This window comes from Persicobacter diffluens, assembly GCF_036244895.1.
GTDB classification, from domain to species: Bacteria; Bacteroidota; Bacteroidia; order Cytophagales; family Cyclobacteriaceae; genus Persicobacter; species Persicobacter diffluens.
Genome location: NZ_BQKE01000004.1, coordinates 57,672 through 115,342, shown reverse-complemented (window position 1 = coordinate 115,342; position 57,671 = coordinate 57,672). Strand labels below are relative to the sequence as shown.

General features: G+C 43.4%; 30 protein-coding genes (2 of these 30 cut by a window edge). 28 read left to right on the top strand and 2 right to left on the bottom strand.

All coding sequences use genetic code 11. From position 1 onward, the window contains the following. The 15 genes from AAA970_RS22740 to AAA970_RS22670 form a co-directional block, all read left to right on the top strand. Positions 1 to 890 carry the 3' portion of a glycoside hydrolase family 30 protein gene (locus AAA970_RS22740; protein WP_338239180.1) on the top strand. Its footprint begins 526 nt before the window's first position, so the window shows 890 of its 1,416 coding nt (coding positions 527-1,416); its start codon lies off the left edge, out of view; the stop codon is at positions 888 to 890. Between the two features lie 2 nt (positions 891 to 892). Further along, positions 893 to 2,797 (top strand): sodium:solute symporter family protein, encoded by a 1,905-nt coding sequence (locus AAA970_RS22735; protein WP_338239179.1) that lies wholly within the window; start codon positions 893 to 895, stop codon positions 2,795 to 2,797. Positions 2,798 to 3,109: 312 nt separating this feature from the next. Next, positions 3,110 to 3,679 (top strand): RNA polymerase sigma-70 factor, encoded by a 570-nt coding sequence (locus AAA970_RS22730; protein WP_338239178.1) that lies wholly within the window; start codon positions 3,110 to 3,112, stop codon positions 3,677 to 3,679. Positions 3,680 to 3,804: 125 nt separating this feature from the next. Continuing rightward, complete coding sequence (locus tag AAA970_RS22725; protein ID WP_338239177.1) at positions 3,805 to 5,589, top strand: sulfatase family protein; 1,785 nt, start codon at positions 3,805 to 3,807, stop codon at positions 5,587 to 5,589. A 35-nt stretch (positions 5,590 to 5,624) separates the two neighbouring features. Further along, positions 5,625 to 6,641, top strand: a complete 1,017-nt coding sequence (locus AAA970_RS22720) for a FecR family protein (RefSeq protein WP_338239176.1) — start codon at positions 5,625 to 5,627, stop codon at positions 6,639 to 6,641. 64 nt (positions 6,642 to 6,705) lie between these two features. Continuing rightward, complete coding sequence (locus tag AAA970_RS22715) at positions 6,706 to 10,032, top strand: SusC/RagA family TonB-linked outer membrane protein (protein ID WP_338239174.1); 3,327 nt, start codon at positions 6,706 to 6,708, stop codon at positions 10,030 to 10,032. Positions 10,033 to 10,043: 11 nt separating this feature from the next. After that, positions 10,044 to 11,573, top strand: a complete 1,530-nt coding sequence (locus AAA970_RS22710) for a RagB/SusD family nutrient uptake outer membrane protein (protein ID WP_338239172.1) — start codon at positions 10,044 to 10,046, stop codon at positions 11,571 to 11,573. 159 nt (positions 11,574 to 11,732) lie between these two features. Further along, positions 11,733 to 13,079 (top strand): hypothetical protein, encoded by a 1,347-nt coding sequence (locus tag AAA970_RS22705; RefSeq protein WP_338239171.1) that lies wholly within the window; start codon positions 11,733 to 11,735, stop codon positions 13,077 to 13,079. 72 nt (positions 13,080 to 13,151) lie between these two features. Beyond that, the gene (locus AAA970_RS22700) at positions 13,152 to 15,383 is read left to right on the top strand and encodes an amylo-alpha-1,6-glucosidase (protein WP_338239170.1); all 2,232 of its coding nucleotides are present in this window, start codon (positions 13,152 to 13,154) and stop codon (positions 15,381 to 15,383) included. Further along, positions 15,383 to 17,341: a glycoside hydrolase family 97 protein gene (locus AAA970_RS22695; RefSeq protein WP_338239169.1), complete on the top strand. Its 1,959-nt coding sequence runs from the start codon at positions 15,383 to 15,385 to the stop codon at positions 17,339 to 17,341. The genes AAA970_RS22700 and AAA970_RS22695 overlap by 1 nt, the downstream gene beginning before the upstream one ends. Before the next feature lie 11 nt (positions 17,342 to 17,352). Next, positions 17,353 to 19,026 (top strand): sulfatase family protein, encoded by a 1,674-nt coding sequence (locus tag AAA970_RS22690; RefSeq protein ID WP_338239168.1) that lies wholly within the window; start codon positions 17,353 to 17,355, stop codon positions 19,024 to 19,026. A gap of 195 nt (positions 19,027 to 19,221) precedes the next feature. Further along, complete coding sequence (locus AAA970_RS22685; RefSeq protein ID WP_338239167.1) at positions 19,222 to 21,489, top strand: hypothetical protein; 2,268 nt, start codon at positions 19,222 to 19,224, stop codon at positions 21,487 to 21,489. Between the two features lie 7 nt (positions 21,490 to 21,496). Then, on the top strand, positions 21,497 to 22,924 hold the full coding sequence (locus tag AAA970_RS22680) for a sulfatase family protein (RefSeq protein ID WP_338239166.1): 1,428 nt from the start codon (positions 21,497 to 21,499) through the stop codon (positions 22,922 to 22,924). Positions 22,925 to 23,650: 726 nt separating this feature from the next. Further along, positions 23,651 to 25,297 carry a sulfatase family protein gene (locus AAA970_RS22675; RefSeq protein ID WP_420916746.1) on the top strand — a complete coding sequence of 549 codons (1,647 nt, stop codon included), beginning with the start codon at positions 23,651 to 23,653 and terminating at the stop codon, positions 25,295 to 25,297. A gap of 225 nt (positions 25,298 to 25,522) precedes the next feature. After that, a complete protein-coding gene (locus tag AAA970_RS22670) occupies positions 25,523 to 28,249 on the top strand; it encodes a glycosyl hydrolase family 28-related protein (protein ID WP_338239165.1) in 2,727 nt (908 codons plus the stop codon). Positions 28,250 to 28,404: 155 nt separating this feature from the next. On the opposite strand, the gene AAA970_RS22665 is transcribed toward AAA970_RS22670, so the two are convergent. Then, positions 28,405 to 29,430, bottom strand: coding sequence for a LacI family DNA-binding transcriptional regulator (locus tag AAA970_RS22665; RefSeq protein WP_338239164.1), 1,026 nt, complete (start codon positions 29,428 to 29,430; stop codon positions 28,405 to 28,407). 420 nt (positions 29,431 to 29,850) lie between these two features. On the opposite strand from AAA970_RS22665, the gene AAA970_RS22660 reads away from it, so the two are divergent. From AAA970_RS22660 to AAA970_RS22615, 10 genes are all read left to right on the top strand, one after another. Beyond that, positions 29,851 to 31,350, top strand: coding sequence for an aldehyde dehydrogenase family protein (locus AAA970_RS22660; protein ID WP_338239163.1), 1,500 nt, complete (start codon positions 29,851 to 29,853; stop codon positions 31,348 to 31,350). Between the two features lie 25 nt (positions 31,351 to 31,375). Beyond that, a complete protein-coding gene (locus AAA970_RS22655; RefSeq protein WP_338239162.1) occupies positions 31,376 to 32,935 on the top strand; it encodes an acyl CoA:acetate/3-ketoacid CoA transferase in 1,560 nt (519 codons plus the stop codon). A gap of 100 nt (positions 32,936 to 33,035) precedes the next feature. Then, the gene (locus AAA970_RS22650) at positions 33,036 to 33,734 is read left to right on the top strand and encodes an enoyl-CoA hydratase/isomerase family protein (RefSeq protein WP_338239161.1); all 699 of its coding nucleotides are present in this window, start codon (positions 33,036 to 33,038) and stop codon (positions 33,732 to 33,734) included. Between the two features lie 5 nt (positions 33,735 to 33,739). Next, entirely contained in the window at positions 33,740 to 35,101 is a 1,362-nt protein-coding gene (locus AAA970_RS22645) for a glycosyl hydrolase (RefSeq protein WP_338239160.1), read from the top strand. A gap of 246 nt (positions 35,102 to 35,347) precedes the next feature. Further along, the gene (locus AAA970_RS22640) at positions 35,348 to 38,113 is read left to right on the top strand and encodes an outer membrane protein assembly factor BamB family protein (protein WP_338239159.1); all 2,766 of its coding nucleotides are present in this window, start codon (positions 35,348 to 35,350) and stop codon (positions 38,111 to 38,113) included. A 127-nt stretch (positions 38,114 to 38,240) separates the two neighbouring features. After that, positions 38,241 to 40,562 carry a GH92 family glycosyl hydrolase gene (locus tag AAA970_RS22635; RefSeq protein ID WP_338239158.1) on the top strand — a complete coding sequence of 774 codons (2,322 nt, stop codon included), beginning with the start codon at positions 38,241 to 38,243 and terminating at the stop codon, positions 40,560 to 40,562. Between the two features lie 51 nt (positions 40,563 to 40,613). After that, the gene (locus AAA970_RS22630; protein ID WP_338239157.1) at positions 40,614 to 44,177 is read left to right on the top strand and encodes a glycosyl hydrolase family 28-related protein; all 3,564 of its coding nucleotides are present in this window, start codon (positions 40,614 to 40,616) and stop codon (positions 44,175 to 44,177) included. A gap of 3 nt (positions 44,178 to 44,180) precedes the next feature. Then, complete coding sequence (locus AAA970_RS22625; RefSeq protein WP_338239156.1) at positions 44,181 to 46,499, top strand: hypothetical protein; 2,319 nt, start codon at positions 44,181 to 44,183, stop codon at positions 46,497 to 46,499. Positions 46,500 to 46,818: 319 nt separating this feature from the next. Next, on the top strand, positions 46,819 to 49,782 hold the full coding sequence (locus tag AAA970_RS22620; RefSeq protein ID WP_338239155.1) for a T9SS type A sorting domain-containing protein: 2,964 nt from the start codon (positions 46,819 to 46,821) through the stop codon (positions 49,780 to 49,782). An 11-nt stretch (positions 49,783 to 49,793) separates the two neighbouring features. Further along, on the top strand, positions 49,794 to 50,993 hold the full coding sequence (locus tag AAA970_RS22615; RefSeq protein WP_338239154.1) for an MFS transporter: 1,200 nt from the start codon (positions 49,794 to 49,796) through the stop codon (positions 50,991 to 50,993). An 831-nt stretch (positions 50,994 to 51,824) separates the two neighbouring features. Here AAA970_RS22615 and AAA970_RS22610 read toward each other — a convergent pair. Continuing rightward, on the bottom strand, positions 51,825 to 52,361 hold the full coding sequence (locus AAA970_RS22610; protein WP_338239152.1) for an NUDIX hydrolase: 537 nt from the start codon (positions 52,359 to 52,361) through the stop codon (positions 51,825 to 51,827). A 474-nt stretch (positions 52,362 to 52,835) separates the two neighbouring features. Between AAA970_RS22610 and AAA970_RS22605 the strand changes: the two genes are divergently transcribed. The 3 genes in view from AAA970_RS22605 to AAA970_RS22595 are tightly spaced (at most 13 nt apart) and all read left to right on the top strand, a layout consistent with a single transcriptional unit that may run on beyond the window. Next, positions 52,836 to 54,317, top strand: a complete 1,482-nt coding sequence (locus AAA970_RS22605) for a hypothetical protein (RefSeq protein WP_338239151.1) — start codon at positions 52,836 to 52,838, stop codon at positions 54,315 to 54,317. Positions 54,318 to 54,330: 13 nt separating this feature from the next. Further along, the gene (locus AAA970_RS22600; RefSeq protein WP_338239150.1) at positions 54,331 to 57,555 is read left to right on the top strand and encodes a SusC/RagA family TonB-linked outer membrane protein; all 3,225 of its coding nucleotides are present in this window, start codon (positions 54,331 to 54,333) and stop codon (positions 57,553 to 57,555) included. A 10-nt stretch (positions 57,556 to 57,565) separates the two neighbouring features. Continuing rightward, positions 57,566 to 57,671: the 5' end (the start) of a SusD/RagB family nutrient-binding outer membrane lipoprotein gene (locus AAA970_RS22595; RefSeq protein ID WP_338239149.1), read on the top strand. Its footprint extends 1,640 nt past the window's final position; only the first 106 of its 1,746 coding nucleotides appear in the window; its start codon is at positions 57,566 to 57,568; the stop codon falls past the right edge of the window.

Here is a 57,671-nt window from a genome sequence, read left to right as displayed (position 1 = left end):
CGAACATGCATTGGGGACCTTTATATGGTGATAATATGGAGGAAGTCTATGCTAATAACCGATTCATCATGGAGGATCGTTATTTGACAACTTATGCCAACTATTTCTCCAAATTTATCAGTGCTTATCAGCAGGAAGGGATTGAGATCTATTCCGTTCAGCCACAAAATGAAGTACAGGCGAATCAGTTTTTTCCGAGCTGTGTTTGGACACCACAGGACTTGCACCGCTTTACAGAAGATTATTTGATTCCTACCTTGTCTAATGACCATCCAGAAGTTAGTGTACTTTACGGTACTTTGAATATGGATTCAGTGGAATATGTGGACGTGTTAATGAAGAACTCAAAAGCGCAAGGTGTTGGCGTACAGTGGGATGGTATTGAAAGCATTGAGTATATTAAAAAGAACTACCCCAAATTCGAGATTATGCAAACAGAGTCCGAATGTAATAATGGATTGAATAACTGGTTTACGGCAGAGCATACTTTTGATCTTTTATATACTTCTTTCAAGCAAGGGGCCAACAGCTATATGTATTGGAATATGATTTTGGATGATCTCGGTTTGAGTACATGGATGTGGCGACAAAACAGCATGATCTCCATTGATCGATATACGCAAGCTGTTACCTACAATCCTGAATATTTTATTATGAAACATTTTTCTCACCTTATTCAGAAGGGTGCACATATGCTTTCTGTAGATGCAAACAAGGATTTGAAGGTGTTGGCATTCCAGAATCCAGATGGGGCAATTACAATTGTTGGAGGAAACACAACGGATCAGGATCAATACCTCAAACTGGACATTGACGGGAAAAATCATAAGGTAATTTTACCAGCACACAGCATTCTTTCCCTTCCATTCTCTCAAAAAATCAACCATTAATCATGGCGATCCAACAGTTAGACCTATTCATCATCGTGGTGTATTTGCTCTCCACGGTGGTGATCGGGCTGGTGCTCAACAAAAGAGCCAAAGCCAGTAAAGAAAGTTACCTTTTGGGAGGAAACAGTGTGCCATGGTACATGCTTGCCCTGTCGAATGCCTCGGGCATGTTCGATATTTCAGGAACCATGTGGATGGTTTCCATCCTGTTTATTTATGGCCTGAAAAGTGTTTGGTTACCGTGGTTGTGGCCAGTATTCAATCAAGTGTTTTTGATGGTTTACCTCTCGATCTGGTTGAGGAGATCCAACGCGACCACTGGGGCAGAATGGATAAAAAGCCGCTTTGGAATAGATCGTGGGGCAGAATTATCCCACCTGATTGTCGTTATTTTTGCCATCATTAACTGTTTGGGTTTTATGGCATATGGCTTTGTCGGACTTGGGAAATTTGTCGAATTGTTTATCCCATGGTCGGTAGTGAGTCCTTATGTTCCTTTTGATGTAGCGCCTGCCTATGTGCCTCATTTTTATGGCATCTCATTGACAATTTTTGCGATTTTCTATGCACTTGCTGGGGGAATGCTGTCGATTGTATGGACAGATGTGATTCAGTACCTGATCATGACAGTGTCTGGAATTGTCATTGCATTAATCGCCATGAATAAGCTGATGGACAGTAGTTTATTGGTGCCCGATAGCTGGTGGTCTCCGTTTTTTAGTTGGAACCTCGAGATGGATTGGCGACCGCTGATCCCTGCGGTACAGGAGAAAATCAAAAGTGATGGCTATGAATTGTTCTCCATCATCTTTATGATGATGCTGTGTAAGGGGTTCCTGGTTAGTGCCGCTGGACCTGCACCGAATTTCGACATGCAGAAAATCCTCTCTACCAAGTCCCCAAGAGAAGGTGCTTTGATGAGCGGTTTGGTTTCGGTGATTCTTTTGCCTACCCGCTACCTGATGATTACAGGTATTGCAGTCTTGGGTATTTTGTACTTCGATGATCTGAACCTGATGGTCAATGGAGCGGTGGATTTCGAGCAGTTGTTGCCTTCTGCGATCAGTCTTTTTGTGCCGACTGGTCTGATGGGACTTTTGTTGGCGGGCCTTTTGGCAGCTTTCATGAGTACCTTTGCGGGAACGTTGAACGCTGCGCAGGCTTATATTGTCAATGACATTTATGTGAAATATGTTGAACATGATCCAAAACCGAAAAAGATCGCCTTTCTGAACTATATGTCAGGATTATTGATCGTCGGGATCAGTGTCTTCTTTGGAATTTTTGTCAAAGATATCAATAGTGTTTTGCAGTGGTTGGTATCGGGCCTTTGGGGAGGATACATCGCCGCCAATGTGTTGAAATGGTACTGGTGGAGATTCAATGGCTATGGTTATTTCTTCGGAATGATCGGTGGTATCATTCCTGCCTTGATTTTCCCTTTGATATTGCCAGGCTTTTTCCCAGAGCTTCCAGAAGCGATTCTGATGCTCTATTTCTTCCCAGTTTTGCTTGGAATTTCTTTTGTAGGCTGTTTGATCGGAACGTATATGTTTCCTTCAACGGAAGCTTCGGTGCTTATCGATTTTTATCAGAAGGTCAGACCATGGGGTTTCTGGAAACCTGTTCGACAAATGGCAAAGTCCAAGGGAATTTCTCTTCAAAAGAATGATGATTTCAAACGCGATATGAGCAATGTCATCATTGGTGTGATTTGGCAAACCGCCCTAACGATTTTTCCTATCTACTTGGTTTTGATGCAGTGGACGGCCATGGGGATAGCCCTTGGTATTGCAGGGGTTTTGTCTATTATTTTGAAATACAGTTGGTTTGATCGATTACCATCAGAGAAGGAAGGCCAAGCTAAGCAGTCTGAAATCTACATTAAGGAAGAAATTGAGCAGTGAAATAAATAAATCTAATCAAAGGCTTTGCGGTGTCTTAGAGCGTTTTTAAAAGCCAAAATTCTAGTGAAAATTTGAAGTATTGCAGAAGCGATACAGGATTATTTTGAGAGAATAGCATCGCTATTGTTGAGAAATAATCCTAACTCGCTTCCAATAATTCGAATTTGCAGCCGGATGGTGCGCTTTTAAACATGCTCTTAAGCAGGACTTTCGTCATATTTTTAAAAAATATTCATTATTTTAGGTTTCCCTTGGGGGGAAGCCTTTTTTTGATCGTACCACTAATGTATTTTTTGATCTATATTTTTGTAAATGGCACAATTACTACCCGAAAGTGAACTGGTGTTGAACCTAAAGAATGGCGATTCGAAAGCTTTTGACCGCTTGTTTGCGATTTACAACAAGCAGGTGTATTACTTTGCGCTTTCCTATGTGAAGAATGCATCCAAGGCCGAGAACCTTTTGCAGGATATTTTCCTGAAGGTCTGGAAAAATCGTGCGCAGCTCGATCCAGAGAAAAACTTCAAGAGCTTTTTATTCACGATGACCAAAAACCTGATTTTAGATGGTTTCAAAAAAGAATCAAGTGAAAGGAAATATCAGGAGTTTGCCAGCTACAAAAATATGAAGGAAAGCACCACTTATAATGACGTGGTGATGTCTGAATTGCAGGACTTACTCAAAGATATTGAGGAAGAAATGCCCGCCAAAAGAAAGAGTATCTATAAAATGAGCCGATACGAACACCTGAACAATCGCGAGATTTCCCAAAAACTTGAAATTTCCGAGAAAACGGTGGAAAATCAGATCACGCTTTCGTTAAAGCATATAAAAAATCGCTTAAAAGATCTTTATAATTTACCAAAACACAAATTACAGTAGGGGATCGATTTGGTTTATTCGTATATATTAAAAATACATTTATTATGCATACGAATAAACTTATTTTATTTATACTATTTCTATTTCCCCAACTTGTTTTTTCTCAAGAAAATAAACCAAATATCTTGTGGATTACTTGTGAGGATATTTCCTGTAATGTCGGGGCATATGGGGATTCGATAGCGATAACCCCCAATATCGACCACCTGGCATCCGAAGGAATACGTTTTGATAATGCCTGCTCGGTGGCAGGTGTATGCTCACCAAGTCGTGCGGCGATCATCACAGGCGTTTATCCAACTAAAATCGGAGCACACAATATGCGTGTGAATTGGTTTACGCCTGAAGGAATAGACCCCTACGAAGTTGTTGCTCCAGATGATATCCACTGCTTTACTGAATATCTACGAAAAGAAGGATATTTCTGTACCAATAATTATAAAACAGATTATCAATTCAAAGCACCATTCACCGCCTGGGATGAAAATGGAAAACAAGCGCATTGGCGCCACCGACAAGAGGGACAGCCCTTCTTTTCTGTTTTCAATATCATGACCACTCATGAAAGCATGTTGTGGAAAAATGCGGATCATGAGCTTATCATTCCTGCAGAAAAAGTGCGTGTGCCTGCCTATTTCCCTGATACCAAAACGGTTCGTAATGACATTGCAAGGAATTATGCCAATATCTTCGAAATGGATCAAGAAGTAGGCAAGTTACTTGCTCAGCTTGAAGCGGATGGCTTAATGGACAATACCATCATCTTCTTTTACAGCGATCACGGTGGTCCATTGCCCAGACAAAAAAGAGAGATCAACAATGGAGGACTTCAAGTTCCTTTCATCGTTCGTTACCCTGATCAGCACGGTGCAGGAACAACCAACGATGATTTGGTAAGCTTCTTGGACTTGGCGCCAACCGTTTTGGATATCGCAGGAATAGCCCCAAAAAAATATATGGATGGAAGGATATTCCTTGGTCAGAACAAAGAGGAAGAACCCACTTACCTTTTTGCTGCACGCGACCGCATGGATAAACAATATGATCGTTCAAGAGCGGTAAGAGACAAGCAATTTGTTTATATCAAAAATTATTATCCTGAAAAGCAGTGGTACATGGATGTCGCCTATCGCAAGAATATTCCAATGATGCGCGAGATGCTTGAAATGAAGGAAGCGGGAACGCTCAATGATATACAAATGCAGTGGTTCAATCCCACCAAACCTGCCGAGCAACTTTTTGACTTTACCGAAGATCCCGATGAGGTTCACAATCTGATTGATGATCCAAAATATCAAGCCGTTGCCGACCGAATGCGGAAGGCGTTGGATAGATGGGAGCAGGAAAATGTTGATCTTGGCGCTACACCAGAGCCAGAGATCTATCAAGAAATGTGGCCTAACCGCGAACGTCCGTCATCAGGAACCGTTCGATGGGTCTATAAAGAAGGAAAAGGATTTGAAATTGAACATAGTAAACAAGGAGTTTCACTTGGTTATCAGGAAATAGGGGCTGAGAGGTGGCAAATATTCACCAAAGCGATTACCTTTGACCAGTTGGGGCATTACCGTGCCAAAGGTATTCATATTGGATGCGAGGAAAGTCCAACGACTCCATCATTAAAAGGAGATCCGTTGATGACCAAAAATGTCAAAAAACTTCAAGTAATACTGGAGGGGCAGGTTATTTCGGGTAAAAACCCCTTTAAAAGCCTTTTTATTTTTTCTGATAAAGGCCAGTTATTAGGTCAAAGCAATGATAAAAAGTTCACCTTTGATGCAGGTGAGAATGAGCGAATTACCCTTGCCTTCGTAGATGAGCAGGAGCTGTTGATTCAGGATGTTTCTTTGAACGGAAACAAAAAGAATCAAAAAAATAAATTTTTTAACGAGCCGCTTAGGGGGAAGTAACGAGGCGGTCGTACTATTGATGTAAATTGACGATTATGGATTTAAGAGAAAGGCCCGACCTGTTAATAAATTTTTATACTGGGAAGTGTAGCTACGAAGAGTACCTGATGGTAATGGAGTGGTTGAGTGATCCAGTGAATGAAGCGGCAGCTGATCGCATTATGAAGGATCATTGGGCCTTGATCTCAGGTATCGCCATGGATACGGGTTATGATCAGGAAGGTGTTTTGAATAAAATCAAGGCAGTGCAGGCTGAGGAGATGAAAGCCGAAGCTGATGAGCAAGCCCCTGTTTCGGTTAATGAGCCAGCTGCGAAGGAGGTCAAAATGAATCCGAAATGGTATTATGCGGTTGCTGCAATTTTGATGTTTATTTTTATAAGTGTTGGAGTTATTCAGTTCGTTTCACCTGATCAAATTGAAACCCTGGCCGTTACTACACATCGAGGAGAACAACGAACGATTGTATTGCCAGATAGCTCAGTGGTTACATTGAATGTCAATAGTGAACTGACCTTCCCCGAAGAATTTGAGACGCCTGAACGCATTGTCTATTTGAAAGGAGAAGCTTTTTTTAAGGTGAATGCGAATCCTAAACGACCATTCATTGTTAAAGCAGGTGGCTTGGATGTTACGGCTCATGGTACAGAGTTCAACGTTAATTTTTCGGATAAAAATAAAGTGATTGTCGGTTTGATGGAAGGTAAAGTGTTGGTGAAAGACGGCTTTGACCAGCAGATCAATATGAAACCGAACGATAAAATAGCTTACTCAGATAAGACACAGAAATTCACAACTTCAAATATCGACGAACTTACCGACGCCTGGAGAAACAATATATTGGTGATCAACCAATTGCCATTCAAACAGGCCGTGGAGAAAATTGCCGACTGGTATAATGTCGATATTGAAATCAAAGGAAACCCCTCTGCAAAATGGATTGTTAGAGCGAGTTTTAAAGGTAATGACATTACTAAATCGTTATCGTCATTATCATTTTTATATGGTATAAAATACCATAAAAGTACAGATAAAATTATTATAGAGATATAATTTACTACCTATGAACCGTATTTTTTTGCGAACTGCAAGCACACTTTTTTTATGCTTGTGGGTGATGCTTACACCCAAACTTTTTGCGGAAAGCTATCAACTTGACAATATTAACCTCCAGGGGAAACGCACAATAGAGGAGGTAATCAATTATTTAGAGGGTAAAACGGATTATTATTTCGCTTTTGACCAGTCCCAGATTAACCCCAAGCAAAAGGTTGAGATCAATAAATCTTTCACTGAGGTCAGTGAGGTGATGAGATTTTTATCGAATCAGTTAAACATCGAATATGTAATTACTGACAAACTTGTTACCTTAAAACCAAAAAAAGGAAAAAGCCAAGCTCCTCGTAAACCTGTAGCGGCGGCCCAAAAGGTTCGGGTAAAGGGAAAAATCGTGGACACTGACGGTGCTGAATTGATTGGCGTTTCAGTGGTCATTAAAGGGACTACTCAGGGAGCAATTTCTGATGTAACGGGTAATTTTAGCGTTGAAGCTCAACCATCGGATGTGTTGGTTTTCTCCTATGTAGGTTACAAACCTCAGGAAATCACTGTCGGTAATCAAAGCCAGTTGAATGTTATCCTTGAGGCGGATGTTGTTCAGATGGATGAGGTGGTGGTAATTGGTTATGGTACACAGGAGCGTAAGGATGTTTCTTCAGCAGTTGATATCATTGGAGCTGAGGATCTTGAAATGGCAACTTCCAATGTGTTGAATAACATCCAGTCCAAATCAACTGGGGTGATTGTTACCAGTGCATCTTCAAGCCCAGGAGCAGGCATCAACGTGAACATTCGTGGTGTCGGGACAGTGGGTAACTCCAATCCGTTATACATTATTGATGGGGTGCCGAATTTCGATGCCAACATGTCGAACATCAACCCTAATGATATTGAAAGTTTCACGATTCTTAAAGATGCTTCTGCTGCGGCGATTTATGGTTCTCGTGCAATGAACGGGGTCGTTTTGATCACTACTAAAAGAGGTAAAAAAGGAGAGCCAAAGGTAAGTATCAAAACTACCTATGGTGTTCAGCAGGCATACAGCCAATTGGATTTATTGAATGCAAATGAGTACCGTGACTATAAGCGTACAGTATTTGCCTCTCAGGGAATTACAGGAAAAGATTTGCCCGATTTTATCAATAACCCTACTTTGGTCAATACTGACTGGCAATCAGCTGTATATCAAACCGCCCCGACGGTTGAGACCACGGCTCAGTTTAGCGGCGGTAGTGAGCACGGAAATTATGCTATTTCAGCAGGATATTTGGATCAAACAGGTATTGTAAAGACAACAGGTTATGAGCGTATCACCATGCGTGTGAACTCTGACTGGAAAAAAGGTCGCCTTAAAATCGGGGAGTCGATGGCATTCACCCGCGCAAGTCGTAACCCAGGAGTGGGTTCTCCGGTGAAAAGCACCAGTTTTGCTTCTCCATTGATGCCGATCTATGATCCTTTGAATGCACAAGGTTATGGCTCACCACAAACAGCCATTACGGGTGCGGATACATTCTCCAACCCATTGGCGATGCTGGAAGTCAGGGATTACGATCATTTCAATAACAACATCCTGACCAATGTTTACGGGCAGTTGGATTTGTTTGAAGGATTAAACTTCAAATCGTCCTTCTCTTCGATTATCAACAGTGGCCGCGTTTCCAACTTTTTACCTGAATTAGACCAAAACAAATCTGCTGATACGAGAAGCAATACGAGAAAAGATCTGACCAAAACATTCTCCACACAGTGGGTTTGGGAAAATACATTGAACTACAAAAACACTTTCGGAATGCACTCTGTTGAGGGGATTTTGGGATATACCGCTCAGGAAAATGAATTAAGAAGAACCCGAAATGTAGCCGTGTATGATGATTACCTTGGAGCACCTTCCTTGGATAATGCCACAGAAGTGCAGGCGCTTGAGGATTATGATGCCTTCACTTTTTTATCCACTTTCGGACGTGTGTTATATAATTTTGATAGCAAATATTACCTGACCTTGACTGTTCGTCGCGATGGTTCATCGAGATTTGCTCCAGCAAACAAGTTTGGTACTTTTCCTGGAGTATCCGCTGCATGGCGTGTCTCTGACGAGCACTTCTTCCCAGTACCAAAAAATGTGATTGATGATTTTAAATTACGCTTAGGATATGGTACGTTGGGTAATAGTGAGTTTGGAAATAACTTTGAGCAATATTCAACGATCAACCTGCAGCCAAAAGCTGTTTACGGTGGGCCTGGTGAAAGCATTGTGAATGGAGCAGCAATCACCAACATCAGTAAAGGGCAGTCTTTGAAGTGGGAGACGGTGAAGACGCTTAATGTGGGTGTGGATGTCTCCTTTATGGAAGGTCGCTTGAACTTTACGGGAGATTATTATGTCAAGAACTCTGAGGATATTTTGATCCAGATGGCTCCTGTATTCATCAGTGGTATTTCCCAGTCGTTTACTGCTAATGGTGGAGCGATTCGCAACTCCGGATTAGAGTTGGCCCTGAACTACAACAATAACTTTGGTGAAGTAGGATTCAATTTTGGTTCTTCGGTTTCTTTTTACAGCAATGAAGTGACCTCTTTGAATAATCAGGAGTTTTTGGTGGGTGGTGATAGTTTTGCCTCTGCTGCTTACTGGGGTGCTACCCGAACCGTTGAAGGCGGAAATATTGGTGCTTTCTATGGATATGTACAGGAGGGGATCTTCCAAAACCAAACAGAGATTGATGATTTGAATAATCAGACAAGTGAGGGCATTGAATACCAAAAAGGAGCCCGCCCGGGAGATGTTCGCTTCAAGGACCTCAACGGTGATGGGGTGATCAATGAAGAAGATAGAAAGACCATCGGTAGCCCCATTCCTGATATGTCATTGGGGATCAACTTCTCCATCAATTATAAAAACTTCGATTTGTCGGTGATCGGATCTGGATTGTTCGGCTACCAAAACCTCAACACCGTAAGAGCTGGTTTGGAATCGGTAAACAGTCGTGAGTTGTATTCCAACAAGATGACCACCATCCACAAATCATGGACGGGTGAAGGATCAACAAACACTTACCCGATTATTCGGGCGGACGATACCAACGGTAATGACCGTCGCTTTTCCAGCAGATGGATTGAAGACGGGGACTTCTTCCGAATTCAGACGGCAAGACTATCTTACAATTTCCCACAGCAATTGATCGAAAGATGGAAATTATCAACCCTGCAACTGTTTGTTTTGGCGGAGAACCCCTTGGTATTTACCAAATACTCAGGACTTGATCCAATGGTAGGTGCGGATTCTTTTAATGATGCAAGTGGCCCGACACTTTCAAGAGGGGTGGATAAAGGACGCTATCCGATGGTCAGAACATTCCAGATTGGTTTCAACCTTGGCTTCTAAAATTTAGGACAATGAAAAGATTATATTTTTTAGCAATTACAGTGGCCTTGATGTTTTCTTCGGCCTGTAATCCAGATACTTTTTTGGAGCGGATTCCTGAAAATGAAATTACTAACGGGGTATTTTTCAAAAACCCACGGGATATAGAATTGGCGATGGCCGGTGTATATGGTTCTTTCAGCCAGGGGGCATATAAAGTAGCTGTGCATACCACTACAGATGTAATGGACGATGACCAGGAAACGGTGTCGGAATTGCCATTCAACCGCTTTATCATTCAGGCGGCCAAGCAGCCCAATGCCGCTTATGATCAATCATGGCAGTGGTTTTTTGAAGCTATCTTCAGAGCCAATGTTGTTTTGTATTATATAAAGGATATCGAATATCCTTCGGAAGATCAAAAATTGAAAGTTGAGGCGGAAGCAAGGTTCCTTCGTGCATTGGCTTATTTCAATCTGGCGAACACCTGGGGCATGGTGCCGATTTATACCGAGCCTTTGATCTTATTGACAGAGGATTATATCCTTCCACAATCGACGCCTGAGCAGGTTTATGAGGAGATCATTTACCCAGATCTGAACTTTGCCAAAGAGCACTTGGCAGATAATGACATCACCGCAAGAGCTGATCGGGGTGCTGCTATTGCACTAATGGGAAAGGCCTTTTTGTATGAAGGGAAGTACGAAGAAGCAAAAACGGCTTTTGCGGAAATTGTACAGAATGAAGGGAAGTACGGATATGGATTGGTGAATGACCTGGATGAGATTATCAGTAATCAGAATCAATACAATGAGGAGTCTGTTTTTGAATTGGCTTACATATATGAGAACGCTTCCAATGCCTGGACAAAAGATTTCCCTAATTCCGGAACAGGATCTCTAAAGACACAATATTTTGCACCAGCACAAATCAATGGTTGGGAAAACACCTGGCCAACGCTTAACCTGGTAACGGAATTTGAGGATGGTGATCCAAGAAAAGGAGCGTGGATGTACCAGGAAGGTGATACCCTTTTGGTAAAACCTTTGGGAGAGTCGGATTATCGACCATTCGAAACAACATATGATGTTTCGGAAAACAGAAAAAATCCTGACAACCGCAATGGCGTTTCGATCCGTAAAGGAATGGTTTACTACCCTGGTTATTATGATGTTGCCGGTTATGAAGACAACAGAATTTTGATCCGTTATGCCGATGTGTTGTTGATGTATGCCGAAGCGCTAGCAATGACAGGACAGGAGGGAGAAGCAAAAATGTTGATCAACCGTGTACGTCAGCGCGCTTTCGGATCGGATACTTTTCCAACGGTTGAGCAATATATGGCCGATAGTGGCAAAGATTTGATGGAAGCCATCAAGCATGAGCGCCGCGTAGAATTTTGCTTTGAAGGGACAAGATTTTTTGACTTGAAACGCTGGGGAGATGATGTGGAACGATTGAGCCCAAGAGGGTATAAGCCTTATATGGAATATTTGCCTATTCCACCGAATGAGATTGTGGCCGCTGGCGGTATCCTGAAGCAAAATCAAGGATATAATTAATTACACAAGGAAGGAATAATTGGAACTATCGCGAGCGCCTTCTCTCGTGATAGTCTGTCAATGACGACTGCGATTTAGCTGTCGCCTGGCCTCCTATTGTCTTTTAAATAGAAATACCAACAAAATAAAACCCATAATTTTTAAACTTTTATTTTACATATGTCAACCCAGAGAATTTTTTCAACAATGATGGCCTTGGTGCTATCAGTAGCTTTCTTGTCTTCTTGTTCGGAGACAGAAGACAATGCACAAGTATTTCCTAAACCTGTAATCGTAGCAGAAGATGGTGAAGCATTCAAAGGTTTCGAATCTACTTTTGATATTCAGGTAAATGCACAAGGGAAAGTAGCTTCTATCGCAGCTACCGCTGATGGCGGAGAAGTGGAAGTCGCTAATATTGAGGGATTAAATGAAACTTCAGCAACTGCTGATCTAAAATTCACTCCTGAAATGGAAGGAACGGCAACCATCACAATCATGGCTAAAGATGGTGCTGATCAGATGACAGAAGAGACGATCACCATTACCGTTGCTGCCGAGCCAACAGAAGTTGTTTTGACAGAAGTGAAAGCTGTTCCTGTAACGGCGGATGCTCCTGGTAAAATCATGTTAAAGGTAGAAGGTGGGGTAACTCCTTATGCCTATTACCTGAATGATGAGGAGAAAACAATGGAAGAGCTTTCAAACCTTGAGGCGGGTAACTACACCGTTAAGGTTATGGATGCTATCGGTCAGGAAGTAATGGAAACCGTTGAGATCGAAGACCTTTCTATGGAAGTAACAATGGTCGATATGGACGGTAACGTTTACAAAACGGCGCTTTACGAAGGTTATTACTGGACAACAACTGACGTTACGGCTTTGACTGACCGTGATGGTACCTCTTTGCCTGCTCCAGAAGTGATCAACGTAACCTTGGAAAATGGTGAAGTAACAGTAGATAATGAAGTAGTCGTTAACGCTGGCAATACTTTTGAAACAATTGACCAGAAAGTATTCGATGTGAATATCACTTTCACTGACATCGAAGGCGAGCTGCATGAAGTAACGACTCGCTCTTACACCTTGTCTGCAGCGGATAAATTGTGTCCTGAAGGTTGGACTTTCCCAGTAAAAAGCAATGTAGGCGGTACTTGGGAGAAAACTTGTACTTGGGTACCAGAAAGCGAAACAGCCTGGTCTGGTTATGCTTGGACAGGTGTGGCTAACGAATTGTCTCCAATTCTTCAATTGAACGATCCTGCATTCTTCGTGGGTCAGAAAGAGAAAAATGATAAAATTGCGGACAACGGGTATTGGGTTTCTGCGAATGGAGCAAAAAACATCTGGGCTGGATATATGGAAGGAACGGATCCTGCCAAAACTACACCCGGTGGTAACTTCATGAACATCGGCGGTAACGGTAACGGTAACCAAATGTTCTTTGACAACACAGGTACTTACAACTACCAGGGGACTAACCCAACGATGACAGGTAACTGTCGTTGTGTGAAAGCGGCGAACTAATCCTTTTTATTAACTAATTTAGGTACTGTCTGAGGAAATATTCTGCCAAGGGCAGTACCTTTTTTATTGAATATGTTTCGATCAATCTTTATATTTTTTGTAGTCCTGACCACCGCCTGCAGTGTCAATAATGGTGCAGAGCAACGGTCATTGTTGATAGATGCCTTCGACCACGGTTCATGGAATGGTTTGGTGATGTTAGATCAGAAATCGAAACAAGTTGCCGCCTTCCGGTTCAATTCTTACTATTTATCTGAAGGGGAGTTTTCTTATTTTGCAGGTAAAGCATTGGATGCGCCCGTAAGTTACGCCAACAACGGCGACAGCATTTATCATCATATTAAAAAAGTAGGGCTAAAGTCCTCCAATAACGATTATGCCAGCCTGCAATGGCAACAAAAACAAGCGACCTGGCACTTACAATGGGGAAAAACCAACAGCGAAGACCTTTACGGGCAGTTGGTCAATGACCATGCAGACCATCACGGATTGATTGTCGAATGTTATCTTCCTTTCGAGCAAAAAGGAATTTTGCATTTCGAAAAAAATCAACTCAAGACCAATACCTTCCATTTGCTTTTTGATCAGCAACCTACCAAAATAGTTTCCTCTTCTGTGCCTTTGAAAGAAGAACAGGTGCGGGAATTCATTGAAAAAGGATATGCACAAAGCAAGCAAATCAACGGATCTTATCTTTATTTATTATATAGCAATATCAATAGCCTAAAATTCAAACTGAATAACAACAGTGGATTGGGCTGGGAGCAATTTGATCAGCTTTTTCAAAAATTGGAAGCCAAGACCATCGAAAACCGCGTGCGCGTGAGCACTGCTCATGGTAATGTTGCAGATGCACTGATTGATAACCTCAACTGGATGCGTGCCTATATCCCTGATGCGGGCAAAACCTATGTACCAGCAGGAAGAACCTGGGATTGGGGCGGTTGGGCCATCTTTGAGTGGGATGCTTTTTTCAATTCACTGAGTTTGTCGATTGATAATCCTGTTCTGGCAAAAGAAAACTTGGACGCCTTGTACTGGGCACAATACGAAAATGGCAACATGCCGAATTACCGTTGTGGCGACAGTGGCAGCCTTGATCATTCGCAACCGCCAATCGGTCCCTGGGTCGTGTGGAAAATGTATCAGCGAACCCATGATGTCAGCCTGTTGAAAGACGGATACCCAAAACTGAAAAAATGGTACGACTGGTGGTATGCGAAAAATACCAATGGCAACCCGCGTCGTGATGGCAACAAAGACGGCCTTTTTGAGTGGGGAGCAGATGCAGATAAGGCAAAAACAAAACTGAAAATGGCTATGTATGAAAGTGGTGCTGATGACAGCCCGCGATTTGATTCGGCCAGTTATTCGTATCAGACTTGGACCATGAACATGAACGCCATTGACCTGAACTGTCAGATGGTGAGCATGAACGATCATATGGCCAAGATCGCCAAAGTAATCGGTATGGCTGATTCTTCAGATTATGAAGAGGAAAAACAACGCTTGACCGAATTGATCAATGCCCAACTTTGGGATCAGAAAGATCAAAGATATAAAGACCGTTATTGGGATGGGCAATGGAGTCAAACTTATGGACCGGAGCATTTTTATCCCCTGTTTTCGGGAGTGGCTTCGCAGGAGCAAGCCGATGCGATTGTGAAAGATCTGATGAACCCCGATTTATTTTGGGGAGAATATGTTTTGCCGACCGTGAGTAAGAATGACCCTCGCTTTCCAGATCAGCAATATTGGAGAGGGTCAATCTGGCCTCCGACTAACTACCTTATTTTTGATGGACTGGTAAAATATGGATACGATTCATTGGCTACAGCACTGGCAGAAAAAAGCATGACCATGTACATGCGTAACCTGAAGGAGAAGCAGACTAGCCAGGAGAATTACGATTGCCGTAGCGGTTGGGGCGATGGACAGAAATTCCAGAGCTGGGCGAGCTTGTTCAATTTCATGTGGTTGGAAAACAAGGTTGTAAAAACGGATGATGGCTATCGTTTTGGGAATTTGAATGAAGATGATTTTTCTATTGAAGACCTTTTGGTTGCAGGAAAATCTTTTAACCTAACCCAAAAGAATGGGCATCTGAACATCCAGATCAACGATCGTGATTTCCTTTCGAGTGATGTGCCGATTCTATGCAAGGGCTTTGTTTTTGAAAATAATCGCCTTTACGGAAAAATCATCAGCCATCATTTTGGGGAGGTGAAATTCCCAACCTATGAGGCAATACAAAAAATTAAACCAGGAGAAAATCTAATTGACTTAAAAAATATCAACCTGTAATGAGATCTATTTTTTTATCTATAATCACCGCCTGCGCCATCGGAATGAGCGCCTGCGGTGAACAACAATATCAAGTCAATAGCCCCGATGATCAATTGTCGATTGGGGTCATTCAACAAGATGATGCCATCAAATATTTCGTGTTGGCACAAAAGGATACCTTGGTATATCCATCGGCTTTGGGACTGAAAACCTCTAATGGACAGGTTGTCGCAGGTAATATTGTTGATTTTCAAAAACATGAAATCAATGAAAGCTATCCGCTGGTTGTGGGTAAACATAAAGAGGCCCTAAACCATTGTGTGGAAGGGGTACTGACAGTCGAAAACGAACAAAACCAGCAGACTGAAATCTACCTTCGAGCTTACCGAGAAGGTGTAGCATTTAGATTAAGTACCCAATTTGCTGAGGCGGTCGATTTGATGGAAGAAACAACAACCATTGAGCTACCGACCGATGATTTGAAATTGTGGGCAGGAAGCGACCGCGGTGTGATGGAGAAACCATTTACCCATTCGTATGAATTTAAGTTTCATCACAAGCAGTTGTCGGACTTCACTGACAGTAGCTTTGTGCATACCCCCTTGGCCTTTGAAACCAAAAACCATGTGGGGATCATTACCGAGGCAAATGTGAAATCTTATCCGCATTGGTACCTAAAGCCTGAGGCCAGTGGTTTCTCAAGCATCAATACGCCGCTTCCGGGTACAGACGTTTTGTTGAAAAATACAAAGCAAATTACGACGCCATGGCGCGTGGTGATGATTGCTGACGATTTTTCAAATTTCATTAACAGCGACCTGATCACCAACCTTTGTGAACCTTTAGTGATTGAAAAAACAGATTGGATTCAGGCTGGAAAAGGCGCCTGGGACTGGTGGAATGACTATGAAGTGGATGTTGAGAATCCAGGTAAAAACCAGGAGACGATGAAGGCATACATTGATTTTGCTGCCAAGAATAATTTGGAATACATGCTGATCGATTCCTTTTGGTATGGTGATGAGATGGATACCACTTTATCAATTCTGCAAACCACCGATTCATTGGATATGCCTGAGTTGGTTCAGTATGCAACCGATTGTGGCGTAGGTTTACACCTTTGGGTGAACTGGAAAAACATGAGCAAGCAGTACAAAGAAGCTTTGCCATTGTACAAAAAATGGGGCATCAAAGGAATCAAAATGGATTTCATGAAAAGAGACGATGCCGAAATGGTGGACTTCTATCATGAGATTCTTCAAGCCGCTGCTGATAATGAATTGATGGTGAACTTGCATGGTTGCTACAAGCCAACAGGTATCCGCCGTACTTACCCGAACCTGGTTACTCGTGAGGCAGTTTTGGGCTTGGAATATTACAAATGGGACGAGCAAGCTGGTCCTGAGCATGCCGTTACCGCACCCTATATCCGTCAGATCATTGGCCCGATGGATTATACGCCTGGTGGATTCCGTCAGGTGAAAGAGGAAAATTTCGAAGCCCGTTTCCATGCGCCATTGGTTTTGGGAACAAGAGCACATCAGTTGGCAATGTTTGTGGTGTTTGAAAGTCCATTCCAAACCGTAGCGGATGGTCCTAAGGCGTTTGAAAACCAGAAAGGTTTAGACTTTATTGCACAGGTACCTGCCACTTGGGACGAAACTAAGTTTTTGTCCGGAAAAATAGGAGAGTCGATTGTGTTGGCAAGGCGATCAGGAAAGGATTGGTACATCGGGGGAATGGTTGGCAATGAAGCCAAGGAGGTTGAGCTTAAATTTGACTTTTTGAAGAAAGGTGTAGCTTATAAAATAAGCCTGTGGGAAGATGCTTCGACTTCAGAAGATCAACCTACCGACTGCCAGGAAATCAAGTTGGATAAGTTACCAGAATTGATGAAAATTAAGATGGTCAAAGGCGGAGGTTTCGTGGCGGTGATTAGCCCATCGACTTCCAATGAAATGATTGCAGAACAATAATTTTTTTAGATATGATGAACAAGAGCAGATATTTTATTATCGCATTTTCATTTTTTGCTTGGCTGGCTTGCAACAGAGTCAGCAACACGAATGAAGAAGTAAAAGCAGACAAGAAACCCAATATTTTAATTGCCATCAGTGATGATATGTCTTGGGTGGATATGAGTTTCATGGGCAACGAAGCCGTGAGTACGCCTAACATTGACGCACTCGCCAAAGAGGGTATGGTATTCGAAAATGCCTATTGTTCTACCCCATCCTGTACAGCATCACGTGCTGCATTCCTAACGGGAAGAAATGGCTTTGAATTGGAGCAAGGAGCTGTTTTGTGGGGATATTTGCCTGACAAATTCAAGACCTACACAGACTACCTTGAAGAGGCAGGCTACAAAGTAGGGTTCACAGGAAAAGGTTGGGCGCCAGGCAAGTTACATGCGACCAATCGCAAGCATAATCCGGCAGGTGAAGAGTTCAACGATTCGAAATTTTTGCCTTTCGTGGAGTTGGGCAATGAAGGATCAATTTGTGATATCGATTATATCGCCAACTTCAAGACTTTCCTAAAAGGAAAAAAACAAGATCAGCCTTTCTGTTTCTGGTATGGGTCTAAAGAGCCTCACCGTGGGTACGTTCGTGGTATTGGTGAAAAGGCAGGGATGCAGACCTCGAAAGTGAAGCTTCCGGACTTCTATCCTCAGGACGAAGGTATGCGTTTAGATGTGTTGGATTACCTGTTCGAAATTCAGTGGTTTGATACCCAAATCGGGAAGATCGTCAATCACCTGAAAGAAATTGGGGAATATGACAATACCTTGATCATCGTAACGGCAGACAACGGGATGCCCTTCCCAAGAGCGAAGTCAAATTTGTATGAAGCTGGTACTCACATGCCATTCATCGCTGTTTGGAAAAATAAAATTATTCCTGGAAAGAGCATCTCCGATTTGATCAGTCAAATTGATGTGGCACCAACGGTAATGCAGGCAGCTGGCTTGGAAATTCCAAAAGAAATGACCGGTAAAACACTGATGCCTTACTTTGAAAAAGCAACCAATCAGGTAGCGGCTAAAAACCGTTCGATCATTACCTACCGTGAGCGTCATGCGTGGAGTTATGCCGATGGCAAAACCTATCCAAGCCGTGCGATCCGCAAAGGGGACATGCTCTTGATTTGGAACATGGAACCACAGCGCTTGCCTGCAGGTATTGAGGACGGAAGTGTAGCGTTTAATAATTATGCTTTCGGGGATGTGGATAATGGGCTATCAAAAGACATTTTGATGTCTTATAAAAACCGTGAAGGACAAAGTCATTTCTTCGATCTGAGTTTCGGTTTGCGTTCAGAATATGAATTGTATAATGTGAAAGAAGATCCTTTCCAATTGAAAAACTTGGCTGCTGAGGCTGCCTTCCAAGAGCAGTTCCAAAACCTGAATAATGAATTGGTAAATTACTTGAAATCACACAATGACATGCGCGTTTTGGGCAAGGAAGAGGTTTACATCAACACGCCTTATTACAGCACCAAAGGAATTGAATCGGGTGGAATTGATCCAAACGCTTTCGAGAAATTATCAGCCGAAGAGCAACAAAAACTGCAAGATGCTGAGCGTCAAAAATTGAAAAAGAATAAGCATAAGATAGATAGTTTATTTGGGATGGGGGCATCATATTGGGGGATATGATGCTTGTGTGAAAGCACAATGATCAACCACGACCACACCTTTTCGGAGGTGTGGTTTTTTTAATCCCATGACATAAAATTTATTGTTTTTGATACGATGATTAGAAATATATTTTTATTGATTTTTTTTTGTGTAACATCAACACAAATACAAGCTCAACAAGTCGGTGGTGAGCTCAATACTGATAGATGGGTAATGGATATTCATCCTGATGGCTATATTCAAAGATTGACATTCCGCGATTCAGGACATGAATTCGCTTTCAATCAAAAGGACTTTGTCGGGCCATCATGGTACCTGAAAATAAACGGTAAGGAAGTTGAGATGCCACAACCTGAGTATAATGATGGCGAGTGGGTAACGTCTTACGACCACGTTGATTTCGGTATCTCATTTTCGGAGGATAAAGGCAGACCAATGATCACGGCGCGCATCAAGTCCAACCGACCAACGGCATTTCAACCAACAACGGCAGGGCTGAGAATGGGCGTGGACACTTATATGGATCATTTCCCTTATTGGAACAAAAAAACATTCCCAACGCTTTTAAGAGCGGAAAAAACGCACTTTTGGGGGTATTTGATGTCGCCGGAAGGCAAGATTTTAAGCATCAACAGTCCTGATCCAATCGCCTCATGGAGCCATGAATATACCAAAAAATGGGGGCAACCACCGTACTGGTTTTTCGGGCACCGCATTGCATCGATTAACCTTGATTTGATCAATGCTTTGCCATTGCCAAGCCGTCACCCTCAGCATCTGTACCAAATCGAAGCTGGGCAGGAAAAGGTTTTCCATATTTATCTTGATGAGGTAAAATCACTAAATGACCTTCAGCAAAATGTACAGGAACTGACCGAAGCGCCTGTAATCGATTTGCCTATCACGGCGGGCATTGCTGGCACAACCATGAATTTTGAGGTGAAAGGAGCGTGTTCGGAGGTGAATATCATCGATCCTTCGGGAAATACAACCGAATTGAAAGGTCATGGACAATTCAGCTTTGAAAGGACCGATGAGGCGGGGGCATATCAGATCATTGTTATAAATGAGGCAGGGAAAACCACCGAGGCTTTATATTATGTGCGCAAGCCGTACAGCTGGTACATGCAGCAGGCAATGACTGCAGTATTGGATTATCCACAAAAAGCATCCATGACCCATTGTGAAAGCTGGTACGGGTTTTATTCCACTTATGCTGGAGGAAAGCATTTTCCAAATCATCCTTCAGTGCAAAAAGCGGATGAGCAATTTCATGCCATCTACCCAATCATTTTCGATACACTGAAATTTGAGCCTAAAAAGCACGGCTTCCGCATTCAAAATGTCAGTACGATCGTTGGGGTGTTGGTTGATCGCTATCAACTGTTCAACGACCCGAAAGATCTTGATGCGGCGGTGAAATATGCAGATTTTCTTTTGGCAAGTCAATCCAAAGATGGTGCTTATCGTGCACGATCGACACACTACACCAGCGTGATCTATATTGCCAAAAGTTTGATGGAGCTGCTCGAAGAGTTGGAGGGCAAAGCAGCCTATGCCGCAGATTACAAAAGGATTTTCAAGTCCGTAACTCGGTCGATGGATGAATTGGCGGCTAATGGAGCCAATATTCAGACCGAAGGTGAGCAAACCTTCGAGGATGGCATGATCTCTTGTTCGGCAGCACAGCTTGGACAATTCGCATTGATGTTCCCTGAAGGAAAAAAACGGGAAAAGTACAAAAAGGCAGCCCTTGATTTGCTTGATCAGCATCGATGCCTTGAGCAGTTGATGATCCCAGATGCGCGTATGCGAATGGGCTCGATGCGCTTCTGGGAAGCTCAGTATGACGTGCTGATGGCCAATAATTTCATCAACAGCCCACACGGTTGGTCAGCATGGACCACCTATGCGCAGTATTATGCTTATTTGCTGACGGGAGAGCAGAAGTATCTGCAAAATACCTTCAATGGACTAAATTCGGGTGTGCAGAGCATCGACCTTGAAGGTAACTTACACTGGGGCTTCATGGTGAATCCTTATGTGAAGGTTACGCAGATGAACAGAAACATTGAAGGGGCAAATCCTTTGAATGTACCTGGCCAACATTACAATGCCTTTGATTATTCGCATGATACCTACACCATGGGCGAGGGCTATGTGAACATGGTCAGTGATTGGTTTTTCGGCAACTCTAATGATAACGATGTGCATGAACACTTCAAGTGTATGGCTGAAATTGCCTTGGATAAAGCATATGTTTTTGAAAATGAGCAGGGCAGTTTGGAGGCTTATAACTGTCAGCTAAATTATCTGAAACAACAGGGATATTATGAAATCAAATTAGCCGATCAGACGGTATCCAGCATTCACATGAACCTGAAGAAAAAGCATCAATTTAAAGTTGGGAATCAGACTATCGATGCATACGAAGGTTTAGCATGGTATATGTTGAATCCTTCCTCTTCAGCCAAAAAATAATTAGATCATGATCAATAATCTGTTGAATAAAATATTTTTAAGTCTTAGCTTACTTATTATTTGTGGGACACTTACGGCTAAGAACCGTAAGTTACCCAACGTGATTGTGTTTATTGCCGACGACGCAGGGATGGATTTGGGTGCCTATGGCAATCCCCATATCAAGACGCCAAACCTCGATAAGATGGCTGCAGATGGGATCTTGATGAACAAAGCTTTTTTGACAACGGCGCAATGTAGCCCGTCCCGAACAAGCCTACTTTCAGGAAAGTTTGCTCATACGATCGGTACAGAAGATTTGCACGCACCACTACCCGAGGCAGTCAAGCTTTTGCCTTCCTATCTCAATGAGATGGGCTATTTCACCAGCCTTTTGATGAAAAGCCACCTTGGACCAAATGGCGATAAACAGTTTGATTACCGTGGGCCTGGGCATGATGTGAACGCCTTGGAAATTTTTGAGGAAATGCTGAAAAATGCGCCCGATGATCAGCCGATATTTAGTTGGGTGGGCTTCAAGGATCCACACCGAAAATACGGGGGACTGGATGGCGCGGCGGAAGTACATCAGCCGGATAGTGTGGTGGTAGCCCCATATTTTGTGGACACCCCCGCTACCCGAAAAGACATCGCTCAGTACTATGACGAAATTCACCGATTGGATCAAAATGTCGATGGGATGAAGCAATTGATGACAAAGTATGGTCATGATAAAAACACGATCTACATATACATCAGTGATAATGGCATGCCGTTTCCAAGAGGAAAAGCGTCGCTGTATGATTTCGGTATTCAAACACCTTTCATAGTGGAATGGAAAGAACAATTCAAGGGTGGTCAGCAGATCGACGAAATGGTAAGTTTGGTGAACTTAATGCCCACTATTTTGGACATGGTTGATTATAAAAAGCCCGTTGACAGCTATGGATTATCTTTTTTACCCTTGCTCGAAGGAAAACAGCAACAAGGTGCGGAATATATCTTTGCGGAAAGAAACTGGCATGATACCGACGCTCATGCACGCTGCGTTCGGTCGGGAGACTATAAACTGATTTTCAATGGCTATGCCGACAGAATGTACCCGATCACGGGGGATTATTATATCTCTGACACTTGGTTTGATCTTCTTAAAATGAAAAAAGAAGGTACACTGACCGAGGATCAGAAAGCGTTGTTTGAGTATCCACGTTGTCAGATAGAGCTCTTCAATCTGAAGGATGACCCAAACGAAACCCATAATTTGATCATGGAACCAGGCTATAATGGCATCGCATATGAGTTGTACCTGAAGCTCGACGAGTGGATGAAAGCCACTGGCGATTACCCGTCACACCGAAAGACCAAGGCAGATATTATTGATCGTAAATCAGGCTTTTTCTTCAATCGCCAAATCGAACTGATTGATTACCATAATTTGGGATATATCGTGGAATAACATTTTTATTTCAATCACGACGTTCACAACAACCACACCTTTTTCTGAGGTGTGGTTTTTTTTAATCCCATGGCACAAAAGTTTAAAATATATTTTTTTGTGTGTAGGATCAACACATGTGTTTGCCCAACAAGAGGAGGTGGCGTCCAAGTAAAGTCATTCTGGGCATTCGTTGCTAAACGCTCGACTCCAACCAATCTAAAAAGGAGGAGGTTTTTTTCTAACTGACAGGGATGATCGATCATTCTCGGCTGTGGTTGAATGTCCTGGGATTACTACTTGGATATCGAAGGACGGAACCCCCGGGCCAGGGATAGAGGTGGAGGCGTAGCCGGTTGTGGAGCTCTTTTCCGGTGGCAGGCGTAGGGGAATTTTGCGGTTTATGTGATATCGGAAAAAGCGACCGCCGAAAGCCCGGTGCGCTGTGGCGCAGGCCTCATATAAAAATCGTAGTTCCTGTTTCTTTACTTTAGTTCTGGGGGCAATATGTCCGCTAGAGGGTGTCAATACGTTTTAATTTCACATCAAAAGTGGCACAATACGAACCGGAATTGCCACATCGAGGACAAAATTCTAATTTCTCAAACCGTTTATTTTCCTTTTCATAAAACAGCCAGTTTTGTGAAAAATTAATTTTACTGTTGATTTCTCCTCTTTTTATTGGGGAGAATCAATTATTACAGTATATTACACGTGTAATATTCAACCTTAATTTTTTTACTTACAATGAGAATCAACGCTTACTACTTTTTGGTATTGATGGCTTGTACTTTTTGGTCTTGTAATAAAGGCCCTGGCAAAGAGAGTCCTAAACAACCTAATATTTTGTTCATCATGTCAGATGATCACGCCTACCAAGCCATTAGTGCTTATCAGGATCATTTGATTAATACCCCTAACATTGACCGTATCGCCAATGAGGGGATGAGATTTGATAATGCCTGCGTAACTAATTCTATTTGTGCGCCTTCACGAGCAGTAACCTTGACAGGCAAGCACTCCCATATCAACGGGAAAACGGACAATCACTTTCCTTTTGATAAATCAAACGTAACGTTTCCTCAGTTATTTCAACAAGCGGGTTACCAGACGGCGATGTTTGGTAAATTGCATTTTGGTAATAATCCTAAGGGCTTCGATGAATTTAAAATTTTGCCAGGACAGGGTGCTTATTACAACCCGACTTTCATTACCAAAAATGAAGGCAAGAAGGATTTTCCTGGTTATGTTACCGATATCATTACGGATATGACCCTGAACTGGCTCGACAAAGAACGAGAAGAGGACAAACCATTTATGTTAATGTATTTGCACAAAGCCCCACACCGTGAGTGGTTGCCAGCAGAACGTCATATTGCTGAATATGCAAATAAGCAATTTCCTGAACCAGCCACCTTGTTTGATGATTATTCAGGTCGCGGAACAGCAGCGCATACCGCAGAAATGAACATCCTCGACCATATGAACTGGGCAGGGGATTCAAAAATTTACCCGGAGGTAATGGATGAGTTGGGAATTCCCGATGCTTCGGGATGGGATCATAAAGCTTTTGAAAGGGAACGCAAGCGCATGACCGAAGCGCAAAAAGCAAACTGGGATAAAGTTTACAAGCCGATGAACGAGGAGTTCAAAAAGAATTTTCCAGACATGACGCGCGAGGAAAAGATGAAATGGCGATATCAGCGCTATATGCAGGATTATTTGGGTACGATTGCTGCCGTTGATGAAAATGTCGGACGGGTTTTGGATTACCTGGATGAAAAGGGTTTGACAGAAAATACTTTAGTGGTGTATACTTCGGATCAAGGGTTTTATTTGGGGGAACATGGATGGTTCGATAAACGTTTCGCTTACAATGAGTCTTTTAAAACACCATTATTGATGCGTTGGCCTGAGCAAATCAAAGCGGGTACTGTTCGTAATGAAATGGTTCAGAACCTTGATTTTGCACAAACCTTCCTTGATGCGGCAGGCATCGAACAACCAACAGATATGCAGGGGGAAAGCTTGATGCCATTGCTGACCGGCAATGATGAAGGGTGGGACCGCGATGCAGTGTATTATCATTATTATGAATATCCTTCGATCCATATGGTTAAGCGGCACTATGCGATCATTACCGAAAAATATAAATTGATTCATTTCTATTATGATGTGGATGAGTGGGAACTGTATGACCGCGAAAAAGACCCACAGGAAATGACCAATCAGTATGATAATCCGGATTATGCGCAGGTGGTAAAAGACCTGAAAGCTCAGTTGGATGAACTTCGTGTGAAATATAAAGATTCCGATGAATTGAATCAGGCTTACATTGACAGATACCTGAAAAAGGTGGATGAATTTCGTTACAATGTGAAGGTGGGCAAATAGGTCCTGGTCAACTATTTTTTATGGGAGTGTTGCATGACTATGTTTTTAATCTAACCCAAAAGACTATTTTGTGAACTGTATGGATGTACCAATCTGAGGATCCAATGCAATCAAATAATGAATCAGATACCTAGTTCAGCTTGTACAGTAACCAAATAAAATTTGGTGGTATTCCACCAAATTATGATGCAGCAGCTCCCTTATTTTTCATTTACTGCTACACTTATGAAACTCAACCGTTTAATGCTGCTCTTCTTGTGGCAGCTTCCTTTTTTATCTTTAGCTCAAAATATAGATTTCAAGCCTACGCCGAAAGTCTATGAAACCTATTACCCTACACAGGAAAAGGTAATTGCGATGGTTAATGCCGCGGATCATGGGGTTTTAGGCAATGGTGTTACCGACGTTACCACCCCGTTGCAAAAAGTGATTGATAAGATGCACAATCTTGGTGGTGGAACGATTTTCTTGCCCCGTGGAGGATATCGATTGACCAAGCAATTGGTTTTGCGTCCAGGCGTTACTCTTCGTGGAGATTGGCGAGATCCGGAGGATGAGCACAAAAAAGGGCTTGGGACCACTTTTATGATCGAGTGGGGGCATAATACCAAAGGGGCACCTACAGGTGATGACGCAGCTTTCTTGATGGGCAGGTCATCGGGGCTCTCCAATGTGGCGATATGGTATCCACTACAAAAGTTTGAAAATCCTGTTCCCTACCCATGGACCATTAAACAGCCATTTGGCAATTTCGCTACTTTGGAGAATGTAACGATGATTAACGTTTGGAATGGTATCAAACTCGGGCCCCGTCCAAATCAGTTTTTGACCGTCAAAGATTTATACATGACTGCGCTCAATATGGGTTTTGAAAGAGATCAGGTTTATGATTGTGCCCGCATGCATAAAGTCAGAATTTCTTCTAAATACTGGATTGATTCTCCAACGCCCAACCGGCCGAAGACCACACAGGAGATCGGAAAATTCAAACAGTACCTTCGTCAAAATGTGATAGGTGCGCATATTGGGCATTATGCGTGGACTTGGATGTATGACTGGGTAATTGAAGATTGTAAAGTCGGGATTAGAACGGATCGATCTTATGTAAAGAAAAACAACAAAGGACCTAATGGTGGCTTCATCAAGCTGAAGCTGATCAACAACCAAATTGGGATGTTAATTGGGGACAATAATTATCAGGGCTGGGCTGTTTCTGATGCGTTTATTTCGTCTTCTTTACCTAATGCCATTGGCATTCAGTTTAAGAATGATTTTGCGACTATTGCTCAGTTTAATGAAGTTACTTTTGATAATAATCTAAAGCATCCGGTAATTCATTTGGGTAAAGTAGGTACCGCAACTTTTGTTAATTGTGAGTTCAGGGGGCATAGAGACGGTGGGCATGATGTTGAGGTGAAATCGGGTAATATTGAGGTCGCCCAATGTCAGTTTAAAGGAGATTCAGAGCATATATTCCTTGGACCCAATACCATTCAGGCACAGTTGCTTTCCAACGATTTTGCCAACCAGCCACAGATCATTAATCAGGCGAAAAATCAGCATAAAGTGTCGATTAATCATGATTTCATCTCCTATAAATCTCCCGCTAAGGAACTCAAATATTTGGATGAACGCTTCATGCCTGCTACGGATAGGGTGTTAGATGTAACGGACTACGGAGCTTTGGGCGATGGGCAAAAAGATTGTACCAAAGCATTCCAAAGAGCATTAAAGGCGGCCAAGAAAAAAGGGGGAGGGACCGTGTTTATCCCTTCTGGTAAATTTGTGCTAACTGATGCTGTAGTGGTACCTTCCGGTGTTGAGCTGCGGGGTAGTTTTGATGTGCCTCACCACCCTTTGAACCAATATGCCAAAGGGAAGGCATGGGGCGTGGCAGGGTCTGAAGTCCATGCTTTTTATGGAAAAAATGAACCTGATGGGCCAGGCTTGATACAGCTCGAGGCTAATTCGTCGGTACGTGGATTTCGGATTTGGTATCCACAGCAGAAGGTGAAAGGGGAAGGGTTTACCCCATTTGCATGGACCCTGCAGGGGCTTGGTCCCAATGTGTGGATGAAAGATATCACCTTTGTAAATAGCTATAATGGTATTGATTTAGGCACCCATGAAAGCACAGGGCATAAAGTGGATTTTGTTGCAGGTTGTGTGTTGAACAAGGGCCTGTGGGTCGATCAAAATAAGGGCTTGGGACAAATCAAGAACGTACATTTTATTGGGCACTTTTGGTCCAATTCACCTTATGATGGCAAACCAAAAGACTGGAAGCACGACAGGGAATTGATAATTGAAAGGCTGGAAGCTTTTACCTATGGAGAAACCAAAGAGGAGCATACTTTGCATACCTTTGTGTTCGGATCCAAGGTTGGGCAGCGCTTTGCCAAAGGGAAAAACGGGCAGGCGGCCAACGGTCTGTTTGTCGCGCATGGTACGGATGAGTCCCAAATTTCTTTAGCCTTTGATGATATTGGAGATCAAGCCATTTTTCATAATTATCAACTTGTGTCCATGACTTCTCCTCATGAGAAAAACTATATTAAGATCGGTGATCAGGTGAAAGGAAAAGCAATATTTGTCAATACCTTGGTGTGGGGCTTTAACCCCGGACCCAATACAGGTATAGAAATGAAGTCAGGCGACTTTACTTTCGAGCAAATGAACTTCACCAATCATGCGGATGAAGGCCATTTTGGTGTGGATATGAATGGAGGTAAGTTGTTGATGATCGCTCCTCGTTTTCGATTGAAATCCGATGCGCCAATGGGACAAAATGGTAAATTCCAAACCGGTAAATACTACCGTTTTGGTCCAAATATAGAAAAGGCGGAAGTGTACGGTGTATTTACCAATACCCCTTCGAAATTCCCTGAAGCCATTGTAGATGAAAGTAAAGGCAAGGTGAAATGGAACTCCAATATAAAATCTAATTTCTAAACGCGTGTTAAAAAACCAAAAATCGTAGCTAAAATCGCTTCCAATAATTTGAATTTGTAGCCGAATAGAGCTTTTAAACACGCTCGGATTCCTCAACAATAAAAAAACCGCTCATTGAGCGGTTTTTTTATTTCAAAAGTAATATTGAAACTAGATTAATAGACTTTTTCGGCAACACTTTCCCTGAAAATCACCGTTCCCGAGAAAAACTCATCCTGTATCTTTCCTTTGGGGTTCTTGATCAAATAAATGAGGTTTCTTACCGTCTTTTTGGCTGCTTCCATAGAGTTCAGACGAACCGTGGATAATTTTGGACGGGTCAGGCGCGCCACCTCTGTATCCCCAAAACCGACAACTGATAGTTGCTCGGGAATGGATATATTATTTTCCTCACACGCCCGGTAAACTCCAAGTGCAGTGGAGTCATTGACACATAAAACAACTTCAGGTAAAGGTTGATTGCTTTCGATGTATTTTGAAAAAGTATCATAGCCACTTTCCTCCGTAAATGAACTATTGAGAATCATCTTCTCACTGAATTTCAAGTTTCGGCTTTCCATACCATCCTTGAACCCGTTAACACGCATCTTACCAATGTTTACATTTTGTGAGCCCGCAATATAAAGCATTTTCTGATAGCCTTTATTGATCAGTTCGGTCGTAAGCTGAAAGCTCAGATCATAATCTTGGAAGTAAATGCCAGCATTATTTGCACCGATAATCTTGCGGTCAAAGAAGATGTAAGGAACTTGATTTTTTTCAATAATATCGAAAGCCTTATTGTCAAGATCCTTTACCGCAGTATCTATAATAATACCGTCGACCTGCATACTGATCAGCGTCCGGATTGCTTCCTGTTCACGTTCTTTATTTTCAAACGAAACCATCAAAATCACTCGGTAGCCCAACTCTTCGGCAGTGGCATACATTTGCTCGGTAACCGAACTGAAAAAGGAGTGGTTGATCTTTGGGAAAATGATCCCAATAGTTTTTGTGCTTTTATTCACCAAGCTGCGCCCAATCGTACTGGGGACATAGCCAACATCGGCAGCAACCTGCTGGATTTTTTTACGCGTCTCCAAGGCAATGTCCTCATGGTTTTGCATGGCCTTGGTTACCGTTACACGGGAAACACCGACAAGGTCGGCGATATATTGCTGATTAATTTTTTTCTTTTCCATCTTAATGTTAGGGTGGGCTTGCAATAAAACCTAATACAAAGTAGCAAAAAAATCTGAATTATTACTTACACGTGTAAATTTTATTTGTATATTGGTTTAAAATCAGTGGAAAACGATTAATTATAAAGGGTAATTCAAGTTTAAAACCCCGTTAAGCATAGTTTTGGAGATGGTTTCCTAATATTTTATCAAAAGTAAGTTAAGGACACTTTTTACTTACATGGTAAAAATTATTGGAAAGTTATAGCCTTTGGGTTAGCTGATTACTGTTTTTTTTAACTTCTGATTTAACTGAAATACTTTTTTGATCACGATATACCTACCTAAGCGCGTGTTTAAAAGCCAAAATTTGCAGCCGGATGGTGTGCTTTTAATCATGCTCTAAAGTAGGTGGATTTTTGAAAATATTGAACCAACATCATGAATAAGACCTTCCAATTGCCAAAACAGGCGCGGATTTTTAAAAACTGGGTGAATGGGCAGTGGGTGGATGCCAAAGAGCAAGCGACTTTTAGCCGTCAAAGTCCTGGGCATCAACAGACCGTCGGCCAATACCCTTTTTCTTCAGAACAGGATACCGTTGCCGCCATCAAGGTAGCTCGTGAAACATTTGATCATGGACAGTGGGCAGACCTATCCGGTATTGACCGATCCAAGATCATTGCCAATATAGCTCAGGGAATCCGGGATCGGGCAGACGAGTTAGCTTTGATTGAATGCTTGGAAAGTGGTAAGCCGATCAGCCAGGCGGTGGACGAAATGGAGTGGGCCGCGGGCCTGTGGGATTTTGCCGCTACCATGTGCCGACATATTCAGGGGGGAGCCAATACCAATTTGGGAGCTGAGATGACGGTGATGACGATCAAAGAAGCTGTTGGGGTTGTGGGTATGATTACGCCATGGAACTTCCCGCTGTTGATCATCTCCCAAAAATTGCCTTTCGCTTTGGCTGCGGGTTGTACGGCGGTGATCAAGCCTTCGGAAATGACGCCTGGAACCACTTTATTGCTCGGTGAAATCTGTCAGCAGGCGGGTGTACCCGATGGTGTAGTGAATGTTTTGGCAGGCTATGGAGATCCCGTGGGGACGACGCTTTCTTCTCATCCTGATGTGGACATGATCACTTTTACCGGTTCTACGCAGGTCGGCAGAATGATCACCAAAGCGGCGGCCGATACCTTGAAAAAGGTGGAGCTGGAGCTGGGAGGCAAGAATCCTCAGGTGGTTTTTGCTGATGCTGATTTGGATGTGTTGGTTGATGCGGTAGTCTTCGGTATTTTCTTCAATATGGGCGAATGTTGTAATAGTGGTTCGCGGATCATCATTCATGAATCATTAAAAGATGCTTTTATAGAAAAAGTGGTGGCACACGCTAAAAAGATGAAGTTCGGTGATCCATTGGATCCAAGCGTTAAGATGGGAGCGATCATTAACCCTCAGCAGTGCGATAAAATCATGCATTATATCGAAGAGGGCAAAAGTCAGGGAGCAACCTTGGCCTTAGGGGGGAAGAAGTTGGATACGCCTGAAGGCATATTTATAGAGCCGACCATCTTCACGGACGTAACACCCGAGATGAGTATCGCCAAGGAGGAAATCTTCGGTCCCGTATTGTCCATCATTACTTTCAAGGAAAATCAGGAAGCGGTGGATATTGCCAACAGCACGGAGTTTGGTTTGTCTTCGGGCATCTGGACGAAGGACCTCAACATCGCCATGACGGCAAGCCGAAAAATCAAGGCGGGTACGGTCTGGGTAAATAACTGGATGACGGGCTTTCCTGAAGTGCCTTTTGGTGGCATGAAGCAAAGTGGGCTTGGGCGTGAACTGGGCGTGAACAGCGTGGAGGAATATTTGGAAACCAAATCCATTTTAATAAAAGCCAATCCAACGGCAGGTAACTGGACCACTGGCGAATAAATTTTAACCAAAAAATTGACTCATCATGTTTAAGATTATTGATAGCGACCAGGCGGTCGGATACATAAAAGACGGAGATACTTTGGCGGTTGGAGGTGCTGGCGCAGGACATGCGGTGCCCGATCGTTTGTTGCAGGCATTGGGGGAAAGATATGAGCGGACAGGTGCTCCAAAAAATATCACCTCCATTCACCCTTGTGGTATCGGGGATAATGACTGTCGTGGATTGAATCATATTGCCCGAGAGGGATTGATCAAAAGGGATGTCGGAGGTTTTTGGGGCAATGCACCAAAGATGACCGTCCTTGCCAAAGCGGGGAAAATCGAAGGCTATAACCTTCCGCAGGGTGTGTTGAGCCACTTGATGCGCGCCTCGGCTTCTCGTAAACCTGGATTACTTACACGTGTTGGATTGAAAACTTTTGTTGATCCACGCTTGGAAGGAGGCAAAGTGAATGAACAGGCAAAAGATGATTTAGTACGTTTGATGCCTATCGACGGACAGGATTATTTGTTCTATCCTTCATTTAAAATTGATGTGGCTTTCATTCGTGGAACATCGATTGACTGTGAGGGGAATTTGACCATGGAACAGGAAGTAGGTTTTTTTGCCATGATGTCCATTGCACAGGCAGCCAAAACCAATGGTGGAATTGTGATTGCGCAGGTGAAGCAGGTGAAGGAAGGGCATTGTGACCCTGGGCATGTGAAGGTGCCTGGTAATTTTATTGATTATGTGGTGGTGGAACCTGAGCAGGAGATGACTTTTATCTCAGGTTTTGAGGAAGCTTTGGTGAAGCGCGATGTGACGTATCAAAGTGATGAACTTGGTTTGGAGGGCTTGAAAAAAGTCATCATGCGTCGAGCTTCGATGGAGTTGGAACCCAATGCCTTTGTGAATTTGGGCTATGGCATGTCGGATGCAGTACCTATCGTAGCCAATGAAGAGGGCGTTTGCGAAGATTTAACCTTCATGATCGAGCAGGGCGCTTCTGCAGGAATTCCGACTACGGGATTGAATTTCGGGGCGATGTACAATCCTTCTTCTATTGTGGATGATGGCTATCAATTTGATTTCTTTCAGGGTGGCGGATTGGATATTGCTTTCCTTGGCTTCGCACAAATTGATCAAAAAGGAAATGTCAATTCTTCCCGATTTGGCAATGTATTGACAGGCTGTGGAGGATTTATTGATATTTCCCAAAATGCCAAAAAGGTGGTTTTTACAGGCTCATTCGCTGTGAAAGGCACACAGGAAATTACCGATCAAGGCGTAAATGTAACCTTTGCGGGTAAGGCGAAGAAATTTGTGCAACAAGTGGAGCAGGTTACTTTTTCGGGAGAATTTGCAAGGGAGAATGGGCAGCAGGTGTTTTATGTGACCGAGCGCGCCGTTTTTGAATTGACCGATAAAGGGTTAAAGTTGATTGAAATTGCCCCTGGTGTGGATTTGGAAAAAGACGTTTTGGCGATGATGGATTTCATGCCCGAGATCGCCGATGACCTGAAGGTTTGTCCGATCAGCATTTATAACGGTGAATCCTTAGGGTTAAAAGAAAAATTCAAACAGGGGGAATTGGTTTAATGATCCGAAGCCGCAGGACATGCCCTGCGATAATCAAAACAGGGCATGCCTTGCAGCAACCAAAACAGGGAGCGCCCTGTCGATACCAAATGATATATTTATGATTTTAACAGAAAAAAATAACGGCATCCTCAAAGTTACGCTCAACTTCCCACAGAAAATGAACTGCATGGGATTTGAGATGCTGATTGGATTGCAAAAAGCAGTTCAACAAGCAAAAGTTGACGAGGAAATCAAATTGCTGCTTATCACAGGAGCAGGTGAAAGAGCTTTCTCTTCGGGAGCAAACATCAAGGAATTTCAGGCACTCACAGGAGAAAAAGTCAAAGAGTGGATTCGCCTGGGCAATGAGGTGAATAATGAAATCGAGGCGTTAAGCATGCCGACCGTGGCCCTGGTCAATGGCTATGCGATGGGTGGAGGTCTGGAATTGGCTTTGGCCTGTGATTTTCGCTTGGCAACACCGAATGCGCTCTTGGCATCGCCCGAAGTGAAAAATGGTTGGTTGCCTGGCTGGGGAGGAATGACGCGACTGCGTAATCTTTTCGGTGAACCGTTGGCCAAACGCTTGGTGCTTGGCTCCGAATATGTGGATGCGCAGGAGGCTTACCGTTTGGGACTGGTAACCAAAATTGTGGAGGAGCAGGAGCAAACAGATGCTTTTTTGAATGGCTTGCTTGAAATCAAAGGAGCAACCTATAGTATTGCGAAATCCGCTTTGCAAAACCCACACCGCCGAACCGATGGGGTAGATGTGATTTTTGATGTATTGGCGGTACAGATTGCCAATGAATCCTGATAATTATGAAAATAAACCAAACATTAACCTTCGATCAATTAGCGGAAGGCATAGATCAGCTTTCTGAAATAATAAAAATAAAAGCCAAAGCCCTGAATGCCAACTATGATTCCAAGAAAGGATCACCTGTCTTTACGGTGGACGGCAAATACACTACCCGCGGCTGGACCGAGTGGACGCAGGGATTCCAATATGGTATTTCCATCTTGGGCTTTGAGCTAACAGGCGATGAAGAATTGCTACGCATTGGAAAGGAAAAAACCCTGAACGAGATGGCACACCATCTTTCACATTTTGGGGTACATGACCACGGTTTCAACAATATTTCCACCTATGGCAATCTGCTTCGCCTATCGAATCAGGGCAAATTCGAGGCCTCCGACTGGGAGAAGGAATTCTATCGACTGGCTTTGAAAATGTCGGCATCGGTGCAGGCAAAACGATGGACTTCAATTCCCGAAGGCGGATACTTATATTCTTTCAACGGCCCACATTCCCTGTTCATCGATACCATCCGCACGGCGAGAATTTTATTGTTGGGTCATCAATTGGGGCATCGTATGCTGGAGGAAAATGATCAGCAGGTAGACTTGCTCAACCGTGCCGTACAACATGCGATGATCTCAGCCAAATACCTTGTTTATTACGGTGAGGGCAGGGATTCCTATGATGAGCGTGGTCGTGTTTCTCACGAAGGGATTTTCAATACCAATGATGGTAATTACCGCTGTCCGAATGCACAACAGGGCTTTTCAGGCTTCACCACCTGGACACGTGGCCTGGCTTGGGCGATGGTAGGATTTACCGAGTTTATCGAGTTTATTGATGCACATAAATTGGCGGTCAAAGACTATGTAACCGTTCGCAGCAGCCTGATGAAAGCCGCACAGGCTACCTGTGATTTTTATATTGAAAACTCCGCAGCCAACGGCATTACCTATTGGGATACGGGAGCGCCAAAGCTGTTCCTTTTGAGTGATTGGAGAAATCGTGATGCAGAGCCATACAATGATTTCGAACCTGTCGATAGTTCCGCTTCAGCGATTGGTGCACAGGGAATGCTGCGTTTGGGTAGATTATTGCTCGCCGATGATCCACAGTTGAGCAAGAAATATACGCAGGCTGGTTTGACTACGCTCAAGACGCTTTTAACAAATGAATATACCTCCACGGATGTGAACCATCAGGGTCTACTGTTGCATACGATTTATCATGAGCCAAATGGTTGGGACTATAAACCACAGGAAGGTAAAGCCGCTGCAGGAGAGTCTTCCATGTGGGGGGATTACCATCTGGTAGAGTTGGCAGTTTTGGCGAAAAGCATTTCCAACAATGGCTATTATCGATATTTTGATGATATAAAATAGGATGATGCCTTTTGGTTCAGGCGGTTTGCTTGGGCTGAAATTTATCCACCTATCTCAGTGGAGTCTCTCACGATTTGTATTTCAATTGTTAGCCCCTAACCATATTCCGTTTTGGTAGGGTCACACACATGGGTCTGACCTATACCATTGGTTAAGGATAATATGGGCGAACACGTGGGTTCGCCCGTACCCAACAGAATAAAATTTCTTGAGGGAATTTCAAATTTTTTTACCTTCCCCAATACCATGAAAAACCTACTCCTTTTTTTTATCCTCATCTTTTGCATCTCCTGTCACTCTAACCAAACCAAAGTAGAGGTTGATGGTCAGTTGTTGGGCTATTATGATGCAGGAGAGCAAATTACGCTGAAGGCCAACATTCCTTCAGGAAACCAATTTTTAAAGTGGTCGGGTGCGGAAGGACTTTTGTCAGATCCTTATGCCAAAACAACAACCCTTGAGGTTCCTGCGAAGAAAATTATCAGCCTTCGATCGGCTTCCACTGCTCAAAACCTCAGTGGAATCGATGATATTGACCTGACCTTTGAAAAAATTCAAACCAAGCCTACTACCATCAATAATGTTAAAGCCCACCGGGCGGCGCTTTACCGCTGGTGGCGACTGATGTGGCGAAAAGGTTATGATCTTTCTGATTTACAACCGCTTGCTGATCAATTATTGAAGGTTAAAAATGACAACCCAAAGGCTCCAGCATTGGTCGATAGTGCTTTTGGTGCTTTATCGCTTTTGCAGTCTCAGGATATAAAAATCACTGAAAAACAGGGTAGACTCCAGTCTTTCAAGGGACAAAAAACCAATTGGAATTTTTACAATGGTACCGATGGGCATCATACGGGATACAGCCCTGATCAGGGCGCAACAGAAGGCAAAGCCGTCTGGCGATTTGCCAAAGGTTATTACTCCAATGCTTCCCCTGTTTTGAAGGATGGTAAATTGTATTTTTCCACGCCCGCGATTGATGTAATGGCGATGTGTCTGGATGAAAATACAGGAGAAACAATATGGAAAGCAAGGCAGTACGGAGAGAACTTTTACGAGGTTCATGGCTCCCGTTGGGCACCTGTTTTGGGGGATAAGCATATCACTGTTCGTACTGATTATAGTCCTGAATCAATTAAGGTTTTGGACAAAGCAACTGGGAAGCCTTTTGCAGGTGATACAACGAAGATTGTTCCTTTTGCATATGTCCGAAAAGGAAATCAATTAGTGTTTGCTAATCAGCTGACAGGTGGTGATTTAAAGGTGATCAAAAACAGCGCATACTATGGCACAAAGCCATTGATTAGTGAGGATAACCTATTGATTGGTGACCGTTCAGGGCACCTATTTTGTTATGATTTAAATGGAAAACTTAAGTGGAAACAAAAGTTTGAACAGGGAATTGTTGGGAAGATCAGTGTAAATAAAAAGGAGGCTTTTATTCCTGGTGCCACAGATAAATTATATAAAATCAATCTGTCAACTGGAGAGATTGTATGGACATTTACATCCATTTCACGACTTGAGCACGCGGATCAGTTTTTTAGCCAGCCACTTTTGTTGGGGGACAAATTGGTGGTCGGGACGGCCGCTGCTCAGGTTTTTTTATTGGATCAAAAGACGGGCAAGCAATTGCATGAAACCAAGGTGGGTGATTGGGTAAGGGCACAACCTCAGGTATTTGATGGAGATCTTTATGTGGTAGATTATTCGGGAAAGATGTATCGCTTTAACCTTGCCAATGCAGGTCTGAATCTAAAATGGAAAAAGCAAGTAAGTACGCATCCGATAACAGCGGATTTGGTCGCGGGGAAGAAGTATATCTATACCGCCAATCAGCAATGGGTTTTGCAAGCGATTTCTCCTGAAACGGGTAATACTGTTTGGAAAAAAGGCATTGTCGAAGGGCAATGGGAAGACGGGAACTTCCACATGGCTGATTGGGCGGGGGGCTTACTGGGCTCGCCGGTTGTTGCTGATGGCATCGCCTATATTGGTGGGCCGGATGGTTTTGTCAATGCGGTCGATGTAGAGACTGGAAAAGAAATTTGGAAATTCGAGGTGGGCAGCACCATTTCGATCGCGCCTATGGTTGCTGAAGGTAAGGTGTTCTTTGGTTACTTAGGTGCCAATACCGAACATTATGGCTACAATCACCCTGGTGAAGTGTTTGCCCTCGATGCCAAAACGGGCGATGTGGTTTGGAGAAATAAAGAATATGCTCGGGTATGGGTTGCTCCGGCCTACAAAGACGGAAAATTATTTTTTGGGAATACGGATGGTGATTTCTTCGGTGTGAATGCTGATACGGGTCAAAAGTTATGGTCTTTTTACACGGGTAAGGGCACGATCAAAGCAACCTTACCCAAGGATACGCCATTTACACACGGTTACCCTGCGGGCGTTTATTCTGTGCCTGTTGTGGATGAAAACACGGTTTACACAGGCTCTTGGTCGGGCTTCTATTATGCTTTTGACCAACAAACAGGAAAAGTAAGATGGCGCACCAAAACAGGCTTCCACGACTGGGGAGGTTTGCCAGATTCTGCGGCTCCAACGCTTTGGAAAGGCAAATTGTACGTTCAGAAATTTGGTTCAAGAATCGCCGCCATTGATATTAAAACAGGGCAAATCACTTGGGAGTGGAATGCACCACGCGGCTACCTGCAGAACGCAACTGTGGCGGCACACGACGGCGTTCTGTATGGTTCGATCGTACGAGGGGTTACCAAATTACCAATGCGCTCCGCCATTTATGCTTTTGATGATCAAACCCATGAGCAACTATGGACAGCCGATGGTATGGGAGGTTTGACTGCTCCCGTGATTGCAGGAGATCAAGTGATCGGAGGGTCTTCCGCCGATGTATTTTTGACGAGCCGAAACCGAAAAACTGGTGAGCTCCTTTGGCGATACAATATGGGCGGTGAAATGTTGGAGAATGTTCCGGCAGTCTATGGAAACAAGGTTTTTGCTCTCAGTAAAAATGGTTATTTACATGCTGTGAAATAGAAATTGATCCAAAGCTATCGCGAGAGTCCCTCTCGTGATAGACTAAAAATACCCTATTCTGGTCGTAGCGTCCCGCTACGACCCAAAATACCGCAAGCGTTCGCTTGCTAATCAAAAGAATAAAACCATGAAAAAAACATCCATCTATATCATCTGCTTCCTTTTGTCTCTGCCATCACTGGGGCAAAGCATTATCGAACAAACCAACCTCTTTATAGGAACAGGGGGCCACGGCCACACTTTCCCACATGCGATGGTACCTTTTGGTGCCGTAGCTGCAGGTCCCGACTGGGCGCAGCGTGGCTGGGACGCGGCAGGCGGTTATCATTATGATGCAAAATCCATTTTGGGCTTTTCACAGATTCACCTTTCGGGAACAGGATTGACGGAGGCGGGGGATTTTCTGATTCAGCCGACGGTTGGTAAAATCCATATCAATGCAGGCAAGCCCGATATTATTGACGATGGTTACCGGAGCCGTTTCTCTCATGAAGACGAGCAGGCACATCCTGGCTATTATCAGGTGCGCTTACAGGACTATGATGTGAATGTGGAGGTTACCGCCACGGAAAGAACGGGCTTTTATAAATTGACCTTTCCTAAAACGGATTCGGCTCACCTGTTAATCGACTTAATGCACCACATTAACGGTAACCCAGGATCAGTAAAACATGCTTCGATCAGTATCCAAGATCAACAAACCGTTACAGGTTATCGTCTGACGAACGGGATTTGGGCAAACCATCGCCAACTGTATTTTGCCATGCGGTTTTCCAAACCTTATGAATCCAAGTTGATTTATGATGCCAATAAATACGGCTTTACCAAAAAGCATTTTTTCAAGGACCTTAATCACCGGGTAAGCGATAAACTAAAGGCGGTTTTTAATTTCAAAACAGAAGATCAGGAAGCTATTTATGTAAAAATTGCCGTATCATCGGTTTCGGCGCGCAATGCCTTGGAGAACCTTGAAAAAGAAATTCCGGATTGGGATTTTGATCGGGTGAAAAAGCAAGCTGAGCGAAAATGGGAGCAAGAGTTATCCAAAATAACGGTCACCGGAAACAAGGATCGGGTAGCGAAATTCTATACCGCACTGTATCATAATTTCATCCATCCAACCTTGAACCAGGATGTGAATGGGGAATATCGGGGTATGGATCAGGAGGTGCATCAGGGGCATGATTTCGAACATTATACCATGTTCAGCCTGTGGGATACCTTCCGTGCGACCCATCCGCTTTTGACCCTGACGCAGCCCGAACGCACCGATGACATCATGAAAACCATGACGGCTTTTCAGCAGGAAAATCCCGAAAAGATGTTGCCCATGTGGTCATTGTATCAAAATGAAAATACCTGTATGATTGGTTTACATGCGATCCCTGTTTTGGCGGATGCTTATTATAAAGGACTTTATACAGGTCAGGACGACCGATTATTAGAAAGTATGGTGGCTTCAGCGGAAAATCCTGGTGTGGACAGCACAGCCGGGCGTGCGATTTATCCGGCTTATTACGGTCAAAAATATTATATCGAAAAGGGATACCACCCCAATGATGTGGTCAGAACGGGGGTAAGCGTAACCCTGGAGCATGCCTATGACGACTGGGCCTTGGCTTTGGCGGCGAAGAAAATGGGCAAGGAAGAGGTGGCGGAAAAATATCGTCAGCGTGCACAGAACTACCGCAATGTTTGGGATATGGAATGGCAGTTTTTCAGAGCGCGCCTCAATAATGGGGAATTTCGGGAACCTTTTGAACCAAGGGCATACCACCGTGAGGATTTCCACGACCGGGATTATACCGAAGGAAATGCCTGGCAATATTTATTCTTTGTTCCGCATGATGTTTATGGTTTAGCTGAACTGATGGGTGGAGAAAAACAATTGGAGGCTCGCTTGGACGAACTGTTTACCTTGCCTTATCAAGGAGAAAGTGCCGTCGAGGATGTCTCAGGTTTGATCGGCGATTATGCGCATGGCAATGAGCCCTGTCACCATGTGGCTTACCTTTATGGACATGTGGGCAAGCCCTCCAAAACCCAAAAGCTGATTCACCGCATTGATCAGGAATTTTACAAAAATGCACCCGATGGCTATATCGGTAATGAGGATGCCGGGCAGATGTCGGCCTGGTATGTTTTCAGTGCAATGGGCTTCTATCCGGTAAATCCAGCAGGAGGGGTTTATGTGTTTGGTTCGCCATTAATGGAATCCGCCTCGATCAAAGTATCAGAGAGCAAAACCTTCGATATTTCGGTGGAAAATTATGCTCCCGAGAATATCTACATCAAATCCGTAAAGCTCAACGGCAAGAAATATCCAAATGTATTTATCCGCCATGAGGATATCGTGAAAGGTGGTAAATTGGAGTATGTGATGAGCAATAAGCCTACGCGTTGGGGAGAGAAATCAGAGCGAGTGCCTTTTGCAGATGGTGGGTTGTAATATTCACGACCAAGCCACCCATTTTTAAATCAACAACACCTATTCCACCCCATGAAAAAATTACTTTACATTTTTCTATTTTGGTCAATATTACCTTTGACTACCATTGCCCAAGATCCAATAGACTTACCTTATCTCGAAAACATCAAAATAGATGGGGACATCAGTGATTGGGTTCAACAGCCATATTTCAATTTCGCATTGCCGGGTGAATTCATCTTAACAGATTATACCGGGGCGTACGCAGGAGCTACCGATGGGCAGGCGAATATTCGTTTGGGCTATGATAACGATGCCTTGTTGGTGTATTGGATTTGGGGGGATGATCAAAGCTATCATTCTTCTTCACCTGAGGGGAATTTATTAGGGGATTTGTTTCAGGTCAATTTGAAGAAAGAAGGGACTGAGGTCAAATTGGGTTTCAATGTGGGGAATAATAATCAGCCGGTGGTTCATGACCTGTTGAATGGTCAAAATATCGCTTCACAAATTGCCTTCAATCGAATCGCTGCGGATCAAAAATTATGGTGTGAGGTTGCCATTCCCTGGTCGCTTGTTTTTGAAGCATTTCCTAATGAGGGATTTGATCTTAACATTGGGGTGTGGGATAGCGATCGTGGGGACTTTTTGAACGAACATGTGTTCGAGTGGGCGGCAGGAATTTCCGACCCTTCGCAAGCGGCCTACTACCCTATTACGGTAAAAAAAAAGGATCAGCCCAATGAACCCGTAGGGGAAGAGAAGGTCTACCAGCCTAAATTCGAACAACAGGATTTGGTCATTGCCCGCATCAATGCCAAAGAACGTGGGGCGCAGGGTGACGGTTTTACAGATGATCAACCTGTTCTACAGCGGTTGATTGATGAAATGCATACCCACGGTGGTGGAGTGATTTATATGCCTGCAGGCGTTTATCAATTGAATAAACAATTGGTGCTTAAATCTGGGGTAACCCTGCGTGGCGATTGGCAAAATCCATTGGAAAATGGAGCCGATCAGGGGACGCTTTTGTCTATTCGTTGGGGAAAAAATACTGAAGGACATCCCGATGGGGATGATGCGGCAATTTTGATGGATCGATCGACGGGCTTAATCGATTTGGGTATTTGGTATCCGGAGCAATCATTCAAAAATCCGGTGCCATATCCATGGACAATCCGTCAGCATTTTATGAATAATGCCACGCTCGAGAATGTTACTTTGGTGAATGTATGGAAAGGCATCAAGCTCGGTCCCCGCCCGAATCAGTTCCTGACGCTCAAGGATGTTTACATCACGCCATTGAAAATGGGATTGGAGAGGGATCAGACATACGATTGCGCGCGTATGCAAAATATTGTGATTTCACCGACTGTCTGGGAGCATTCAAAATTATCGGGAGCTCCAAAATCTTCCACGGATCAAAATAATTTGAGAGAATACATGCGCAACAATACCATCGGCGCGGATATCCGCCACTATGCCTGGACATGGATGTTCAATTGGGTGGTGGAAGGGTGTAAGATCGGAGTGCGTACGGCTCGCTCTTATATCAAACATGAAAATAAAGGGCCCAATGGTGGGTTTTATAAACTTCAGCTGATCGATAATATGATCGGCATGCAGATTGGCGACAATAATTATCAGGGCTGGTTTGTTACTGATGCAGAAATCAGTTCCAAATACGAAAACTCTATTGGTATAGCAACCGCCTCCGACTTCGAAACCGTGACTCAACTGAGTAATCTTTCATTTTTTGGAAATTTAAAGTACGGTATTAAAACCAATGGAGCACAGGGTACGCTTTCACTGATTAATAGTCATTTTGATTTGAGCCAACAAGCAGCCTATGACATTTATGGGCAAGCAGGTCACCTTTCAATGATTTCCTGTACATTCGAAAAAGCAAAAAATAACCTCTATTTGGGCGATGAGCTGCAAAGTGTTCAGGTAATGGGCTTGGCAGAAAATATAGATATTAAGGATCAAACGACCAACAATGTGCAGCCGCAAATTGCCCTTGGAGTTTTTGATGCGGAAGAGCTCGATGCAGGCATTTATCAATACCATGACCAAAAATACCGCCCGGCGAAGATGGATCTGTTCAATGTCTTGGCTTATGGGGCAGTAGGAGATGGTGAATTCGACAATACTTTAGCCTTTACAAGGGCATTAGATGCAGCTAAGCAAAATGGTGGAGGTACGGTTTTCGTTCCGGTAGGTCAGTATCTATTGAATGGACAGATTCGCGTGCCTACGGGCGTGGAGTTGCGTGGAGTGTTTGATGTTCCGCACCATACTTTGGATATCAATGGTGGCAAGCCGATGAAAGGCAGTGAGCTTTATACCATTCACGGGCATGGAGACGAAAGGGCTGGGGCCTTTATCGAATTGGAGGCCAATTCGGCGGTTCGGGGCTTCACCATCTGGCACCGAGATCAGGTTTGGAACGATGGTGTTTTCACCCCTTATCCGTATGCCATCGCCAATCTTGGCCCTGATGTGTGGATCAAAGATATTACTTTGGTCAATGCCTATAACGGTGTGGATTTGGGCTCATATGAAAGTACGGGGCATCATGTAGATTTCCTTGCAGGTTGCGTCTTGCGCCGTGGATTGTATGTAGATAATAATTTTGGCGATGGCTTTGTCAAGAATGTTCATTTTATCGGTCATTATTGGTCGAATTCGGAATACCCTAACCGTCCGCAAAATTGGGAACAGGATCGGGATGCCATCATTCAGAGCCTGGAGGCCTTTATCTTTGGTTATACCGAAAATGAGCAAACCTTACATACCTTTGTTTTTGGCTCCAAAATAGGACAACGTTTTATTACTGGCAAGCCCACGGGGAAAGGAGCAAGCGGTACTTTTGTGGCGCATGGAACGGATGAAAGCGAAACTTCCCTATACTTCGACAATATCGGCGATGCCACTTTTATCAATTATCAGCTGGTGGCCATGTCTTCACCCAACCCTTGCCACTATATGGTCATGGGGCCGAATGTTGAGGGGAAAGCTAAATTTTTCAATACCCTGATGTGGGGATACAAGCCGGGACCAGCAATCGGAATAGACATGCAATCGGGTGATTTTACCTTTCAGCAAATTAACTTCACTACGCATTCGACCAATGACGATTATGGGGTGAAGCAAACTGGAGGAAAGCTCAAAATGACTGCGCCACGATTTCGCCTGAAAAAAGGAGCCAATATTTTCGGGGTGCCCGATACGGCCGGGAAGTATCTTTATTTCGGTCCGGACATTGAAGGAGCAGAGATCAACGGGGTGATCAAAAGAGTACCACAGCCGGATGGTACAGTAATTACCGATGATTCAAATGGTAAAGTGGTATGGGACAAGGTGGAGCAGACCAATCCTCCACAGCCACCGCTCGCAGCAGATAGGGGTGTTATCAGGCTTTTTCCTAATCCTGTGGAAGATTTTTTACAACTTACTTACACGAGTACTAAAAGTTTGGAAAATTTTGTTATATTTAATAATGAAGGTCGGCAGATGACCAATTGTTATCGAATAGGCAATGGCATCATGGTGGATTCATTACCTTCAGGCATTTATTTTTTGAGATTATTTAGTGAGCAAGGCAGTAGGGATTATAAATTTTTAAAACAATAACCTATGCAGAAATTTTTAACGCTAATGGCGACCCTTTTTTTGGGGTGGTCATCTATGTATGCACAGACCCCGGAAAGTGCAAACTACCCTTCCAAGGTTTATTCAGGCACTCCTTTTTCCGTTGAACTCGAAATCATGGTTCCTTCGGGTAGTTCCTTTGCCAACTCAGGAAATATGGAATTCAAATTTCAGGAGCAAACCAATTGGCAAAGCACCAACTACACCACCCGTTCGACGGAAAATGTTAGTGGCGGGCAAAAAAAGGTTATTCAATTCGTCGTACTTGCTTCCAAGACGACCGGGAATCAGTCGGTTCAGTGGCGATTGTCTAATGGTAACGAATTGACAACCTCCATTCAGGTGGATCAAAATGTTTTGTTGGGTGGAGGCCGTATTACCGTCGGGTATCAAGGATGGTTCGGTACGCCCAATGACGGACATTTAAATCGCTGGAATCATTGGTTTGAAAACAATAACGACCAGAGTCACCCTACGCAGGATCTTTGGCCGCAAGTGAATGCCGATGATTTTCCTGACCGCAAAAAAACGGATCTGAAATTTAATGATGGTAGTGACATTTATTTGTATTCCAATGCAGATCAATCCACCGCTAATACCCATGTCAAATGGATGTCCGAATACGGTTTACAGGCCTTTTTTGTCGGAAGGTTTCTTGAGCCTCTGGCTAATAATGCCAATTTTAAAGCTTTCCGTGATCGGGTGATGGACAATATGGTAACCGCTGCGGAGAACCCTTCTATTGCCGCACCGGATCTTAAAATCGCCCTGTTTTATAATTTAACCACCAATCCTAATGCTTCGAATGCGGACACTAAGGATTATTTGAATGAAATGTGGAATGATTGGAAGGATGTGGTCGATAATAAAAACTGGATTAGCAGTAACAAGTACCTTTTTAAAAACAATAAGCCGGTAATAAGAATTTATGGGATTGGGTTTAAGAATCGTCCGTCGGGTATTACGGCTGCTGAGGCGAAAAATACCATTCGTAGGTTTACAGATCCTACCCACCCCGATTACCGGGAAAAATACAGTGCCTATATCATTGGAGGTGTACCGTCGAAATGGCATGTAGGAGGGGGAGATGCTTTTACCTCTAATGAATGGCAGGAGGTATATGAATCCTATGATATGATTCAACCCTGGCTGGTGAATCGCTATCAAAACAATACGGCCGTTGATAATTGGACGAACAATGTATTGATTCCTGATATGGTGCGAATTAATGAAATGCATGGTCAGGGGAAACAGGTGGGCTATTTACCGTTGATTTTCCCTGGTTTCAGCTGGTACAATATCAATGGGGCTTATAATGTAACTCCAAGAAATGGGGGTACTTTTTATTGGCGCCAGGCCTACAAGTTTTTGGAAGCGGGGGCTCAGAATTTGATGATTGCCAATTTTGATGAGGTGGACGAAGGGACGGCGATCTATAAATGTGCGGTGAATGAACAGCAGGTTCCAGATAAAGCTCAATTTACAAACGACTGGAAATTCCTGCATTACAATACCGATCAGTGGGAAGGGAAAACGTATCCAGCAGACTGGTACTTACAACTTACCCGTGAAATTCGTAAGATGGTGTTGGAGGTGAACCCACTTCAGTCACAAATCCCCATCGAACCTAACGGAACGAATCCTACTCCCCCTGCCCCAAATGATCCTTTCCCGCAAGGGTATTTTATTATCAGAAATAAGGCGACTGCTAAAGGTATTCGACCTCAAGAAACGACAACGGATGCCAAAATATATAATGGTCAGCTTTCATGGGTTGGGGACTATATGCAATGGAGTGGGGAAGCTATTGATGATGAAACATTTTATTTGATTAACAAAGCGCAAGAACAAAAATTATGGGCGCCAAATGGAGATAACGGCTTTTTGTTGCTTAAACCAATAGAATGGACAGGCAATAAAACAAGATGGAAAATTGAGCAGGTGGATCAAACGTATTTCCGTCTTGTGAATGTAGCTTCGAATAAATATATTTCGCCGGAAAATAATGAGGACGGTTCTTTTATCAAAGAGGTTAATTTTACCAATGATGATAAACTCCTTTGGTATTGGGATTTGTTGGAAAATAACCGAGTTCTGCAAACCACTGAAAACCAAGTGCTCTTTTTCCCAAATCCTGTTGAGCATTTGTTATATTTTGCGCAACCTCAGGCTTATCAGTTGTTCTCAACTGATGGGATCTTACTAAGCGCGGGAATTACTGACCGACTTGATATGAGTAGTTTCCCCGCAGGACTGTATTTAGTGCATATCCAAGGACAATCCCATAAAGTGATTAAACAATAGATTTTTTTGGTAGGACGGTGTCGCGTGACGATGGATAATTGACAATCTATGCTTTTAACCCGAGGTGGTTGTAAAGATCACCTCGGGCAAATGAGCCATGAAAGCTTTGACAGTAGGTGCCATCAAATTCTATTTGGCAGTGGAAATTATAAGCACACGTATGAGACTGTCCCCATTATTTTTACAGATCGAGCATTTGTATAACCTCAGGAATCTTCAAGAAAGAAGTAATCTGTGGTAACCTACTTAAAAAAGGATAACAGCCAATCGGATTTTGTAGGCTTATCCTATAACTATTCCCCCAAATAATTTTTTTCAAATGAAACTTACCCCCCAAAAACACCTCAAATTAATCCTCTTATTATGCCTGTTGCCATTTATGCAACTGTGGGCACAACCCCAAATAAACATCCCCATAGAAGTATTCAGGGTAAGAAATGAAGCCAATACCGCCTGGCGAGAAACCAAGGTGGTGCGGATCGATACCAAGAATTTTTCGGGGTCCGCAGGATGGCTTTACCTTCGGATAAACAACCTCAACACTGCCACCGCCCTCAAATACAGAGTGCGGTCTTACAATGGCAGTTCGCCCAACAGTTGGACGGGATGGCAAGACGCTAACCCCAACTACGGGCAATTCCCGATTGATCAGGCCTATGGAGGCCTGGGTGGTGGCTTCGGGACTGTTCGCTTCGCAACGGCAGTAACGGGCTTTCAAAGTAATGCGCGTCACGATATTGAATTTTGGTATGATTATATCGGCGGAACAGAAGAAAGTGGCTTCCGAATCGTTGAATTGGCTTTATGGAAATCCAATAATAAAAGTGAAATCAATCAGATTAAAAATGAATTGATGGATACCGACCCCTCGAATTGGGTAGGGCCTTTTGATGGGCAATCCAATCAGGCGAGTATGCGCTCGGATGGTGAGGACCTTTGGTTTGGTAAGAATGGTGCTCCTTCGTTGATTGATGCCAATGGTTCTACAATTCAGGCGAGCTGTTCGGACTGTCATGCCTATAACGGTTATGATCTCAAATATTTTAATTACTCCAATGAATCCATTATTGCCCGCGCCACTTTTCATGGTTTGGAGCATGAGCAGGGCGAGCAAATCGCCCAATATATCCGGGATTTGAGTTTTCAGCAATCCAAAAATGGGCGCCCATGGCAACCACCTTTTCAGCCCGGACCCAATGCTGATGACAACAAATTCGAATGGCCTGCAGGGCAGGGATTGGAAGCTGTTGGCGAGGATGAGGAGGTATTACTGCAGGACCTTTTTGGTAGTACAGGCCCAACATCTTCCCAAATCCAAAATGTCATTGATAATTATGAGGGCAACACCAATATCCGAACTCAGCGCATCGCCGTACAGTTTCCAGACTGGAATGAATGGCTACCCACCGTTCACCCCAAAGATATCCTGCCCAATAATGAATATCAGCATATTGAGAATGCTTTCTTTAACCTGCGAAACGCCGTCAATACTTCTACCAAAATCAATAACCTGAACAGTAAGAATGGGGTCAGTGGTGCCTACAACAACAATGGCGTTTTTGAGGCTACCGGGATTTTTGCGCGTGAGATACATAAAATTTTGCGTAATGATTATAGCATCTCCACACCACGTTCGCCTTGGTGGGCAGATAATTCAAGTACGCAGGCGGTAGAAGACAAAAAGCGGAGTCTGGCACATTGGTTTGCGGTCAAGCATTTTGATGTCATTCATCAATATAACCTGCATCAGATCAATGATTTTGGTAACATTCCCAATGCAGAAGAGGAGCATCAGCAGTGGCCGACACGGCAGTGGGCGGTATTTCAGAATGCGGCACATATCATTTCCGGTAAGCGTGGGAACTCCTATTTTTTATCCGATAATACAAGTCTGAAACAGACTAAAAGCATTTATTTGTCATCGCTCTGGTATCAGGTACAATTGACCCTTACGCCCGGACACCGCAGGGGAGGGCAGGTGGAGCCCAACGATTTTGCCTATAATTTACAGCATATTCACCGACTTGGGGAGCGAAGTGGCCGATATGAACCTATTCGCTTTTTTCAGAATTATCTCAAAACCGCTGAACAGCGCAATAATGGATATGCGCCCAACCAGTTAAATCAATATTATCCTGGGTGGAACATGCGTGAGCTTTCGCCCTGGCGATTGTACGGTACGGGCAAGGCAATAACGACCACTTTTGATGCTTTGGATGCTGATCTTCGATACCGTATCCGTAATGAGTTTTGGGCGGCGACCACCAATCGATTGAGTGGTTTTAATGACAATCAATGGCCCCGAACGGCAGTCAATACTTGTGAACGGACAGACTACCACCTTGAAAATAGAAACACCAATCCGGTCAATGGTGTCACCAACGGAGGCAGTTGTGTTTTTTATGACCGACGAAGTTGTGGAGGCTGCGAGGATGCCAATGATGCGGTAGAAATTGATGCGATTTACACTTTATTGTATTTGTTAAAGGATGGGACTGAAATTTCTGAAGATAATTTCAATGACCTTCGAGACTGGGCGAATGCCTCCTGGGATTATACTGCCTGGCCGGTTTATGAAGGTAATGGGAGTACTCCACCACCTTCGGGATTCACGCCTGGCACCTACATTTTGGTCAATAGGCAATCGGGCAGAAGGCTTCGACCTACCAGTAATGCCACTGGCAATAGCAGTATCGGGTCGACGGTGAGTATGGTGGGGGCGAGTGACAATAGCGAATTTGTAAAGTGGGAAATCATTGAGTCCGGAGTTGATGGACAGTATTTTGTACAAAATATAGGTTCTGGTAATCGGTTATGGACCAACAACGATGAAAACCGAAATGACTATCTTGTTTTTATGCAATATGGTACGTGGACGGGTGGATTCACCCAGTGGAAAATAGAGCAGGCGGCGGAAGCCAATGGCAAGACCTATTATTGGGTGAAGTCGGCGGGCAACGACAGAAACCTTTGGCAGAACAACAATTTTTTGGGCGAGGACAGAAATTATACGGGAGAGAAAACCCATTGGGAGCTGGTGCCTACCACTCCTAACCAGCGGATATTGGAAACTCATCAAACGATCGTGGCCGTATATCCTAATCCCGTCAGCGGAACACTCTTCCTGAATAATTCGACAGGGAAAAGGATAGTGCTAAAGAACCTCAATGGTCAAATTTTATTCGAATCCATTGGATCAAAGGAAATAGATATGCGTTCACAACCTGCAGGACTTTATTTATTAAACATTGGTCAAAAAGTATATAAGATTTTAAAGTATTAATTTTTTTAAAGATGAAACCCAACTCAACATCACTTTTTCGCGGACTATTTCCGGTATTGTTTGCCTTTTTTGTAACTGGATTTGTGGACATTGTCGGTATATCAGTCGGTTTTGTTAAAATGGACTTTAACCTTTCCGAAACCGAAGCGCAACTCTTGCCTTCAATGGTATTTATCTGGTTTTTTCTGTTGGCTGTCCCGGCAGGGATGGCGCAGTTTAAGATGGGAAAACGACGCATGTTACAGCTCGGGATGCTAGTGACCATTGCCGGGATGTTGGTGCCTTTGTTGCCCTATTCCTATCCGGTGATGTTGATCACTTTCACCCTGGTCGGGCTGGGCAATACCCTAATTCAGGTATCCACCAACCCGCTTATGATGCAGGTGGTGTCCAACGACAAGCTGTCCTCCTTTCTTTCGGTGGGCCAGGTGTTGAAATCTACCGCCTCATTGCTGGGTCCTGTTTTGGTGGCTTTTATGGCGGCTCAGTTTGGAAATTGGCGATTGTTATTCCCCCTTTATGGTGCCTTGGCTTTGTTAAATGGGGTGTGGTTGTCTGCAACACCTAATATCATTGCAGGAGAGAAAATCACCTTTTCTGTAGGAGATAGCTTACGTTTGCTCAAGGACAAGCAGGTCTTCATTGCTTTCGCCTGTATCTTTTTATGTGTGGGACTCGATGTCGGTATGTATGCAAAGATCACCTCTTTTCTGGTGGATAATTTTCAGGTAGCCAAAGAAGAAGCAGGGCTGACGATCAGCCTGTATTTTTTTTCTGCCATGTTTGGTCGTATGATCGCAGGGATAGTATTGAAATTTGTCAATGACCGGTTGTTTTTGGCTTTAAACCTGATCCTCGCCTTGTCGGGCTTGGTTTTGATGATGTTTGCCCCAACAGTGTTGCTGGTGCAGGTTGGTATATTCGCTTTCGGATTGGGCATCAGCCCGATTTTCCCGATAGTCTTCTCAGAAATCCTCAAGGCCAAACCTTCATTATCGGATCCTATCTCTGGGCTGATGGTGATGGGGATCGTCGGGGGCGCGATCGTACCACCGATATTGGGGGTACTCACCGACCTTTATGGGCATATCGTATCAATGTCGATTTTTGCAGCAAGTTTATTATATATCATCATCGTGAATCAAATAGCTTTGAGTAAAAATAAGCAAGTCAAAATGGAGGAAGATTTAAAAGAAAGGGAGCTGGTTTAACCCGAATTTACCGCTCAATTCATTAAGCCATATCAATCTACTTGTCATCAGCGGATTGTATATATTTTTCTTCGATTTTTTATAGCCCATATTGGGGTAAGCTTGCTTTCTCCTCATTCATCTGCTTCGTTGGGCAAAATTCGAAACAGGAAAAATTCCTTCATTTCCGGCTTTGCAAATAAACGAGGGTTAGAGCATGCATCATTCGAGTTAAGCGAATAGGAAAGGTAAAAGAGCGCAGGCATTGGTTTGCGCTTTTTTGTTGTGCTTGGTTTTGAGACCTTACGCATATTGAAAATCACCCTCCTATCGCGCGTGTCTGGCTCGTGATAGCCGCCACCCTGTAAAGACCTATTTCATTAGTCCGAATTATTCACAGCTAAATTGGCAAATCACCTTAAATGGTTTATCTCTAATTCTTTAAGATTATGTTTATTGATTTGTTAATAGCCCAAAATTGGGCAAGCTTCCTTTCTCTTCATTCATCTGCTTCCTTGGAAAAAAAAGGAATAGGGAAATATTCCTAAATTTTTCCCGCCTTGCAGTTAAATGAGGATTTATGCATGATTCATCCGGCTTAGGTCCTAGTCAATATTTTTTGTCTGAGATTCCGCAGTTTTATGTCGTGACGAGGGCCAACGAACTTTGATTTCAGAAGAGTTGTATCATGAAATCCGTACCAGCATGCACTTAGCAGGTTTTTCATTGTTGGCCTAATGCTTCAGCTGTGGTAAAATGACAAAGATTTTGGGAGGACAAATCTCCCTTTCTGTGGATCAACAATAGGTGAAACGTCACAAGTCACATCTTTACAGCAGTGACAAGTAATATTTACAAAGGATAAAAATCCTCCCGTATATTCGTAACATAGCTATGTGGCCATTCCTGATTGTTTACATCAATGGATGCACACCAGACTTTGGTCTTGTCCTTGACCAGGTATTGTTCCATCACCATCACCATACTTTCAAAAGGAACCAGTTTCAGAGCCTCTTTGATGGGCACCCATTTAATATCAGTACAGTCCGCTGGAACCTTTGGGGTGCCTTTGACATAGTCTGCCCGCCAGAAATTAAAGATAATTGGGTACTTTCCTCCATTATAATATTGATTCACCATAGCACCAAGGTGGTGGTGGTTGATTTCTAACCCCACCTCTTCAGCCATATGGTTCAGGGTTTCCCTAATCGTTCGGGGCTCGTTGTACCGCCTTCCAATCGGTTCCCAGATGCCTTTGTATTCTACCAGCAGTACTTCGTCCTTGTCATTGACGATGCAGAGTTTGAAATAAGAAAAGTTGGTCTGTCTTTTTTGTCCATAGCCAACCGACAGTACCATTAGGAAGGTCAAGGTAAGTAGCGTTCTCATATAAAAATATTTACACGTGTTAAATATACCCTTTTTTGGGGGAATTCAAAGGGTTATGCGTATTTAAACTATACTATGAACGTGTTTATAAGCGAAAATTCGTAAGAAAAATTTGAAGTATGACAGAAGTGATACCCGATTATTTAGAGAGAATAGTAGCGCTAGTGTTGAGTAATTATCCAAAATTGCTTCCAAAAATCGAATTTGCAGTCGGATGGTGCGGATTTAATCGCGCTCTTAAAGCATGTAGTGAGGTAGGCTGGTGGGGGGAGATGTAATTTTATTATTTTTTTAAAATGGGCATTTGATTGCTTTTTAAGTATTTTTTATAATAAAAAGGCTTAATGAATTCAAAATTTCACATAAAAGTTCCTGGAATTATTTGTGGCAGGACAAAAAATTATTAGATTTACTTAACACGTGTAAGTAATGCTTGCATGACCAACAATTTTTTAAACCTATACCTACCTAATTATGCGAAAATTTTTATGGCCTTTATCGCTAATCATGGCCTGTTTTGTATTGTTTGCCTGTCAGGAAGAGGAGGTGCAGCCTCTGGAGCCTAATCCGAATGCCGGCATGACCCTGAGGACCATTTTGAAAGAGCCCGCTAAACTTCAAGAGAAGATTGAAGTGATGAGTCCTATTGACGATGAAGCTACCCAGCAAATGATTCTTGAGCTCAAGGAGGGGAATGCAGTCATTGAAAGGGCGAGTAAATATTTGAATCCTACTGGTGAAGTAATGACATCAGTAGAAAAAATGGGGGACCGACCAACAGAGGGACCAGTGTTTATATATCAATTTTCGGTAGATGTTGGAGAGGGTGAATTTCAAAACGTAGCCTATCAGGTGTCTTCCAATGCCGAGGTGTTTTATCATGATGTTTACAGTGTTGAGGGAGGCTTGATTTTATCCGGAAAAGAGACCAAGGAAGCCAAAAATAAAATGGGTGAGATTGTTTTCGGAACAGATACGATCAAGTGGTCGCAGGACTCTCGGAATAATCTTCATTACCAAATAGGCTATGTGCCTGAGCCGGTCTCTGGTCGTGTTCAGGTTGCCTATAAACAGCAGGAGGTTACTTCCGCTTATGATGGCGTACATGATGTGGTCATAAAGGAAGATTCCAAAAAAAGATATGCCTTTGATATCAATGTACTGGGTACGGGCGGAAAGTTGGTCGCCTATAAGGAAAATGGTGAGGATGTTGATTACGATGGGGTATGGCCCACACCTCCACCACCAGAAGACTTTACACCTGTAAGAATGGCCTTTATTGGGGAGCACTTAAGCAAGGCACATGTAGCAGCTGTTGAGATGCAAAAAAATCAAAATGATGGTACGATGGGAGTTGTCTGGGGTAATGTAAACTTCATGACCGGAACGTTGAACGTAATTAACTATTATTTCAACCCACCAGCAGAAGCTGACACTACGCATACCAATATTGTAGGTGATGAATGGTGTTTGGTTTATACCTGGGAAAATACCGCCTTGGGCGAAATGGTAGGGTATCAAATATCTTCTACCTATACTGATTATGTACACCAGGTATTTACTAAACCAATAGAAGGAGGAGGATGGAAGCCACTTTATTTTGGAATGCAAGGTAGGGAAGTAAATAATGGCTATGTGGACGTCGCCACTGACGGGGTGTTCCCTGAGCAGACTAATCCTAAGCGCTTCGCCTATTCGATGAATGGGGATCAAGGATCATTTACATTTTTAACCAAACGTGGTAGTGGGCATGTGGAATTGCGAACGTTCAAGAATGCTGCTCCGGATTTTGATGTGGATTTTTCAAGTTATCAAAAAGCTGAAGGAGCGATTGATAAGGAGTTTTATGACTTGGTACCTTCAGATCTTAACAATTGGATGGATGCCGAACTCAATGATGGAGGAAGCTCGGGCTTTTGGAAAAACTATCCACAGAATAAAGAAGGAACCTGGTAATTAACCTACTACTATGAAACATATATATCAATTTTTTATCGGGTGCTTACTTTTTTGCCTTAGTATACCCGCAATGGCGCAGGAGGTTGCTGTTAAGGGACAGGTAACCGACACGGATGGACAGCCTCTTATCGGAGCGACTGTTCAATTGAAAGGATCCACGATCGGAACGATCGTGGGAATGACAGGAGAATATTCTTTAAGCCTGCCGCAGAAAGCTGATAATATCCTTGTCTTTTCTTTTGTGGGCTATGATGCGCAGGAGATCAAGGTGGGGAATCAGTCGAAGATCAATGTGCAATTGACCACCAATGTTACCGAATTGTCGGAAGTGGTGGTTACCGCCCTTGGGGTGAAGCGGGAGTCCAAATCTTTGGTGTATGCTCAACAGGGCGTTAGCGCTGAGGAGATGAAGGAAGCTCGTTCGACCAACTTTATTTCCACCCTTGCCGGTAAAGCTGCCGGGGTGCAAATCACCGGATCGCAAACCCCCAACGGTTCTACCAATGTGGTTATTCGTGGGGTGGCTTCTTTGACCGGTTCTAATGCACCATTATATATTGTCAATGGTATTCCGATTGAGAATGAAAGCCAGAACCAGAGCACAGGCATGTGGCAAGAAGAAGGAAATGAGCAGGTAGATTTAGGAGATCCTTTATCTCAGATCAACCCGGATGATATTGAAGATATTCAGGTACTGAAAGGGGCGAACGCCTCAGCGCTTTATGGTTCTCGTGCAGCCAATGGGGTAATCATCATTACCACCAAAAAGGGGGAAACTAAAAATGGTTTGGGTGTAACAGTAAACTCCAACTTCATGTGGCAACAGGTGAATCAGTGGCCGGATTACCAATATGTTTATGGTGCCGGGATTAATAATGTATTGATCCGCGGGACCCAGGATATTGACAAGGAAACAGGCTTGCCTATTCCGGGAAATAGTCAGTGGGGCTATGGCTCTCCAATGCTCGGCTTTGAGGTAATTGACCTTAATGGTGAGCAAGGACGATATTTACCACAGACCAATAACGTTCGTGACCTGTACCAAACAGGATTGACGGCTTCCAACTCTGTTAGTATCGAAGGGGCCACAGATAAAGCGACCATTCGTTTGTCTTACACCAATACCTCTTCAGAATGGATGATGAAAGGGCAAGAAGAGTTATCACGACATAATCTTTCTTTGCGCGGAACGATGAAATTGACCAAAAAACTTTCTGTCGATGCGAGTTTGATGTATGCTTTGGCTGAGGTTAGAAATCGTGTCTATCCAAACGGTTCACTGATGAACCCAGCCTTCTCTTACATTCACATGATGCCAAACATGGGTAAAAGCAATTTGAACCCTTATAAAGATGAGAATGGTAATTTATTCCGTCCTAACGGTAACCCATGGTTTTCAAACCCTTATTGGGACTTGAATGAGAACAAGAATGGTGATATTTCAAATCGTATTTTGTCGAATGTATTGTTACGTTATAAATTGATCGATGGTCTTCAATTGACTGCCAAAGCCAGTGGGGATGTATTCCTTAGAAAAGGGTTTAAGTTCATCCAGTATGGTGCAGCTTATGATCCTGACGGGCGCTATTCTCATTTCTCTAATGATATCTACAACTGGAACTTTGAAGGTTTGGCCGTTTATAATAAGCGCATAGACAATAAGTTCAGTATCAATGCCACTGCCGGAGCCAACTCATTCATTTATGATAACAAATCTGCTGGTACAGACATTGACCAGTTGTTGATGCCTGGTTTGCCTTCGGTAGAAAACAATGCCGGTATTGCCCGATCTTATCAAGGGTCAGGGGAGTCGATTATTAATTCTGTTTTCGGTTCTGCTTCTTTTGGGTATAAAGGAACATTATTCGTGGATGGTACGATCAGAAATGACTGGTCTTCTACTTTGCCTTCGAAAAACAATAGTTTCTTCTATCCTTCAGTAGGTACCTCATTTATCTTTTCGGAGCTCCTTGGAACGCAGCGCATCCTGAACTATGGTAAACTCAGAGCTTCTTGGGCCGAGGTAGGAAATGGTACCCGTCCTTTCCGTGTGCATAATTTCCATACTTATGGAGGTATCTACAACGGCCTTCCATGGACATCGAACACGGCGAGCCGCCAGAACCCTAACTTGTTGCCAGAAACAACTCGATCGGTTGAGTTTGGTTTGGAAACCAAATTGTTCAATATCATCAACCTGAATGTTACCTATTATAATTCAGAATCGATTGACCAGATTGTGGACATGGACTTGCCTTCTTCTACGGGTTATGCAAGAGGAACATTCAACTCAGGATCTTTGACCAACAAAGGTTGGGAGGTGTTCTTGGGGGTAGACTGGATCAAGCGTAAGAATTTCAAATGGACTTCTGATATCAACTGGTCAAATAACCGAACTTATGTCAATACCCTCGGTACCCTTGATCGTCAGCAGTTGGGTACTGTCTTCGAAACCCGCGTATTTGCTGAACCAGGCATGCCATTTGGGGTCATTCGAGGAAATAAACCGTTGCAGGATCCTGTAACAGGCACTAACCTGATCAATGCCGAAACTGGATTCTACGTGCAGAATACGGATCAGATTTTGGGAAATGTGCAAAAAGACTGGATCGGTGGGGTGAATAACCGCTTTGAATACAAAGGATTTACATTAAGCTTCTTGGTGGATGTCGCTTGGGGTGGAGAGATCTTCTCACAAACATTCCAACGTCAGGGACAATATGGTGTAGCGGCCTGGACACTCGAAGGGCGCGATGACCAATTGTTCTCTCAACGTATTTTGGGCGAAAATCTGGACGAACGTCGAGGTAAAGGATTATATGGCAATGATTATATCGATACCCGAGATAAAGGTGCTTTACTTGAGGGTACACTTTATGAATTTGTTGATGCAACAGGCGACGGACAGGGCGTTTGGGTGGCAACTGGAAAGCCAAACGACCGATACTTGACTTCGCAACAATGGGCGCAACAAACACGCTTCAATGGATCAAGAGCGACCTTCGACGGATCCTACATCAAGCTGCGTGAGATTTCTATTGGTTATAACTTACCGACAAAAATTATTGGCCCTTTCAAAAGGATTCGTGTATCGGCAGTGGGTAGAAATGTAGCGATTCTTTACCAAAATACGCCTAAAGGTATTGACCCTGAATTGGGCTCGAATATCGGTTTGGAGTATGCGTCTATGCTACCTTCTGCCTCTTATGGTTTCAATATTAACATGGCCTTTTAATTGATCCCTTATGAAAAAATTAATCCAACCCATAGTTAAAGTCCTGCTCGTTACTGTTGGCCTTTTTGCCTGTACGAGTAACTTTGATGACATCAACAAAAATGAATTTGTTTTTG

Bases quoted from the DNA above. Each gene is read 5' to 3' on its own strand.
- AAA970_RS22735 (WP_338239179.1), top strand. From the start codon at position 893: ATGGCGATCCAACAGTTAGACCTATTCATCATCGTGGTGTATTTGCTC.
- AAA970_RS22730 (WP_338239178.1), top strand. From the start codon at position 3,110: ATGGCACAATTACTACCCGAAAGTGAACTGGTGTTGAACCTAAAGAAT.
- AAA970_RS22720 (WP_338239176.1), top strand. From the start codon at position 5,625: ATGGATTTAAGAGAAAGGCCCGACCTGTTAATAAATTTTTATACTGGG.
- AAA970_RS22715 (WP_338239174.1), top strand. From the start codon at position 6,706: ATGCTTACACCCAAACTTTTTGCGGAAAGCTATCAACTTGACAATATT.
- AAA970_RS22710 (WP_338239172.1), top strand. From the start codon at position 10,044: ATGAAAAGATTATATTTTTTAGCAATTACAGTGGCCTTGATGTTTTCT.
- AAA970_RS22705 (WP_338239171.1), top strand. From the start codon at position 11,733: ATGTCAACCCAGAGAATTTTTTCAACAATGATGGCCTTGGTGCTATCA.
- AAA970_RS22700 (WP_338239170.1), top strand. From the start codon at position 13,152: ATGTTTCGATCAATCTTTATATTTTTTGTAGTCCTGACCACCGCCTGC.
- AAA970_RS22695 (WP_338239169.1), top strand. From the start codon at position 15,383: ATGAGATCTATTTTTTTATCTATAATCACCGCCTGCGCCATCGGAATG.
- AAA970_RS22690 (WP_338239168.1), top strand. From the start codon at position 17,353: ATGATGAACAAGAGCAGATATTTTATTATCGCATTTTCATTTTTTGCT.
- AAA970_RS22685 (WP_338239167.1), top strand. From the start codon at position 19,222: ATGGATATTCATCCTGATGGCTATATTCAAAGATTGACATTCCGCGAT.
- AAA970_RS22680 (WP_338239166.1), top strand. From the start codon at position 21,497: ATGATCAATAATCTGTTGAATAAAATATTTTTAAGTCTTAGCTTACTT.
- AAA970_RS22675 (WP_420916746.1), top strand. From the start codon at position 23,651: ATGAGAATCAACGCTTACTACTTTTTGGTATTGATGGCTTGTACTTTT.
- AAA970_RS22670 (WP_338239165.1), top strand. From the start codon at position 25,523: ATGAAACTCAACCGTTTAATGCTGCTCTTCTTGTGGCAGCTTCCTTTT.
- AAA970_RS22665 (WP_338239164.1), bottom strand. From the start codon at position 29,430: ATGGAAAAGAAAAAAATTAATCAGCAATATATCGCCGACCTTGTCGGT.
- AAA970_RS22660 (WP_338239163.1), top strand. From the start codon at position 29,851: ATGAATAAGACCTTCCAATTGCCAAAACAGGCGCGGATTTTTAAAAAC.
- AAA970_RS22655 (WP_338239162.1), top strand. From the start codon at position 31,376: ATGTTTAAGATTATTGATAGCGACCAGGCGGTCGGATACATAAAAGAC.
- AAA970_RS22650 (WP_338239161.1), top strand. From the start codon at position 33,036: ATGATTTTAACAGAAAAAAATAACGGCATCCTCAAAGTTACGCTCAAC.
- AAA970_RS22645 (WP_338239160.1), top strand. From the start codon at position 33,740: ATGAAAATAAACCAAACATTAACCTTCGATCAATTAGCGGAAGGCATA.
- AAA970_RS22640 (WP_338239159.1), top strand. From the start codon at position 35,348: ATGAAAAACCTACTCCTTTTTTTTATCCTCATCTTTTGCATCTCCTGT.
- AAA970_RS22635 (WP_338239158.1), top strand. From the start codon at position 38,241: ATGAAAAAAACATCCATCTATATCATCTGCTTCCTTTTGTCTCTGCCA.
- AAA970_RS22630 (WP_338239157.1), top strand. From the start codon at position 40,614: ATGAAAAAATTACTTTACATTTTTCTATTTTGGTCAATATTACCTTTG.
- AAA970_RS22625 (WP_338239156.1), top strand. From the start codon at position 44,181: ATGCAGAAATTTTTAACGCTAATGGCGACCCTTTTTTTGGGGTGGTCA.
- AAA970_RS22620 (WP_338239155.1), top strand. From the start codon at position 46,819: ATGAAACTTACCCCCCAAAAACACCTCAAATTAATCCTCTTATTATGC.
- AAA970_RS22615 (WP_338239154.1), top strand. From the start codon at position 49,794: ATGAAACCCAACTCAACATCACTTTTTCGCGGACTATTTCCGGTATTG.
- AAA970_RS22610 (WP_338239152.1), bottom strand. From the start codon at position 52,361: ATGAGAACGCTACTTACCTTGACCTTCCTAATGGTACTGTCGGTTGGC.
- AAA970_RS22605 (WP_338239151.1), top strand. From the start codon at position 52,836: ATGCGAAAATTTTTATGGCCTTTATCGCTAATCATGGCCTGTTTTGTA.
- AAA970_RS22600 (WP_338239150.1), top strand. From the start codon at position 54,331: ATGAAACATATATATCAATTTTTTATCGGGTGCTTACTTTTTTGCCTT.